The sequence below is a fragment of the Candidatus Pelagibacter sp. uisw_138 genome, from assembly GCF_059512485.2.
Genome location: NZ_CM183453.2, coordinates 450001 through 507671, shown reverse-complemented (window position 1 = coordinate 507671; position 57671 = coordinate 450001). Strand labels below are relative to the sequence as shown.

Genomic DNA, 57671 nt, shown 5'->3' with positions numbered 1-57671 from the left:
AGATGCAACATTAATAATTCTACCATAATTGTTTTTAATCATATTAGGCACAACGCACTTGCAGCAATTAAAAGTACCCATTAAATTTATTTGTACTATTTTATTCCACTCATCAACATCATAATCCCATAGAGAGGATGTCGAACCTGTAATACCAGCATTATTAATTAAAATATCAATATTAGTAAATTTTGTTATTTGATCGACAGTTTCTTTAACATTTTTATAATTAGACACATCAACAACGTTATAAGACAGATTTGGATTGTTTAACTCTTGAGTTGCTTTTTTAAGTTCATTTTCATCTATATCCCAAATAATAGTTTTAACTCCTGAGTTTAAAAATCTCTTTGCTATATCAAGGCCAAAACCTTGGGCTCCTCCTGTGATAATTGCTGTTCTATTATTTAAATCAAACTGATGCATAGGTTTGTTTGCTAGCTAAAAGATAATAAGTTAGAGACGAAACAAAGGCTCCAATGATCCAAGAATAAGAATGAAAGCTCATTAAACTTTCATTCCAGATAGTTGAGGCTGCAAAAATAAATCCTAAAACTAGTGAGTAGATGGCTTTTAAATGCCAGCCATTAGAATAAAAATATATGCCCTTCTCATCTAAAGAGAAAATCTCATTATTATTTAAGTTTGTTTTTTTTAATAAATAATAATCAACAATCATAACACCAAACAATGGACCAAAAAAAGAACCAAGTGTATCTACAAATGCTAATATTCCAATCTGACTTAATAATGGTAACCAAAGTATGCCAACAATAAAACCAATAATACTAATAACAATAGCAGATTTTTTTAAATTAAGTGTTTGAGGAAAAAAATTAAGCAATGAGTTTTGAGCTGGAATATAATTTGCTATTAAATTTGTTGATGCAGATGCAAAAACTATAAAAAACAATACAATTACGGTTAACTCCGAATTATCAATTTTCCCAATAATATCTGTAGGGTTTGTTAAAATTCTTTCCATGAGTTCTAAATTTTTATTAAGGAAAATATCTGATCCAATTACTATAAAAATTGCAAAGAAAGAAAAGATTATCAAATTTAATATTAAGCTTAAGTTTCCTTTTTTCAATTCACTCTCATTTTTTACATATCTACTAAAGTCACCGTAGTTGACTATAACTACTGAAAAATAAGCAAATAAAGTTCCTGCCACAGTAATTAATGGTGCAATATTGTTACTATTTAAAACATTTTGTATTGAAAAAATATCAACAAATGCAGCAGATGTAACTTTAACATCGTAAAGAAAGACTGTTAAAAAAAATATAAGCATTCCTGAATAAACGGTAATTGCGGAAATTTTAATTATAAATCTATTAAACTGATGGCTTTTACTAAATAAAAAAGCTTGTAATAAAATTGCAAAAATAAATGCTGTCCAATCAATTAAATTTAAACCAAAAACAAATACTAAAAATATATCCCCATCTAAGAGTGAATTTTCGATAGAGTATAATGTTATTCTAATTAAGTAGCTAAAAAGTTTTGATAAAAAATATGTTTGAATTCCAAACATGAAAATTCCAACCAGTCCTCTTAATAGAGCAAAATATTTAGCTCCTTTTACACCAATTGAACTTCTTAGGATTACTGAAAAAGGAAGTCCATATTTTTGAGATGGTTTACCAATCAAATTTGCAAAGAAATAAACAAATATTGAAGCAATTAAACATCCAGTTAAAACTACAAAAACATTTAATTCATAAACTAAATAAAGTGAAGCAATTAAAGAAAAGGCAATCAAACTTTGGATATTGTTTGCCCAAAAATAAAACAGGTCTTTCCAATTCCAATTTTTATCGTTTGGATTAACCGCAACTAGTTCCCAATTAATTAGAGTATTTTTTGATTTCATCTGATTCACTAAAACTATAATAAACTAATAAGTTCTACTGTCCATATAGATAGGCTGGAAGCCACAAAGCAATCTGTGGAAATACTATAATTAAAATTAAACCAATAACTTGGATAACCATAAACTGCATCATCCCATGATAAATATCTTTAAGATCCCATTCTGGAACTACACCTTTTAAAAAATAAGCTGATAGAGCAACAGGTGGTGAGAGCCAGGCGGTCTGGAGATTAACCGCAACAAGTATTGCAAACCATGTTAAATTAAAACCAAGTGCTTCAACTAATGGCAATATAATTGGCACTATAATCATAACTATTGGTACCCATTCTAAAGGCCATCCTAAAAGAAAAATCATAACCATAATCATTGCAAGGATTAAGTATCTGTTCATTTCTAAACCTAGCAAGAAATCAGTTAAAAGCATTGGTGTTCCCAGTCTTGAAAATACAGCTCCAAAAAAGTTTGATGCTGCAACCAAAACCATTATCAATGCAGAAATTTCTAAAGTTTTAACTAAAGCTTCTTGTAATCTTCCAAATGTTAATTTTCTATAAGCTATAGCTAGTAATAAAGATCCCATTGCACCACAACCAGCTGCTTCTGTTGGTGTAGCAAAACCAAATAAAATACTTCCAAGTGAAGCAAACACTAAGGCTGCTGGTGGAACTAAACCAATAAAAAATTCTTTCCAGACAGCTAACATACTAGTGGCTCTTAACTCAACTGGTAGTACTGGTCCTAAACTTGGATCAATCCAACATCTAATAGTTGTATAAGCTGCATAAAGTGTTGCTAGTAATATTCCTGGAATAATCGCTGCAGCAAATAAGTCTGTGACAGGTATCTCCATAATAGGTCCCATTACAACAAGCATAATACTTGGTGGAATTAAAATACCTAAGGTTCCACCAGCAGTAATTGTTCCAGCTGCTAGACGAACATTGTAGCCTGATTTGTTCATAGATTTAGCCGCCATAATTCCTAAAATTGTTACGGATGCCCCAACAATCCCTGTTGCTGCAGCAAAAATAACTGAAACAAATAATACAGCGTAATATAAAGAGCCTCTTACTTTAGCTAGCATTAATTGAAATGCTGAAAATAATCTCTCCATTAAACCAGCTTGTTCCATCATAATCCCCATAAAGACGAAGAGAGGAACTGCTGCAAGAGTTTGTTCGGTCATGACCATTGAGAATTGTAAGGTCATTAAATAAAATACTAATTTACCAAATCCTAGATATCCAAAAGAAAAACCTAAAAATATTAAAGTAAATGAAATTGGAAAACCTACAAATATAGAAAACAGCATTACACCAATAAGGATAAATCCTAAAATAGCTGGATCCATGAATTCAGCTAACATTATTCTTCTCCCCCTGGCCATACACCTTTAGTAGCCGCCCAATAACTCTTAAATAATTCTGAAATTCCTTGAATAAGCAAAAATACTATTCCTAACCATAAAGAAGATTTTATTGGCCACATGTACGGCATCCAAGCAGTGTCCATGCCTCTTTCACCTCTCATAATTGATTCCTGAACAAAGCCAGTAGTCATATATAAAAAAACAATTAAACCCGGAAAATAAAATAATAAGTATAACCAAAAGTCTACTCTACCTTGGGTTTTAGTCTTAAAATTTCTATATAAAAAATCTGCTCTTATGTGAACTCCTTTTGATAAAGCATAACCAGCGCCTAGCATAAATAACGCGCCATAAAAAAATCTACTCATATCGTACACCCACATTGTTGGGGCATTAAAAAGTTTTCTAGCCAAAACCTCATAAACCATTGCAAATATCAGAGGTATGATAATCCAACAAACCACGTTGCCGACACACTTGTTGGCAAAATCAATTTTTGTAATAGTTAATGCCATCCATTTAGGCATGTCTTTGGGCATTGGACCTGAACCACCTCTTCTTTCAGCAATCATTTCATCTGAAATATCAAGCTTCATAGGCTTGATCGATTTTTTAGGTTTTTTTGAATTGTGGTTTCTTGGCATAAGTAAATTCTCTAAAAAAAAGAAGCGGACTGTTAAGCCCGCTTCAATTGTGATAATCTTTTATCTAAATACTACTTTAATGTTGCTGCGTGAGCCATTCCTAGCTTAGCATTAGACATTTGAGATCCAGACCAAAAAGGTACAGCGATATCGGCAAAGTCTTTTTGAGACTGCCAAACTTTAGCAAAGAACGGATTCTTAGCTGAGTTTTTTTCTAAAGCTGCTTTTGCTGCAGCCATATACGCTGGGAAGTAGTCAGCAGGAGTATCATGTAAAATAACACCATGCTTCGTAGTTAGCTCATGTAGAGCTTTTCCATTTTCGTATATTCTGTAACTCATAGATTTTGATAAAGATGCATTTGCAGCAACTTCTAAAGCTTTTTTCTCTAAAGCAGACATCTTTTTGTACTTAGAGCCTGTAATATAGAAGTCAGCATTTACTACTACTTGGTGAAGACCTTGTAGGTAGTAATGTTTTAGAACTTTCTGGAAACCAAATGTCATATCCGGCTTAGGACAACACCATTCAGCAGCATCAATTGTTCCTGCTTCAAGAGCTGGTAAAATATCTCCACCACCCATTGCAACAGAAGCTACACCAATGTCTTTATAAGTTTGGCCAGGAATTCCCGGAGGAGTTCTGAACTTATACTTTCTAAAGTCAGCCATGCTATTAATTGGCTCTTTGAACCAACCTAAAGCTTCAGGACCTACTGGTTGTAACATAAATCCTTTAATGTCTCTTCCCATCTCAGTCCATAGTTGGTCATAAAGTTCTTTACCACCACCATATTGGAACCAAGATAAAAAAGCGATGTTATCGATACCAACACCTGCACCTGCTACTGGCGAACCAAATAACATAGCTGCTGGGTGATCGCCTGACCAATAGTGAGTCCAAGCAAAACCACAATCGATTAATCCTTTATCAACTGCATCCAAAGTTTCTTTTACACCTACTACTGATCCAGCTGGCATAATTTCAAACTTAAGTGATCCACCCGTTAGTTCAGTAACTGTATCAGTGAAGTCTTTCAACATCACTACTTCATCAGCTTTTGCACTAATTACGGTTTGACACTTAAGAGTTTGTGCAGATGCACCTGTTACTGTCATTACAGTAAGTAGAAGTGATCCAACAAACAATGATATGACTTTTTTCATATTTATTTTCCCTCTCGTTGTGTTTTTTATAAAAAAAGAACTCTTTCAAAGAAATAAATCTAAAACAAGAGCTAATATTATTATTAAGAACCTAAAATTACCGTGAACACTAGTATTTTTTAATTTTGCACATTATAAGCTCATTATTCTGATGGATAGTTTTGATTATATAATTATTGGTGCTGGGTCAGCTGGCTGTGTTTTAGCTAATAGACTTTCAGAAAACCCAAACAACAAAGTACTTTTAATTGAAGCTGGTGGAAACGATTCCTACCCATGGATTCATATTCCAGTTGGGTATTATAAAACAATGCATAATCCAAAAACGGATTGGTGTTATAAAACAGAGCCTGATGAAACGATGGAAAACAGATCTATACCCTACCCTAGAGGAAAAACTCTTGGTGGAAGCTCCTCTATAAACGGACTACTTTATATAAGAGGGCAAGAGCAAGATTATGATATTTGGAAACAATTGGGAAATAAGGGTTGGAGCTGGAATGATGTTTTGCCTTATTTTTTAAAAGCTGAAAATCAAGAGCGAGGCCAAAGTCAATTTCATGGTGTTGGTGGACCATTATCTGTTTCAGATCAAAGAATAAAATTACCTATATTAGATGCTTTCATGAATGCAGCTCAAGAAATTGGTATTCCTAAAGTAAATGATTTTAACAAGGGTGATAATTTTGGATGTGGTTACTTTCAAGTAACAGAACAGAATGGCTTAAGATGTAGCACAGCTGTAGGGTATTTAAATCCAATTAAGAATAGAAAAAATTTAAAGATTAAAACAAAGTGTCATGTTGAAAAGGTAAACTTTGAAAATAAAAAAGCTGTCAGTGTTTCTTACTGGAAAAATAACCAATCTTTTACAACTAAAGCAAACAAGGAAATAATTTTAAGTGCTGGTTCAATTGGTTCTGCACAAATTCTTCAAACTTCTGGTATTGGTAATGGTGAAAAATTATCTAAACTTGGAATTGATGTTGTAAAAAATTCTATTGGTGTAGGTAAGAACTTACAAGACCATTTAATGTTTAGACCTGTTTATAAAGTTAAAAATATTAAAACTTTGAATAAAAAGATTAACAGTCTAATTGGTAAATTAATGATTGGAATGGAATATGTTTTTTTAAGAAGTGGTCCAATGACTATGGGTGCTAGTCAACTTTGTGGATTTGCAAAAAGTGACTCATCTAAAGAAACTCCTAATTTACAATTTCATGTTCAGCCAATTAGTACAGATAAATTGGGTGGTTCAAATTTACATGATTTTGCTGCATTCACCCCTACTGTTGCTAACATCAGACCGACGAGTAAAGGTGAAATTAATATTATAAGTAAAGACAGTAGAGAAAATCCAAAGATTAAGATGAATTATCTTTCAAGTGATGAGGATCGGATAGTAGCTGCTAAAGGTTTAAGATTAATTAGAAAAATTGTTTTAGATAGCAATGAATTTAAACAATATGAACCTGAAGAATTTAGACCTGGTGCCAATATTCAAGATGACGAGGAGCTAGTGAAAGCTGCAAGTAATTACGCACAAACAATATTTCATCCAGTAGGAACTTGTAAAATGGGTCAAGACGATATGGCTGTTGTTGATGACCAATTAAAAGTTCATGGTATAAAAAATTTAAGAGTGATTGATGCTTCTATAATGCCTAATATCACCTCTGGAAATACTAATGCACCTACAATAATGATTGCAGAAAAAGGTGCTGATATGATACTAAACAACTGATGTTTGCAGAATTATTTGGACCTGAACAACTTGTAATCTTAGGTCAAATCATATTTATAGATTTAGTCTTAGCAGGAGATAATGCCATTATTATTGGAATGGTTGCTTCTAAATTTCCAGCAGAAAAAAGAAAAAAAGTAATCTTTTGGGGAATAGGTGGTGCGGTAATTTTAAGAATTATCCTAACCATGTTAACTGCCTATTTATTACAAATAACAGGATTAAGACTGATAGGCGGATTACTTCTTCTTTATATAGTCTACAAACTCTACACAGATGTAATCAAAGGTCAGTCAGGTGATGAAGATATTAAGGTAGATAACTCAAGTTTCATGAAAGCTATATGGACAGTTTTACTTGCTGATTTTACAATGAGTTTAGATAATGTTTTAGGTGTAGCTGGTGCTGCTGGTGATCACTATGTATTACTAATATTTGGTCTAGCTTTATCAATAATTCTTATGGCAACAGCTGCAACTGTTATATCAAGATGGATTAATGAATATAAATGGATAGCTTGGATTGGTTTGATTGCTATACTAGTTGTTGCAATCGAATTAATCTATAGTGATTTAAAATTATTTATTTAAATGTACTTACAAAAAATAAATCTTAAAAACAAATATGCATTAGTTACAGGTGCTGGCAAGGGATTGGGAAGAGCCTGCTCTATTGCTCTTGCTGAAGCTGGAGCTACAATTATCGCATTAAGCAGAACTCAATCAGATCTTGATAAACTTGAAAAAGAAATAAAAAAGATAAAAGGTAAAGTTATCAAAGTTAATTGCGATGTAATGAATTACAAAGAATTAAAAGAAAATCTAGATAAGATTAAAATCATAGATATTTTAGTTAATAATGCTGGGACAAATATCCCAGAACCTTTTGAAAAAATTAAACAAGAAAGTATGAACTACTTAGTAGATTTAAACCTAAAAGCTGCTTTTAATGTGGCTCAATTAGTTGTTAAAAAAATGTTAAAGAATAAAAAAAGAGGTGGATCAATTATTAACATGTCCTCACAACTTGGCCATGTTGGAATGGCTGGTAGAAATGTTTATAATATGACAAAATTTGGAATTGAAGGTTTAACTAAAGGTATGGGTGTAGAGCTTGCAAAAAACAATATTAGGGTAAATACAGTAGCCCCTACTTTTGTTGCAACACCAATGGTTAAAAAATTTTTTAAAAACAAAGAATTTAAAAAGCTAGCTCTAGGGAACATACCCATGGGAAAATTAGCAACAGAAAGTGATGTTGCAACAAGTGTTTGTTTTTTAGCTTCTTCTGCATCATCAATGGTTACGGCCACATCAATTTTAGTAGACGGTGGATGGACTGCAAAGTAATTTATAAATTTCTTTTAGTATCATTAATTTCTTTAACATCTCAGGTTAATGCTATTGAGTTTCAGGGAAAATTTATACAAGGGCATTATATTCTAGGAAAAACAAATCTAAATGCAAAAATTATTGTAGACAAAAAAGAAGTAAAAATATCAAAAGATGGTTTTTTTGTTTTTGGAATTGATAGAGATAGAAAGTTTGATTTAACATTTACTAAAATATTAGATGGAAAAAAATCAACAATTACAAAAACAGTTTTAAAAAGAAAGTACAACATTCAAAGAATTGATGGTCTTGAAGAAAGTAAAGTGACCCCTCCTGAATCTGTTTATAAAAGAATTAAAAAAGAAAATAATGCAATTGGTGAGGCAAGAGCAATAAATTCTGATTTAAATTTTTTTAAAGATAAATTTATGATGCCTGTTGAAGGAATTATTAGTGGTGTCTATGGCAGTCAAAGAATTTTAAATGGTAAAGCAAAATGGCCTCACTACGGTATAGATATAGCAGCAAAACAAGGAACTACGATAAAATCTTCAGGAGCTGGATTTGTTACAATGGCCGAAGATGATTTATACTATACAGGTGGTACGATCATCATGGACCATGGTCATGGTATTTCAACAATATATTCTCACCTTGAAAATATTTTAGTCTCAGTTGGGGACAAAATTAACCAAGGAGATATTATAGGAACTGTCGGTTCTACCGGAAGGTCTACTGGACCCCATTTAGATTTTAGAGTTAATTGGTTTCAAACAAGACTTGATCCCATGTCGGTATTGAAATAAAAAAGTTAGATGAATAAAAATTTAAAAAATAAAATTTCAGACAGACTTGTTAACGCATTTTTAAAAAATAAGATGATCTCACCACTGCCTCAAGAAATTACAAAAAAACTTACTGACGCTGATGAATTTAGAAAATTATGTGAAAGTAAAATTAAAGAACCTATTATCGGATTTAAGGCTGGTGGAACAGGAATTCCTGTAATGAAAAAATTAAAAGAAAAAGAGCCTTTTTACGCATCTATTTATAAAAGAAATTTTTTAAAAAGTGGAAAAAAGGTTAAAATTAATAAATCTACTTTAGGTATAGAGTTAGAAGTTTGTTATTTGATTAAAAAAAAATTCTTTCTATCAAAAAGTTTAATAACTATGAAAAATATTTCTAAATATATTTCTCATATGGCGCCGTGTATTGAGGTTGTAGGGTATAGACAAAAGAAGAAAGGTGTTACTTCTTTTGGTGATTTATCTAGTGATTTTGGTGCAAATGTAAAATTTTTAATTGGACAAAAGAAAAAGTATAAAAAGATTAATATTAGTAACCTTAAAACAATTATTTCAAATAAGAAAATAAATCAGACTGTTTCAGGTAATACAGGAGCTGTTTATGTTAGCCCTCTAAATTCACTTCGTTTTGTACTAAACAAACTTAAAAAAGATAAAGTAAATCTTAATAAAGATTTCTACGTATTTACCGGTTCAACAGTTGGCGTTGTTCCCATACTTGGTAAAGGATTGTATGCAGGTAAAATTGATAAGGTAGGTACAGCAAAAGCTATCATCCATTAATGGGATTGCATTTTACAGCAGAAGAATTTTCTAAAAGAAAACGAGATGTTCTAAAATCAATGAAAGAGCAAAATTTAGATGCTCTTTTAATGTTCAGACAAGAGTCTATGTTTTGGCTTACAGGGTATGACACCTTTGGTTATGTTTTTTTTCAAACTTTAATACTAGACCAAAAAGGAAATATTATTCTTTTAACAAGGGCTCCAGATTTAAGACAAGCACAAAACACTTCGAACATTGAAGATATAAGAATTTGGGTAGATAAAGACCAATCTAACCCTACAGATGATCTTAAAATCATCTTAAATGAACTAGATTTAAAAGATAAAAAAATTGGAATTGAATATGAAGCTTACGGTATGACAGGTCGTAATGCTTTAAGACTCAATAAATCACTAGAAGGTTATTGTGAAGTAGAAGATCAATCTGAATTAATTACTAAGCATAGGGTTATTAAATCACAAGAGGAGATTATTTATGTAAAAAAAGCTGCAGAACTTGCCGATCAAGGTCTTGATGAAGCGTGGAAATATGCAAAAACTGGTGCTAGTGAGGCAAAAATTTTAGCTGAAATGCAAAGAGTTGTTTTAGAAGGTGGCGGTGATTATCCAGCAAATGAATATATAATTGGATCAGGACACAACGCATTACTATGCAGATATCAATCTGAGAAAAGAATTCTATCAAAAACTGATCAGTTAACTATTGAATGGGCTGGAACATATAAACATTATCACTCTGCAATGTTTAGGACTATCCCCATTGGTAAAACTGATCCAAAACATATTAAGATGCATGAGGCCTGTGTTGAAGCTTTAAATAATTGTGCGAAGACTTTAATACCAGGAAAAACTGCTGGAGATGTATTTGATATACACGCTAAAACTTTTGATGACCTTGGATACAATAAAGCAAGAATGAATGCTTGTGGTTATTCATTGGGTTCAACCTTCTCTCCCAATTGGATGGACTGGCCAATGCTATACACTGGTAATCCTTATGTAATAACTCCTGGTAATGTTTTCTTCATGCATATGATATTGATGGATTCAGACAGCAATCTAGCCATGAATTTAGGTGAAACCTATCTTGTGACAGAGAATGGCAATGAAAGATTAGGAAAGCAAAAGTTGGATTTAGTGGTCTTATAGAGGTCTGTCTTCTAGTTGTCTTCTAGTCATCCCATAAAATCCTATAACAAACCCAGAACCACTAATCAATAGTGGTCCCAGACACGTTTAAGTTTTTGAATCTTTTTCTTTTTTGTACCTTATGTGCTTACATTTAACGTTACTATATCTAGCTAGATATACTCACGTTCACTCTGCCCTAGCCACACAAAGCTTTTCCGTGGATAACATCATTTAATTAAAAAATTTATTACAAAAATATTATGTCTTAGTCAAAAAGTCATTCATCACTAACTGAAAATTCAACTGCACTCCATAAGTGCTTGAACAACTGGCTTCGCCAAAGTTCTTGCACCAAATGTCTAGATAAATTAAACTTGCATCATGGGCATCGTAGACAAGAAATATTCAAACGTAGACAGGAAGACAGCAGAAATACTTGAAGAAGCTAAATTATTATTAGAGGAAAAGGGATACGTAGTTTCTAAACCAAGAGAAAAATCCATAGCCCGAGAATTAATGAATGGTGCGTATGGTAAGGCAGCCGCACAAATGATTAAAGATAAAGTTCCTGATTTAACAGTTAGAAAAATATGTTTGAAAGCTATTGAAGATAAATTTTTTGATACCTGTTTAGATACTTTGATTAAGGGACCTAAAAAAAGAGCTGCATTCGATAACGAAAGTCCAAAAACATGGACTGAGAAAACAGTTACAAAAGATATTAAAACAAAAGGTCATTTTAAAAGATTCAAACTTATAGAGCAATATATCAAGACAGATATGAATGCGACTAGGACTTTATTAGATCCTGATTACAGACCTCACGGCGATAAAGTTGCCATAAAAAAAATCAAATAATCCAATATTAAATCCTAACCCAGAACCACGATCCCTAAAAGTTTTTTCATTTTAAATCAATCAATCAACAGGCTTAAGTTTTGGATTGATATTTCTGTCCACTTTTTTAATTGAATTTCCTCTTCTAACTTCATCATAAAAAACAACTTGAGTTCGCATTTTACGATTTTTGAGCTCTTTATACTTACTAATTAAATTACGATATATACCATGCTTAAAATATATTCCTTCTGGTTTAAAAAAAATTGGAGATTTTAATATTTCCACTTTTTTAATACCATCTACCCATGCATCTATTCTTTTATTTTTAAAATCTAAACAAAAAGAAATATCCGTCCAAACTTCTTTCATTTTTCTTAGTGGCTTTAATGTAGTATATACTGATTTATCAATAACGTCTGTTGCTGAACCACTAAGTTCGTGCCAATTAAAAAACAAATATCCTTTATGTGCATCAATTTGAATCAAGGGTGGAAAAGAAGCTAGGCCACCTGATGCTGTACCAGTTGGACCACCAATTTGATGAACTTGGCCTAAAGTAGTGCTGGCTGGAGCTACATCAAAAAAATCTTTAGATAGCATTAAACTAAATCCGTAACATTGCTTTCCTTTTGGAGCCTGTCTTGGTTCTGTTGAAAACTCAACTCTTTCTCGATCAGTGTCACAATCACTCCAAAAATCATCTCTAAAACAATCACCATCTCTAAGTTCAAATCGCTGAAAATATTTTCCAGCACGTGCTTTTGTTTTATCTTTAATGTATTGAAAGTTGTAATCATTATGATCCATAAAGTTTTTATGAAACTTAAATCCACTCTTCTTGGTTTTCAAACCAAATTTTCCCTCTTCATCTTTAAATGTTCCAGACAAAGCCAATGTTGGGATTAACAACAAACCCAGAACAATGATCCCTAAAAGTTTTTTCATATTAAAAATTATCAATGAATACAATTTGGGTTAAATCCTATTAAATCGTCAGTTCCATCTGGAATATGCATCTTTCTTTTGCTTAGATAAATTGGATCATGTTCTAATTCTATACCAGCAACTATCTCCATTAACGTATCTATAGCTATTGCCATTTGATGTGTATGCGGTGTAGCACTATTTTTATTTTTAATTCTGTTCCTTGCTTTTCCATTCGGGTTCTTTCTTTCAGCAAATTCGTCTGGATCAGTAATTGCTAAGTTAACTACCTTTGCAGAATTCACTAATTTGTTCTGTACTTTTTCTGGTACTTCTGCTCCCCATAATTTTGCAATATATACATAGCCAAGTGCAATGTTTACTCCATAAGAGTGATACCATTGTCCTCTAAGACCTCTAAAAGAGTTATCATTAATATAGCCGTCTTTATAAAACAAACTATCTATTTCATTAAACGTATGATTAATTTCTTTTGCGGCTAGTTTTTTATTGTTAGTCCAACTTGCATAAACCAGTGTTGATAGTCCTCCGTTAGCCATAGCATAAAAACCTTTATCATTTTTCCTAAACTGTATTGGCTTTAAAAACTTCTTGTACATTTTATCAATGTATCTGTTCATCTCTTTAAGCTCTTTTTCATTGAACTCTGACTTCAAGTATATTGCCGCAATCATAAAGTTACCAAAAGTTTGACCTGCAAACTCAAATTCGTGATACCAACAAGGTGAATCTGGATCATTGTTCACCCAACATCTAGGCTTCTTCTGTAACTCCTCATAACTAATACTATTATATAAAGTGTCTGCCTTTGCTATTCTTAGCAGTAAATCTTTACCCATATCTAGGTTAGTCTGATTGTTATTTGCAATTGCATGTTGAATTGCTGTTAGCATTAATTTACCAGGTACAGTAATAACATCATGATTAACAATTAATGAAGTGCCTGTTTCTGTATGAAATTTAGCCCAGTCAAACCCAACTACATCTTCAATTGTTTTAAACGTTTCTGCATTATCAAATTTAACGTTATTTGGTAAGGCTGAACAACTTTTAATTTCTTTGGTATAAAATTTACCTGGAAAAGTTATATCTTTTGACTTCACTTTTGCATAAGCATTCCCACTCAACAACAAACCCAGAACGATAATCCCTAAAAGTTTTTTCATTTTTTATAATATGTCATTTATAGATGTACTCCACTCAGGATCAAAATGCTTATCCCAATAGAGTTTATGAATTTTTCTTGTAACATCCCCTACTGTTCCTTGCTTAATATTCTCCCCACTTACTTTTGTTATTGGCATTACCCCTCCTGCTGTTGAGGTTGCAAATAATTCTTTAGATGATTTTAACATTTCAATCGTTATAGATTTTTTATTAACGTTAATATTTAGTTCTTTTGCTAAATCAAAAACTGTTTGTCTTGTGATACCTTCTAATACCCCATGGTCTGGTGTATTAATTCCATTTTCATCAACAGAGAAGATATTAAAGCCTGGGCCTTCAGATATATTGTTATCCTCATCTACCAATAAAGCAGTATGATGTCCTCTCTCATAAGCATCAAGCATACCTGTGACTAAATCCATCCAATGATAATTTTTAATAGTTGGATCAATTGAACTTGGGGGAATTCTTGTTATATCAGTTAAATAAACATCTAATCCTTTTTCAAAATCTTCTGGCCTAAGTATCCAACCAAAGGGTACTGCAAAAGCCATAAAACGTGGTGTCGCTTTACGAGGATCTCTAACAAAATTTGGAGACATTCCTCTTGTTTGTATCATCTCAACATAAGAATCTTCAAGATCAGCTTTTTTAACACAGCCTGCTAATATTCTTTTTATTTCTTCACGACTAAGTCTGCATGGCATTCTTAGTTTTTCTGTTGATTTAAAGAAACGATCAATATGTTTATCTAATTGAAAAAAACTACCCTTCCAAACATGAACAACGTCATATGTTGCATCAGATCTTAAAAAACCCCAATCTAAAATAGGAATTTTTGCTTCAGAAAGTTGAATGAATTCCTCATTCATCCATGCTGATCCTTTTGGAAAAATATCACTCATTATCTAAGACTAACAAATATAGAAGTTTTTTCATTTATTTTCTTACACTCCAAGCTTGATAGGAATTTAATGATTTATTACAAAGTTCCAATGATAAATTTCTCATTAGATGAACTGGAGTTCCACCCCCACCTTTCTTAGATTGTCCTTGACCAACAGTAAGACATAATTTTCTATTACTAATCAAACGGATCTCATCTTTATTAGACCATTCAAAATTTTGAAGCTTGTTACGATCACATTTTTCTAATTTTAAATTTGTTGATGCTTTAAGTGATGAGGCTTCCATACAAACGTTAAAAGATGGTAAGATAAATTGGTTGTTAGTTAGTTTAAGAGAATTAAAACCTTGATCTGGAGAGATTTCTCCTTGGTAAGAATAACAAGTGTGTGCCTGAAGTCCTTTGTCAATTTTTGCTTTTAATTTATGCCCTCTTATATCAATACAAAAACCTCTAGGGTCATCTAATTGGTTTAACAAATAAATTTCAACATTATCATCCGCCTGAGATGAAGTTATTAACAACAAACCAAGAGCTATGATCCCTAAAAGTTTTATCATTTTTTCTTTAATCTATAATCCCTGCTAAATTTTTAGCAGCCTTTTTTTTGGAACCTGCAGTTAATCCTTTGACATAGGCTGTTGCTATTCTTTCTGGATTTTTAATATTTCTTTTTTTGAATTTTTTTAATAAATCTTTGTAGTTAGGTTTTCTAGGCATTACTTCGGAGCTTTATTTAACATTTTTATCAAAATCCTCTGTCATCTCAATAATCAGTGGTCTAAAGAAACTTGTAATAATAATTATGAGTGCAGAAATTATTAGTAAGGCATCAAATTTAACTACATCTACCATAACTTTCGTAGTACCTAAAATAACATGCACTAGCATTGTTAAAAACATTGCACCTAACCATAAATATATTACTGAAAATTTATATGGTTTAGCTACTAATCCAGCACCTAACAAAGCACCTAGTATAAGAATTATAGGATCAGTTCCGATAGCCATTAAACCACCAAAGAATAGACCAATTAAGGCTATATTAGCTACATAACCAACAGAGAAAATTAAAATATTTACGATTATGATTAGGTAGGAGAAATATAATAAGATCATTGAATTTAAAAATTGATTAATAAAATTATTATAGCGATAGTTATTAACACAGCACTCACAATAATATAATTCAGCCTAATATTAAATTTATTGAATACTATTTCAGTAATTTTTTCCCAGAATACCACAATAAAGAGAACAATTATAGCTGGTAGAATATATTTGATCATTAATGAATTGTTATTCTGTGCATTATTCTATTACCTTTAAATGGAGTTGCTTGATGAAGCATAGATCTATTATCCCAAATTGCTAATTGGTTTTTTTCCCATTCTAATGAATATTGAAATTTTTTCTTAATTTGGTGTTTTAATAAAAATTTTTTTAATTTTAATTGATTTTTAATTTTTGGTTTAAAACCCATGAAATGTCCTGGGCTACAATAAATTGTATAATTTAAGTTTATTTTTTTAAAAATATTATGAACAGCTACTAACTCATTAATTTTTTTTCCTTTTTCTTTAACTCTTTCTTTAGTGGTAATTGATATTGGACCTTCTGATGAGTAAACACCTTTCACTAATTTTAATTTCTTTTTAATATTTATTGGTAAATTTCTATAAGCCAAATATTGAGAACAAAATTCGGTATTAGCAGCACCTTTTTTTGGAACAAGTTTAGAAAACAACATGGTAAACCTTGGTGGTTTATTTGTGTAAATTGAGTCTGTATGAAATTGTTCACCAAAACTAGGTCCTTTATCTGAAGATTTTCTTTGAACTACTGTAATTTGAGGATATTTTTTACTTAGACCTTTTAGCCTTGGATAATTTGCTAATTTACCAAAATTTTTGGCAAACTTAACATAAGAGCTCGATGTTAAATTTTGTTTTTTGAAATATATAACACCATATCTATTAAGTGCTGATTTTATTTTTTTAAAATCTAGATTTGAAAGTTTTATTAGATCACAAATGATTTCAGCTCCAATATCTTTTTTATTTGGAATTATTTTAATCATTTTATTTAATTATAAATTATCTAATACAGCTTGCGCACATTCAAGTGTATTACTTTCTCCACTCAAATCTTTTGTTCTATTTTTTTTATCTAATAATGTTTTTTCTATTGAAGACATGATTGTATTAGCCGCTTCTTTCTCACCTAGATAATCTAACATTAAAGCACCAGACCAAATTTGCCCTATAGGATTTGCTATGCCTTTACCTGCAATATCAGGAGCTGAACCATGAACCGGCTCAAATAAAGATGGAAATTTTTTCTCAGGATTAATATTTGCTGATGGGGCAATACCAATAGTACCAGTACAAGCTGGCCCTAAATCAGATAAAATATCTCCAAACAAATTTGATGCTACAACAACATCAAACCATTCAGGGTTTAAAACAAATCTTGCAACTAAAATATCAATATGAAATTGATCAGTTTCGATATCAGTGTAGTCTTTTTTATTAGCATTAAATCTTTCATCCCAGTATGGCATTGTAATTGAAATACCATTTGATTTTGTTGCGCTAGTTAATTTTTTTCTTTTACGTGATTTTGCTATTTCAAAAGCATATTTTTGCACTCTATCAATACCATGCTTGGACATTATTGTTTCTTGAAGGGCTATTTCTCGTTCTGTTCCCTCGTACATTCTACCGCCGACAGATGAATATTCTCCTTCCGTATTTTCTCTAACAATAATCATATCAATATCACCAGGTTTTTTGTCTGCTAATGGTGATTTCACTCCAGGAAATAATTTTACTGGTCTTAGATTAATGTATTGATCAAATTCTCTTCTAAATTTTAATAATGAGCCCCATAAAGTTATATGATCTGGATATCGCTCTGGCATACCGACGGCACCAAAGAAAATGGCATCATGTTTTTCAATTTTTTCCTTCCAATCATCTGGAAGCATTTTTCCATGTTTCTCGTAATAATCACACGATGAAAAATCAAATTCATCAATTATTAATTTAAATTGATGTTGTTCTGAAATTTTTTTTAAAACTTTTTGTGCTACTGGGACAACTTCTTTTCCTATTCCGTCTCCTGGTATTGATGCAATATTGTATGTTTTCATAAGATAATTTTATTAACCTTTTATATTAAATTGTACTGATAATCTCTAGCTTCAATTACCTCTTTGGGTAAATTTAACTCAACATCGTCAATTTTTATAACCTCATCTTTATTTATGTCTTTTTTTAACACAGCATTATCAGTAAGACCTAACGGCAATATGTTTTCTTGTTTAGATTTTTTAGAAGTTATCAATTTTCCTCTGGCACAAAAACCACCTTCACCATCTAATCGCTCACCAACTTTTAAATCTTTTTTGGCATAAGCTGCAACATCTGCATTATAATTTACAGTTTGTCCTGTTGCTTTTTGATCAAGTGCAATTGCATATATTGATTGAGCAAGTTCTAAGCCAATATAGTGATATGGTCTCCATATAGCTGAATAACTACCAGATGAATCTGTGACCATTCCATAATCTTTAAAGCAATTTTTGACATATTGGTTTTGAGCTTTAATTACTATGTAGACACCCCATCTAAGATCATTAGGAATATCTTTTTGATTTAAATCAATACTCGATATGACCTCAACTTGACCTTCATAATCAATTAAGCCCCCTTCTTCTTTTGGAATTAATTTTTTAGCAATATCATATACTCCAACTGGTGGAAAAGTTAATCCATTACTTGGGCATTTTAAGTTTGATGCATTACTTACAGCACACATTTCAATTGCAGATTTATCACCACAAAGAAAACTATTAAACATTTTAGGATTCATACCAGATTCAATTTCAGCACGTTCTTTACTTAAACCATAGTGACCCCAAACCGTGTCTGGTGTTGAGTATTCAAAATCTGGGTGGTACTTCGTTCCTTTTCCTGCACAAACTACAGAAAAACCATTTAATTGAGCCCATTCAATCTGCTCCATAATTAATGAAGGTTGGTCGCCATATGCCATTGAACAAATAACATTGTTTTCTTTTGCAAGATCAGCAAGGTATTTTCCACAAGTAACATCAGCTTCAACATTTACTAATATGATGTGTCTCTTGTTTTTAATAATCTTTACAGCATGAACTGTTCCAATGATTGGATTTCCAGTAGCTTCTATAAAAACTTCAACATCTCTATCAATTGCCTCATCTAAAGTATTTACAAAATGTATTTTATCAACTGTCTCTGTAGCTAAACCACTCTTAAGACAATTTTTTTTGGCGTTATCAATATTAATATCAACGATAGTATCAATAGTAATTTTTTGTAATTGATTGTATTGAGCAAGAAACATGCTTACAAATTTTCCACATCCAATGAAGGCAACTTTTATTGGTTTCTCTCTAGATTTTAGTTTTGTATTTAAAAACATTTGATTACGATATACTATTTTTTTATAAAACTGATGATACTTTTTGTAAGTGTATCACTTATAATTATAGTTCCTTTTTCATTTGGGTGCATACCATCATCTTGATTAAGATCAGGTTTTAAAGCTACACCCTCTAATAAAAAAGGTATTAAATTTAGTTCATATTTTTTAGCTAAACTTGGATAAATATTATCAAACTTTTTTTTATAACTAATTCCATGAGTCGTTGGTGCAATCATTCCAGCTAAAATTATTTCTATATTTTTTAGTTTTGCTGTTTGGATAATTTTTTCTAAATTTTTTTCAGTCTCAATGGGACTTATTCCTCTTAACATATCGTTAGCACCCAGTCCTAAGATCATTAAATCAATATCAGGTTGAGATAAAGACCACTCTACACGGTTTAATCCACCAGCAGATGTGCTCCCAGATACACTTCCATCAATAATCCCAAGATCATAATCACTATCATTAAGATTTTTTTGAAGAACAATGGCTAAATGTTTTTCCTGTGGAAGGCCATAACCAGCCATTAAGCTATCACCAAATAAGATAACGTTTTCTATAGCATTGGCGTTTATGCTCACTAGACAGAAGGCAATAATTTTAATAATAAATCTTTTAATCATGGATAGTCTTCTTAAGCTAAAAAACGTTAATCTTAAATACCAAACTGGCAATGATACTATCAAGGTTTTAAAGAATATTAATTTAGAGACTAAAAAAAATGAGTCTATTTCAATAGTTGGTGAAAGTGGGTCTGGAAAGACTAGCTTAATCATGCTTGCTGGGGGACTAGAGAAAGCAACCTCTGGTAAGATATTTTTTGAGGATCAAGAAATATCTAAAATGAGCGAAGATGAAGTTTCTAAAATTAGAAGAAAAAATATAGGTATAGTTTTTCAATCTTTCTATCTTATTCCAAATTATACAGCTGTTGAAAATGTTGCCCTAACCTTAGAGTTAAATAATTTAAAAAACCCTAATGAAAGAGCCAAAGAGTTGTTGGATCGATTTGGGTTAAAAAATAGGTTCAATAATTTACCAAGTCAACTTTCAGGTGGTGAACAGCAACGTGTAGCAATTGCAAGGGCTATAGCTATGAAACCTAAACTAATTTTAGCAGATGAGCCTACAGGAAATTTAGACAGTGAAAATTCTCAAATGATTGCAGATATTTTATTTAAATATATTAAGGAAGAAAAATCATCTTTAATTATTGTCACTCATGACCCAAAACTTGCAAATAAAGCAAAAAGAAAAATTAAAATCAAAGATGGAAAAATTGTCTAAGCTTTCAGAGTACAAGTTAACTTTGATATATGCCTTAAGAGACTTGAGTAGAAATTATAAAAAAATTTCTAGTATTATTTTAACACTTTTTATCAGTTTATTTATTTTAAGTTCAATTTTCACAATTGAAGATAGTTTAAATAAAGAATTAAATAATAATTCAAGAGCACTTTTAGGTGGAGATATTGAAATTGATTATAATCGTAATATTGGCAACTTAGAATTAATTAATCAAGTTAAAGAATTTGCTACCGTTTCGCAAATGGTTGAGTTTAGCACCATGATCTCAACTACCAATCAGACTAAAAATAAATCAATATTTTCTAGAATTAAAACAGTAGATCAAAATTACCCATTATTTGGCAAGGTAGGTTATGAACCAAGTGGCGTATTTGAAAAATTACAAACTATAGAGAATACAATCCTTGTTAATGAAAATATTTTCAAAAATCTTAATTTAGAAATCAATGATAAAATCAAAGTTCAAGATCAGTTGTTTACTGTAATTGGTATCGTAAAATCTGTACCCGATATTGGAGGTGCTTTTGTATTTGGTGATTTTGCTTTAGCTGGCAAACAAACATTAGAATTATTAAAACTTAATAACCTAGGCAGTTTTTTAAATTATGAATATAAAGTAAAGTTTAATGAAGGAGATGATCCAAAGGCTTTATCTAAAAAGATTGAGCAATTATTTAAAGATGAAAAAAAGGTTAGACTTAGATATCACGAAAAATCTGATGGACCTTTAAAGAGAATAATTGATAATTTCTCTCAGTTTTTGTCTCTTGTATCAATTAGTGCGATGTTAATTGCAGGAATTGGAATTGCTAACACCCTACTTTCATTCATTAATCAAAACAATATGTCTATAGCAGTTAAGAAGTCTTTAGGCTTTTTCTCAAAAGATATTAAAATAGTCTACTATCTACAATTACTCATTCTTCTATTCATAATATCCACTGCCGCCTACTCTTTTAGTTTCTTTCTAGTCCCTATTGTTGATGTGTATTTATCAGCTGGTCTTGGATTAAATATTGAAGGTAGTTTTTCTATTCTTAATTATTTCAAAGTTTTTTCAGTAGGGTTATTAGTATTAATCATATTTTCTATACCAACTATTAATGCAATTGATCAAGTTAAGGCTTCAAACTTATTTAGAAATGTATTTCAAAACCTTCAATTTTATTATTCAAAAAAATCAATCGTTTTAAGTCTATTATTATTATCAATTTTAATTTCTTTATTTACTATTGGTTCAGCTCGCCCCATTTATAGCTTGGGTTATTTTGGTGCTTTCTTTGTTTGTCTATTAGTTTTTTATTTATTATCAAACTTGATCATTAAATTATTTAAAAGTCTTAAAGAGCATCCAAATATTTCAATTAAAGTATCCGTTAAAAATATCACTCAAACTAAAAGTATTACCCCTATAACTATTGTGTCCTTAGGTTTGGGCGTCACCTTATTATTAACTTTGGCTTTTGTTGGTTCAAACTTTAAAAGAGAAATTGCAAAATCTATACCGGAGCTTGCGCCTGATTATTTTTTTATTGGTATTCAAAGTGATGAAAGACAAATATTTGAAGATTTAATTTTTGACATGGATAAAGAAGCTAACCTTGAAATTGTTCCCATGGTCTCAACAGGTATTCTAAAAATTAATGGAATAGATCCAAATACTTATATCGATTCAAGCAATGATAGCCACTGGGTGATTAGAAATGACAGAAGGTCTTCTTGGGCTGATAATGTTTTAAAAGATAACCCAATTGTAGAGGGCAAGTGGTGGGATTTAGATAGACCTGATAAACTTCAAATTTCACTTGATAGCAAAATTGCTAAAGATTTTAATATTAAAATTGGTGATATTTTTACTCTAAATATTTATGGTCGTGAAATTGATGGTGAAATTGTAAACTTTAGGTTAGTAGACTACAGAGACTTTACCATTAATTTTGCAATGTTATTAAACCCTCAATTTGCAAAAAATATACCTCACGAATATTTGGCTACTTCAAAATTTAAAAATTTAGAAAATTTTGATGAAACTGCTTTAATAGATAAAATGCCTAGTATTTCTATTATAAAAATTACTGATTACTTAGAGAAAGTAACAGATCTATTAAACAAGGTATTTATTGCTGTAACTGTTATTTCGGCTATAACTATAGTCATTGGTTTAATTGTAATATCAAGTGCAATTATAGTTCAGGGTAAGATTAAAGAATTTCAAAACTTAATATTCAAAATTTTAGGTTTTTCCAAAGTTGAGGTTATACTTTCTTCAATCATTGAGTTTTTTATTATATTCACATCCATAATTCTAATAGCTTTGTTTTTTGCAGTTATAGGCTCACAATTTATCATTGAAAATATTTTTCAAATCACTTGGAAGTTGGATTTATCAATATTTTTGCAGGTAACTATTGGAATTGGATTGACTACATTAATCTTAATTATGATTACTAATTTTAAGTATTTAAGCCCTAAAGTTTATCCACTTATAAGAAATCAATAACTACACATCAGATCGAGATCTAAACCTCTCAAATATTAATCTTGTTTTAACCCCAATATTTAAAAATGGCTGTGGTGGAAGCCAAGTAGGCTTACTTCTAGATTCTATTATATTAATTTCATCACTATTTTGATTGCTTGCTTTAATAGCTATCTGTTCACCAAATAAAGTTCCAACTCCAATACCAGAACCATTATAGCAACCTGCTACAAAAACGTTGTTATCAATTTTATCAAAAATTTGTGAACTATTTCTTGTTCTAGATACAATCCCAGACCAACTAGATTCAATAATATCATCTGATAAACTTGGAAATCTTTTTTTAATTCCAAGTTTTTGATTAAAAGATCTTTTATCTAAATCTGATTTAGACATTTTAAAAGGGCTATGAACTTCAGCAGTGTTTCTAATTAAAATTCTTTTGTCTTTTGTCATTCTAATGGTTGCACCCATTGGTCTAACAGGTAGTACACCCCACTCTCTAGGCTCACCAATGGATTTAAATTCAGTATCAGTTAATGATCTTGTCATGCTCGCAGTTAAAGTTAAGGGAAAATTATAATTATTTTTTATACCCAGTGATTTTAAAAAACCATTAGTACAAAAAATAATTTTTTTTGTAATTATTTTATGATTATCAAATTTACAAATAACTATATCACTATTTTTTGCCCATGCGTTTAGCTGAGAGTTTTCTAATAGCTCAACATTATCTGGTAAAGTGTCAACCATTGCTCGTACAAGTTTTCCTGGATGCAATAAAATCCCACCTTTAGTATAAAGTGCTAAGTTATAAAAATTTGTACCTAATCTTTTACCTAAATCATTTTTTTCTAAAATTTTATGTTCAAAGTTTAATTTTAATAAAGTTTTACTAAAATTTTCTAATATCTTTCTATCTTTTTCATTTGATGAGGCAAAATATTTTCCACTTTCATTCAAATCACAATCAACTTGATGCTCTTTAATAAACTTTTTAACAACATCAATTCCTAATTTATAAATGTCTGTTTTCTTCTTATAATTAGAAAGTTCTTTATTTGAAGTAAAACCATCATTTAGAGTAGTATCGACTAAATATCCTGAGTTTCTTCCACTTGCACCCTCTCCTGCTAATTGTGCATCAACAAGAATAATTTTTTGATTTGGGTGAAGTTCTGATAATTTTCTAGCAGCAGATAAACCTGTGTAACCAGCACCAATAATTAACCAATCACAGAATTTATCTTTATCTAAATTTTTTATAATAGATCTTTTATCAAGGTCATTAATCCAACTACACCCTAAGTCGTTAACTATCTTCATATATTTAGTATCTTGTTATTCCACTTGTAAGGTCATAAGCAGTACCCTTTACTGCTGCAAATTTATCTTTTAAATCAATCTTATTCATAATCATTGAATGGTTTTAATTGTTAGTAAAATTAAAACCTTCATAGTTTTTTAAAACAATATCCTCACAAAATTTTTTATACTTTGGAAGACCAGATGGATAAGGCATGAAAACTTGAGCTTTTCCTTCAATGTTGCCCCCATATAACCATGAACTTTTTGACTCTGGTATTAATGTTTCATTTACAGCTTTATCAATTATTGCCCTCCATTTTAATGAGGATTCATCATTCGTTTCAATTGTTTTAAGATTATTTTTCTCCATGTATGAAATACAATCAGTTATAAATTCAACATGTTGTTCAATTGCCATTGGAACATTAGTTAACACAGAAGGACTTCCGGGTCCGGTAATAGTAAAAAAATTTGGAAACCCTGGTACTTGGAGCCCAAGATAAGTTGATGGACCATTTTTCCATAATTCACTGAGTTTGATATTATTTTTACCCACCATATCTATTGATAATAATGCACCGGTAATAGCATCATACCCTGTTGCAAATACAATTATATCGAATTCATAATTATTATTTAAAGTGCTAATCCCAGTTTTAGTAATTTCTTGTATTGAATCTTTTGAAATATCAATTAATTCAACATTATCTTTATTAAAAGTTTCATAATAATCTGTATTTAAGGTTGGTCTTCTAGTAGCAAATGGATAATTAAAGTCTGTTACAACTTTAGCGTAATCTTTATTTTGCATTGTTGCTTCTACTTTTTTTTTAATAAAATTAACTACTGTTTTATTGGCGTCCAAATTTGTTGTTATATCCTTAAAAAGACCACGAAAACCCAACCCACCTTTTTGCCACCCATTTTCATAAATTTTTTTTCTATCTTCATTACTTACATCCAAAGCTGATTGACTTGAAAAATGAAAAGCATGACCAGTTGGTGTTGACTTAATTAAATCTCTAATTTCTTGATAACTATCTTTTATCTTTTTTTTATATTCATCATTAACAATTTCATTTCTTGCTGGAATACTAAAATTTGGTGATCTTTGAAAAATTGAAAGCTTCTTTGCTGATTTGGCTATCTCAGGTGCTAACTGTATTCCTGTAGAACCAACACCAATTTGTGCAACTCTTTTATTTTTAAAATCTACACCAGTATGAGGCCATTTTCCTGTGTGGTACCATTTGCCTTTAAATTTATTTAAACCATTTATTTTTGGAATATTGGCTGCTGATAAACACCCAACAGCACTAATTAAATATTTACATAAAAAAGTTTTATCTTTATTAGTTTTGATGTTCCATAAATTACTTTTCTCATCGAAATGTGCTTTAATAACTTTATTATCAAAAAGCATATCTTTTTTTAAACTTAATTTTTCAACAACGTAGTTTAAATATTCTAATATAATATCTTGTTTTGAATATTTTTCAGGCCATGACCAATTTTCAAATATTTCTTTTGAAAATGTAAAGTTGTAAGTGTGGCTTTCTGAATCGCATCTGGCTCCTGGATATCTATTCCAATACCAAGTCCCCCCTAAATCCTTACCTGACTCAATTACTAGAGTATTAAGTTTTAATTTATCTCTTAAGCTGTGGAGTTGATAAATACCAGAAAAGCCTGCTCCAATAATAACAGCATCATAAAAAACCATAATATAATATTATGGTATTTTATTTGATATTAAAACTGTTTATGAAACTAGTGAAGGTTGCTTGATCATGTCTTCTTTATTGATCCCTGCAACTTTAACTGGTCTTTTCATGGCATCTCTTCTGAAAGGTTCACCTAATTCTTGGTTAAGAATTACCTCAATAAATGTAGTAATTCCTTTCTTTTGATCTTCACATGATTGCTTGATAGCAGCGGTAGTCTCTTCCATCGTTCGAACTGTAACACCTTTTAATCCACAAGCATCAGCAACTTTTGCATAACTTAATTCTGGATCAAGTTCTGTTCCAACGAAGTTATCATCAAACCATAAAGTAGTATTTCTTTTTTCAGCTCCCCACTGGTAGTTTCTAAAAATTACCATTGAAATTGCTGGCCATTCTGGTCTTGCCACTGAACTCATTTCGTTCATGCTGATACCGAATGCACCATCACCTGCAAAACCAATTACTGGTGTATCAGGACATCCAATTTTTGCTCCAAGAATTGCTGGAAAACCATAACCACAAGGACCAAATAATCCTGGTGCCAAATATTTTCTACCTTTTTCGAATGTAGGATAAGCATTTCCAATTGCACAGTTGTTACCAATATCGCTTGAAATAATTACGTCATCAGGCATTCCTGCTTGAATTCCTCTCCAAGCTTCTCTAGGAGACATTCTATCTGCATCTCTTTTTCTAGCTTCTTCATTCCAAACTGTACCTTCATCATCATCTTCATGATCTAGACTTGATAACTCTTGTAACCAAGCAGATTTAGTTTGGTGAATTGTATTTTTTCTCTCTTCTCTATTTGTGTCTCCCGCCGTTGGAGATAGTTGAGCTAAAATTTGTTGAGATACTAATTTTGCATCACCACAAATACCAACAGAAACTTTTTTAGTTAAACCAATTCTATCTGAATTCATATCAACTTGAATGATACTTGCATCTTTCGGCCAGTAATCCATTCCATAACCAGGTAGAGTTGAGAAAGGATTTAATCTTGTACCAAGTGCAAGAACAACATCAGCTTTCTTAATTAATTCCATTCCAGCTTTTGATCCATTATAACCTAATGGTCCAGCTGCTAATGGATGACTTCCTGGAAAACTATCATTATGTTGATACCCAGAACAAACTGGAGCATCTAATTTCTCAGCTAATTTTTTACAATCTTCAATCGCTCCACCAATAACAACACCAGCACCAGATAATATTACCGGAAATTTAGCGTTTGATAATAAGTCAGCTGCTTTTTTAATTGCATCAACTCCACCTGCTTGTCTTTCAAGTCTAACAATTGGAGGAAGATCAATATCAATAACTTGTGTCCAATAATCTCTTGGAACATTTATTTGTGCAGGAGCAGATCCTCTGATTGCTTTTTCAATTACTCTATTTAATACTTCTGCCATTCTTGAAGGGTCTCTAACTTCTTCTTGATAGCAAACCATATCTTTAAATAAATTCATTTGTTCTACTTCTTGGAAACCACCTTGACCCATAGTTTTATTCGCAGCTTGAGGTGTTACTAATAATAATGGTGTGTGGTTCCAGTATGCAGTTTTAATAGGAGTAACAAGTCCTGTGATTCCAGGGCCGTTTTGAGCAATGACCATTGACATTTTACCAGTAGATCTTGTGTAACCATCTGCAATTAATCCACCGTTTGTCTCATGAGCAACATCCCAAAAGGTTATTCCAGCATCAGGAAAGATATCTGATATTGGCATAAAGGCTGAACCAATAATTCCGAATGCGTGTTCAATTCCATGCATTTGTAAAACTTTTACAAAAGCTTCTTCTGTTGTCATTTTAGTCATAATAATTAGGCCTTCCTGCTTAAGTTGTTAAAAAATCTATAAATAAATTGTTAATTTTAAATATTAATATATAAGAATTAAAAAATTTCAAACAAACAAATCGACACAATTATGGCTACAGATATTATTATTCACGATGAAAAAGACAACGTAGGAGTAGTTGTTATTGATAAAATCACTCCAAAACAAGATTGCGCATGCTGGATTATGGAAAATGATAAAACAATTCAAATTCAATCAGTAGATGAAATTCAATTAGGACATAAAATTGCAATGATTGACCTTAATGAAGGTGATACTATTTTGAAATACGGTCATGATATTGGAAAAGTGGTTAAATCAATCAAAAAAGGTGAGCATGTTCATGTTCACAATGTAAAAACGAAGAAGTGGTAAAAAATATGGAAATTCCAAAAAGTTTTTTAGGTTATAAAAGAGAAAATGGCAGAGTTGGTACTAGAAACCACGTAATCATCTTACCTGTAGATGATATCTCAAATGCTTGTGCTGAAGCTGTAGCAAATAATATTAAAGGTACAATGGCCCTTCCTCACTCTTATGGAAGACTTCAATTTGGTGCTGATCTAGATTTACATTTTAGAACAATGATTGGGACTGGAAAAAACCCTAACGTTGCTGCTGTAATTGTTATTGGTATTGAGCCTAAATGGACAAAAAGAATTGTTGATGAAATTGCTAAAACTGGAAAACCAGTTGAAGGATTTCACATTGAAAGAACTGGTGATATTGGAACAATCATGAAGGCTTCAAAAAAAGCTCAAGAGTTTGCAATGTGGGCTTCTGAAAAACAAAGAGAAGAATGTCCTTTAAGTGATTTATGGATTTCGGTTAAATGTGGTGAATCTGACACAACATCAGGTCTTGCTGCTAACCCAACAGTTGGAAACTTAATGGATAAATTAGAACCATTAGGAGTTCATTTATGTTTTGGTGAAACGTCAGAATTAACAGGTGCTGAAAAAGTTTGTGCTACACGTGGTGCAACTCCAGAAGCTTCTGAAAAATTCATGAAAACATGGAGTGATTACAACGATTTTATTCTAAAAGAAGCAACAGATGATCTATCAGATAGTCAACCTACCGCAGGAAATATTGCGGGTGGATTAACTACAATTGAAGAGAAGGCATTTGGAAACTTCCAAAAAATTGGAAATTGTAAATTTATTGATGTTTTAGAGCCAGCTGAAGAACCAACTAAAGGAAAAGGATTATACTTTATGGATACTTCATCTGCTGCAGCAGAGTGTATTACACTTCAAGCAGCTGCTGGATTTAACATTCACTTATTCCCAACAGGTCAAGGTAATATTGTAGGTAACCCTATTGAACCTGTTGTTAAGTTAACTGCCAACCCATTAACTGTAAAAGGTATGGGTGAACATATTGATTGCGATGTATCAAAAATTTTATCACGAGAGATGACTATGTCTGAAGCTGGTGATGAATTGATCAAATCAATGATTAGAGTTGCTAACGGTAGATTAACTTGCGCTGAAGCTTTAGGTCATAAAGAATTTGTTATGACTAAGCTTTATAGAAGTGCTTAAAACTCATCTATTAATTTATGTTATTTAAAGAATATTTGGTAGTTCTACCAGGTATTATTTTAGCGTTTGTTCTCTACACTTTATCTCAAGGTTTAAATAATATTATCGGTACTGAGATATTAGGTTACGATAAAAGCCCAATATCAACAGCCATGATTGCAATTTTAATAGGAATTATACTTGGAAATATTTTTCAAATGAGGGAGGGTTTTTTAATTGGAATAAATTTTACTCAGAAATATATTTTAAAACTTGGAATAATTTGTCTTGGCATTCAGTTAAAACCATTTGAATTTTTAAAATTTGGTTCTATCGCTATACCGTTAATTATTGTTTGCATCATAAGTGTACTAATTGTGATTAAATTATTAATTAAAAAATTAAAAATCTCAACAAGAATGGCTTACCTAATATCAATAGGAAGCACTGTTTGTGGAACAACAGCAATCATGGCAACTGCTCCAATAATTAAAGCAAACAAGGGAGAAGTTGCTTATGCAATTGCGAACATTACAGTTTTTGGAATAATTTCAATGTTAATCTATCCATATTTTGCTAACATTTATTTTAATGGAGATCCAATGTATGTAGGGCTTTTTTTAGGAACTGCTATTCATGAAACTTCACAAGTTGCAGCAGCTGGATTAATTTATGACCAGCAATTTAATAGTCCTGAAACTTTAAATATAGCAACAGTTACAAAATTAATTAGAAATACTTTTTTAGTTATCATGATCCCACTATTTGCTTATCTATATAATCGAAACACAACGAAAACCAAAAACTACTCTCTGTTAAATATTTTTCCATATTTTGTATTAGGTTTTATTGGAATGATTATATTTCGAAATATTGGTGACCAAATATTTTTGAGTGAAGGTTCTCAAGTAATTTGGCAAAACTCTGTATTAACTATTAAATATTCAGCTAAAGTTTTCTTAAGTATGGCAATGGCTGCAGTTGGTTTATCAACAAACTTGAAAGATCTTAAATCAATGGGCTACAAACCATTTGTAGTAGGATTTATTGCAATGGTTACAGTTGGTTTGGTAAGTATAATTTCAATGAAAATATTTACTGAACTGTTTCTATAAAAGGCATAATAAAATATAATTTGACTCAATAGTGTGAATAAAAAAAAATATATTAGTTACTGGTGGAGGTGGTTACATAGGTAGTCATATTGTTGAGCTTTTAGTTAAAACTAAATCCAATATCATAATCATTGACAACCTAATTACCGGACATAAAAAACTAATAAATAAAAAAGCTATATTTATCAACGAAGATATAAAGAATAAAGCTGCATTAACTAAAATTATTAATGACTATAAAATAAATTCAATAATACATTTGGCAGGTTCATTAAATATTAGTGAGGCAGAAAAAAATAAAAAAAATATTATAAAAATAATGTTGAAGGTACACTAAATATGGTAAATTCTTGTAAAAACTCCTCAGTTAAAAGAATTATTTTTTCTTCCTCATGTTCAATTTATGGAAATGTTAAAGGACCTGTTGATGAAAAAAATAGACCTAACCCACAAGGTTACTACGCATTTACAAAATATAAAGCAGAAGAAATAATTAAAAAATTTAGTAAAAAATATAATTATGAATATGGCATATTAAGATATTTTAATGTGGCAGGAGCAAGTCCATCAGGTAAAATAGGTGAAATAGAAACTTCATACGGACATTTAATTAAAAATATAGCCATTCAATCTCTCAAAAAAAAACCAGTAATATCTATATATGGAAATGATTATAAAACTAAAGATGGTACTTGTGTTAGGGACTACATTCATGTGTCGGACCTAGCTAATATTCATATTAAAACTTTGAAATATATAAACAAAAATTCTAAATCACTAATTTTGAATTGTGGATATGGTAAACCTTATTCTGTATTAGATATTGCAAATATTTTAAAAAAAAATAACAATATACAAATTAATTATAAGAATAGAAGATTTGGTAATGTTGGCAAAGTTTATAGTGATACTAAAAAATTTGATAAAATTTTAAAATACAAACCAAAATATGATAATTTAGAATATATTTTAGATAGTACCTACAAGTGGGAGAAGGTAATCAAAAAATTTAAAATATTAAAGTAATAATCTAGTAAATTTATCTAGAAAAAAAACCAAAATATAAAAATAAATTCTATTAATAAATAAATATAAATTTTTATATTATCTTTGATTGGTTGTTTTTACCCATCTCAAATTCAACCATTTGCTCCAAAGATTTTTTAAGAGTGATCTTAATTTTCCAACTTGGAAAATCTTTTTTAAATTTAGAATTATCAGATATCCACCACATATGATCTCCAATTCTATTTTTTGATAAAACTTTATATTTACTTTTTTTATTACTTATTTGTTCAATTAAATCTATAGCTTCAAGCACAGAACAACTATTTTCTCTGCCACCACCAATATTATACACATTGCCCCCTATTTTTGGTTTAGCAATAAATGCACTAAAGGCTCCAACAACGTCTAGGCTGTGGATATTGTCTCTAACTTGTTTTCCTTTATAACCAAAAATAGAGTATTTTTTATTATTAACAATTGTTTTAACAAGAAATGATAAGAAACCATGCAACTGAGCTCCAGTATGATTTTCGCCAGTCAAACAACCACCTCTAAAACAAACAGTTTTTAAATCAAAATATCTTCCATATTCTTGAACCAACATATCCGCTGAAGCTTTTGAAGCACCAAACAATGAATGAGTTGTATGGTCGATTGACATTTCTTCATCAATACCTTTTTTAAAATATTTGTGATTTTTTTTTATTTCATATCTTGATTTTTTTTCCTCTAGAGGTAAAAAATTTGGTGTATCTCCGTATACTTTATTGGTTGATGTAAATAAAAAAGAGGCATTTGGACAATATTTTCTAAAAGCCTCTAATAAATTTAAAGTTCCTGTTGCATTAACATGAAAGTCTGTGAAAGGTTCTTTGGCAGCCCAATCGTGAGAGGGTTGAGCGGCAGTGTGAATAATTACTTTTATTTTATTTCTATTATCTTTAAATATTTTAAATATTCTATCTTTATTTCTAATATCAACATTATGATGAAAATATAGTTTATTTTTTTTTAGAATTTTTTCTTTCCATTTATTAGATCCAATTTTACCAAAAAAATACGATCTTAAATCGTTATCTATTCCTAGTACTTTAATACCACTATTAAGAAAGTAATTAGCTGCAGAAGATCCTATTAAACCAGTTGATCCAGTAATTATATACATTAAAATTTGATTGATCATTTAAATACACTAAAATTTAGATTATTTAAACATCAAAATATATTTGAAATACTTAAAATAATATTTTTAACAGAAGTTTCTCAAATTATTTAGCAAAACTCTGTATCAATGATTAAAAATTCTGCAAAAATATTTTTAAGTATGGCGATGGCTGCAGTTGGTTTATCTACTAACTTAAAAGACCTAAAATCAATAGGTTATAAACCATTTGTTGTTGGATTTATTGCAGCTGTAACGGTGGAGATAGCTAGCATTGTTAGTCTTGAGACTTTTCTTAAAGTTTTTTTGTAAATCATTTTAAAATAATTTAGTCTAAGAAATAAAATAGATTAAAATAGATAAGGATAATTTTGATAAAACAAATTAAATTTAAAGGAATAATTTTTAGAAACTTTGATATCAAAGACTTCAAAAAAATTATTGAGAAAAAAGGATTATTTCTATTCCCCTCAGGCCCCGGTTTAGCTAGTATTGAAACTGAAAAAAATTATTTGAGAGCTTTAAAATCAGCAAACTATAATTTTTTTGATAGTGGATATTTTGTTCTTTTGTTAAGATATTTAAAAAAGATAAAAGTAAATAAGTTATCTGGCTATATATTTATTAAATTATTTTTGAAATATATTGAAAAAAATAATAATAAAAAATTATTTTTAATCGATCCAAGTATTAAACATTCAATATCAAATAGAAGATTGTTTAAAAAAAAAGGAATTATTAAAAAAAATCTAAACAGTTATATAGCACCACAATATAATCCAAAATTAATATTAGATAAAAAATTATTAGACATCATAAAGAAAATTAAACCTGATTATATTTTAATTAATATTGGAGGTGGCACTCAGGAAATTTTAGGATTATATATTAAAAAAAACACTAATTTTAAGTGTACAATTCTATGTAATGGGGCTGCAATATCTTTTTTTACTGGTGATCAAGCTCCAATAAATGTTTTTTTAGATAAAATTTATTTAGGTTGGTTAATAAGAATTATTTTTAATCCGATCATCTTTATACCAAGATATCTAAAAACTATTAAACTAATAAATATTGTATTAAAAAATAATATTAAACTTTTATATCATAAGCATAAATAATAATTTATTTTTTTAATATTATTAAGTAATCTTAATTAAACATATTTAAGTCTACATTATGCTAATCTTTGATAATTTTTACTAATAATCTAATTTCAAAATGTTATACAGTCAATTAGAAATATTAAATTAATTAACCTGTTAAATCATAATTATTTTGTTATCAATTTGATTATAAATTTGCATCTACTAAATGAACTCAAAAATAACAAACATATTAATTACTGGTGGAGCTGGTTATATTGGCAGTCATATAGCTGAACTCTTAGTAAAAAATAAATCTAATAAAGTTTTTATCTTAGATAATTTAGTGACAGGTCATAAAAAATTAATTAATAAAAAAGCAAAATTTATTAAAGCTGATATCGCAGACAAAAAAAAAATAAGCAGGACTATTAAAGAAAACAAAATAGATGCCATTATACATCTTGCAGCTTATTTAAATGTAAGTGAGGCAGAAAAAAATAAAAAGAAATATTATACGAACAATGTTATTGGTACAAAAAATTTAATCGAGGCTTGCAAAAATACCAAAGTAAAAAATATCATATTTTCATCATCATGTAGCATTTATGGAAATATTATAGGATCTGTTAGTGAAAATAAAAAACCCAACCCACAGGGGTATTATGCTTATACTAAATACAAAGGGGAAGAGTTAATTAAAAAATTTTCTTCTAAATATAAATATAAATACGGAATACTAAGATATTTTAATGTTGCGGGTGCTAGTCCTTCAGGAAAAATTGGTGAGATAGAAACTTCGTACGGTCATTTAATTAAAAATTTAGCTATACAATCGTTAAGAAAAAAACAAAAAATAGAAATTTTTGGTAACGACTATAAAACTAAGGATGGAACATGCGTGAGAGACTATATGCATGTATCAGATCTAGCTGATATTCATGTTAAGGGTTTAGGTTTTATAGAAATTAAGAAAAAATCTTTTATTTTAAATTGCGGGTATGGGAAAGGTTATTCTGTCAAACAAATTATTAAAGTTTTTTCAAAGATAAGAAAAAAAATAATTATAGAAATTAAGGACAGGAGACTAGGTGATGTTGCACAAGTTTACGCTGATACTAAAAAATTTAAAAGAATTTTAAAATGGACACCAAAATTTAATAATATTTATAGTATAATAAAGAGTGCAATTAAATGGGAAATGTCTTTAAATAAAAAAAGTAAAAATTTATAGAAATAACTTTGAAAAAGTTTGATATTAATTTTCTTTAGTTAAAAATTTATCAACATTATATATAAAATTTTCCTTGGAGTAAATTAGCATTTTTTTATCAACATATGTTTTTGGGTAATCAAGGTCTAAAATTTCTTGATCATAATTTTTTTTAAAATTAAATGGTTGAAGATGGAAATCTAAAAAATTAAAAGAACCAGTATTAATATCTTTATTTTTAATATTAGTTTTTTCTAAATCATAGTTTGTAATCAGAATATATTTAAATTTAGATTTTTTTAAATTCTTAAATGTTTTTTCGATATTATTAAAAGAAAAATGAAATAGACAATCTCTGCATATTAACAATTCTCCAGTTGGCAGTTCATCTTTAATTAAGTCAATTTTTCTAAATTCTGTTTTATCATTAGCAAATATATTATTTTTTTCTATTATTTCCTCCACGATATCACCTCCAAAATATTCGACATTTAGATCGGTAATGATCTTTGACAACCAAAAAAAATCACCACATGGGATATCAATTATTGATTTTATATTCAATTTTTTAATAATTATGGGTAGTTCTAATCTTAAGTTTTCAGTACTTTTTAAGGATGAGCCAGATCCAGATTTGCTTTCTATACCTCCCCAATAATTATTTATGTAAATCTGGGTAAAAACCTCTTTATAGTTTCTATTAAATTTTTTCTTAAAGAAAAAAATTTTTTTAATAATTTCAAACTGATTAAAATAAATTTTTATAATTAATTTTTTAAATCCAATTTCTTTATAATAAAACTTTATTTTATCTATAATTGTCATAATAAAAATAAATTTAATAATAATTTTATATAATTAAAAACTTCTAATATCTATATATTATATATTTTAGTAATATATTTTAATTCACTAATAGTTTAATTTAATCTTAATAGGACTTAATCTAATTATTATAACAAAATATAAATAAATTTATGAATATATCGTTTTTAAATCTTGTAGACCGAAATAGATTTGCAAAAAATATATATGTGGGCAATCATCAATTTTTATAAATTCAATTATTCTTCAATTATTATTCATGCCTCTGATGCTTTTATCGTGAGGTCCGAAGTATACTGGTATCTACCTGTTTATAACAAGTTTACAGTCTGCAATAAGTTTTTGGAAATTAGGTGTTTCTGAGGCCTGGAGATGTTGCTCAGGTTTATGCTGATATAACAAAATTCAAAAAATTTTTAAAATGGAAACCCAAGTACAATAATATTGAGCAAATTCTAAAAAGTACTTTTAGTTGAGAAAAAAAACTTAATAAACATAATTAATAATATTTGTAGATCAATTAATAGAATTAATAATTTAATTATAAAAATTTTTTTATATAATTCTTATTACTGTAAAGCCAGACTGTCCCTATTTTTTTTAAATATTCAAATAGATTTTTCCAAAACTCAAGAGTAAAAATTGATAATATTTGCATTTATAATAGTTTTAATATTTAAAAAAAATAATGTGGTAAAATAATTTCTTTTTTATTTTTAACTGTTCGATAATCTAATTTATGTGGCAAGTATGTCTTTTTTTTATATTTACTATATTTTTTATTTAAGAATGTGATCTCTATATCCCTAGGTATCTTCAGGTCATAAAAATTAATTAATGGAAAGTTATTATTAGGATGTAAATGAGCAACATCAAAATGTTTTAGGATTTTTTTTAGACTACTGTAAACGAATGAATGAAAATAGGTGTTAGAAATTAAGTGTAAATTATGAAATTCAAAGATTAATATTTTTATTTTTTTTAAATACACTTCATCTAAACAGTGGATTATCTCATACTCACTTCCCTCAGCATCAATTTTTAAAATACAAGGTGTGTTTTTTGATTTCTTGATCCAGTCATTAACATTAATTATATTTTTACTATTATAACTACCAACAAATTTTTTTTCAAATTGAGAGTTATCTAAATGAGGGTTATTTACACTTTTGTCTGCTAGAAATAGTTTAACTTTTTTTCCAAGATTTTCTTCAAATTTTACAGTATTACCAACACCAATTGTGTGGCATGATTTAATATTTTTTAATTTTGGTATTAAATATCCACCATCACAAGCATCACCAAATCTCAATAATTTATAACCAAGATTGTGTACTTTTAACATTTTTATCAATTCAAGAATTTTATATTTTTTTATATCAGCATATATTCTTATGCCAAAAAAATTTTGTAAATTAAATATTTTTGATTTGATATATTGTTTCATATTTAAGTTAAGCTATTTAGTGCATTCGTTTGTATATATATTGTTTCATATCTATAAACTTAATATACCTAAAGATATATTCTTAATTTATTAATAATTTAATTTAATATTAATAAAAATTAATCTAATTATTATAATTAAATAAGTAAGAATTTATGAATATATTTTTTTTAAATCCTGTAGATCGAAAAAGAATTGCAAAAAATATATTTGGACAATCATTTTCTGTTGTAACTTCAATTATTATTCAACTGTTCTTTATTCCTCTAATGCTTCTTTCATGGGGTCTGGAATATACAGGTATTTGGCTCTTCCTAATAAGTTTGCCATCTGCCATAAGTTTTTGGAAATTAAGTTTTTCCGAGGCATGTAAACAGCAATTAATTTTAGATGGTGAAAATAATAAAAATAAGATTTATTCAATATCTTTAATTCTAACTTTACTTGTTATTATTATACTGGGCTTATTTTATTTTACAGTAAATTTATTTTTTTTAGATAATTTTACTATTTTTAAAGATACCCAAATTGACTATTTAAATTATATTCTGACATTAATTTTTTTTTCATTTTCATTAGATATATTAAATAATAACGCTTTAATAATATCACAATACAAAGGTAAAATTTATATTAGTAATTACATACAAAATAGTTTTTTATTATTAGGAAGGTTACTTGTAGTGCTGTGTGGTTTTTTTACAGATAAACTTATATTGGCAGCATTAATAGTACTTATAATAATGATATTAAAATATTTTTTTACAAAATATATTTTTTTACAAAATAATATAATTTTTATATTTAAAGCAAGTCTTTTAAAAAAAAGTGGAATCAAAAACATATTTAATAAGAGTTTAAAATTCTATTACAACGATGTTTCACTAATCTTAAGTACAAGTGGTTTGACATTTATATTGGGTACATTTTTCTATGCTGAAGTTGTTACTTACATAACTGCTGCTAATACACTATTTCGTTTTTTAATTATAAAACTTTGTGGTATCGTAACTAATATAATGAGTTTTGAAATACCCAATTTTTTTAAAAGAAAACAAATTTATAAATTAATAAGTCTTCTAAATTTACAGAAAAAAATAATGTACCTATTTGTTATTTTATTTTTTTTAACAACTCTTTTAATTGGAGATTTTATTTTTAATATATGGACCTTAGGAAAATTTAATAATTATGGAAATAAAATAATTTTACTTATCTCTCTTGAAACAATTATATATATTTTAGCTTATAATGAGTTAATTCTTGGTATGTATTTAAATAAATTAAGCAATATTACTATGTGGTCATTAATTATTACTGTTATTTCATATATTTCAATAATTATTTACCTAAATATTAATATGAACATAGAGGGTATGTTTGTTTTTTTAATAATAAAAAGTTTAATCATTTATATTTTATACTTAAATTTTAATAATAATTTACGTAAAAAGATTTTTTTTCATAAAGAAATAAAAGATCAATGAAAAAAGATATAAAAAATAAAATACTTATTTCTACAGGTTATAAAAATTTTGCTATGTTGAGTTCAGCATATGAGGTGCAAAAATATGGTAAACTATATGCAGTTATCTCAGGCTATATTCCTAAAAGTTTTTTTTTCAAATTAATTAAAATTTGGCCGTTTAATAAAAATCAAAAATTAGAAAGAATAACTGAAAGGAAAAATAATATTAGTGATAAAAAAATAATCAATTTTATATATGGTGAAATAATTAATGAAATAATCATTAGATTAAGGGGGAAATTCAAAAAAAAATATAAGATATTTGATTTAGCTACACAGTTTGCTCTAATGTCTTATGCATTATTTGCAAAAAAATATTTAATGAAACATCATAGAAATATCAAATTATATCACTATAGATCAGGTTTTGGAGGCGTTTCAGTAGATTATGCTAAATCAAAAAATATTATTACTATTTGTGAACATACAATTGCGCATCCAACTATTGTAGAATACATGATAGCAAATAAAGGCAATTTTCCTAAAAAAAAAATTGCAATGAAAAATAATTGGTGGAAAATTGTTGTTTCGGATATAAATAAAGCTGACACAGTTCTTGTTAACTCCAATTTTGTTAAACAAACATTAATTTTTATGGGCTGCAAAAAGCCTATTAAAGTTATCTATACGGGCCCTTTAAAAGGCTTTGAAAAAAATATATTTTTGAAAAAGAAATATTTTATTAACAATAATATAAATATTTTTTACTCAGGTGGACTAATAAAAAGAAAAGGTTTAGACGAAATTCAAGATGTTATAAAAAAAATTGATTTGTCAAAAAATTTAAATCTCAAATTAGCTGGAAGTTTATCAGGAACATCAAGGTTTAAATATAATGATCTTTTAAATAATAAAAATGTTAAATATCTAGGTATCCTTAATTCTAAAGCCCTAAACCAAAGTTACAATAAATCTGATATATTTTTATTTCCATCATTAGTAGAAGGATCTGCCAAAGTTATATTTGAAGCTATGGCAGCTGGTTGTGCTGTAATTACAACTCCAAATTCTGGCTCAATTGTAGAACATAATAAAGGTGGATTTATTGTCAAACCAGGAGACTCTGTGCAATTATTAAAAGCCTTAAAAAAACTTACCTCTAACCCTAAATTGATAGAAGAATTCGGTAATTATAACAAAAAAATTATAAGAAATAATTTTAGACAAATTCATTACGGTAAGCAGTTGAAAGATTTTTATCAAAATTATTATTAATGATAAATATATTTTATGTATTATTCGCAATATCATTTCATTTTAAAATAAATTTTATTGGTGATTTATATTTTGCACAAATATTAATAGTCTTAGTTTCAATATATTTTTTATTAGAACAATCAAAACAATTAAAGCTAATTTCCTATGAAAAAAAAATACTTTTTCTAATTATTTTATGGTTATTAAATCAAATTGTTTCAGATCAAGTTAATCAAATAAGTTTTAATAACTCTGCAAAAGGTAATATAAAAATAATAGTAACTTTTTTATCATTTTATTCATTTTTTAAAATTTCAAAATTACCTAGCATATCAATGATAAAAGTTTTACTATGGGTATGTCTCATAAACATACTGGTTTTGTTTTCAGATTATAATAATCTTAACTTTGTTAATAATTGGAAATTTACTGGAGGTGTAAGTATATCAATATCTTTAATTATCTTTTTTAATTTGTATTATAAAAAATATCTTACAAATAATTTTTTGTTAATTTTAATATTTGGAATAGGAATTTTATCTTTATTTTTTGAAACACGATATTTATTTTTGTTTAACTCTTTATTAGTATTTTATATTATTCTCTTTGAAAAATTTAAAATTAATAGGATTATTCCGATAGTATTATCTTCACTTATTTTTTATTTTTTTATGACAAGTATCTATGAAATTATTATTGCCTATGAACTTTTACCTGGCGCGTTATTGCAAAAACAAGTGAACCAAAATAGTGAATTAGGTATTCTATTAGGAGGCAGAGGTGAAATTTTTTCATCTTACAAGGCGATAGTTGATGCTCCAATAATAGGTCATGGTAGTTGGGCTGAAGATTGTAAGTATATTTATTCTATATATGATCAAAAAATCCAATATAATCCTAACATTAAACTTGATTTAACTCGTTGTTTAATTAAATCACATTCCGTTATATTTGGATCATGGGTTAATTCAGGCATATTTGGATTTTTGTTCTGGTTTTATATTCTTATTACTATGCTCAAAAGATTTATAAAAATCATCAGTACAAGTGATAATTCAATAGCATTATTTCTTTACTTATTTATATCACTATTTTGGGATATCGTGTTTTCACCTTATGGTGGTACTAGAATGGTATATGCGCCATTGTGTATTGTAATTGTTTTGATGCCCAATAATAATAAATTAACTTATTTCAAAATTTGAATAAGTTTATCTGACATTTTAACCTTGTTTAACAGTAAGTATGTTTGATATGAATTTTTTGCTAATTTATTTAATTCTTTAGTGTGCATTTTAGGAATTTTAAATAGTAAATCTGCAAGACTTGTGAAATTTTTTCTTTTAAAAAAGAAACCATTATTTATATTTACATATGCCGGTTCAGGACCATTATGTTTCTGAAAATCACTGTGAATAATTGGAATGATACTTAAAGACATAAGATGAACAACGCTTAAGCCTGCATCTCCTGGATATATTCCAAATTTTGAATTCTTACATATTTTTGATATTTTTTTCAAGTCATAAATTTCTCCATAAAATTTTACATTAAGTTTATTTAATTTTGAAAATTTTATTAAATTATTTTTTTCTTCACCACTGCCAATAATCTTTAAATGTAAATTAATGTTGTGATTAACTTTTAAATATTTAAGAACTTCAAGTAGCAGAATAATATCTGATCCAATCCTTAATCTGCCTATAAAAACAATCTCATTTTTATTCTTAGTTTTGGAGGGCGGTGATTTGTGGTAATTTATTATAGTATTGTTAAGAAAATTAATTTTTTTTGATTTTATATTAAATCTTAGAAGATCTTTTTTTACAAATTTATTGTAACATATATATTTTTTACAAAATATTAATGTGATTAAAAATAAAAATTTAGAAAAATAATTTTTTTTTGCTTTTTTATATAAACCTTGGCCATAAACATATAAAGGGATAGATTTAAATTTACATAAAAAAAGTGTTGACCAAAAACTTAAACTCTTAAAATCCCCAGCTATAAATATTTTATCAGGTTTTAAAAATAAAATATTTTTTTCAATCCCAATTTGAATATGAAGAAAAGAAAGATTAATCCTTTTTAACAAAATGTGGTTAAATTTATTTGATAAACCTAATCCATAACCATAATTTTTATCCTTAGATGAGATAACATGAACTTCTTCATATATATTAGAAATTTCATTAAACAAGTCTGCTCTATATTTACTAAGATATGGTTGTATAATTAATATCTTCATTAAAGATTTAAAATTGTTTTTTAATATCTTTTACGTTTATTATTTGAAAACTTCGTAAGTTATTTTCAAATATATCAACACCGATAAATTCATTATTTGTACTCCATCTTGGATGTGCATCACATTTTAAATCTGAGTTTTTAATATTTGTTTCATAATTAAACTCGTAAATTTTTTTAAGTTTATGTGTTTCTAAATTTATTAGATTTATAGGAATCCTCTTATCCTTATTTGGATATTGATCTACAATTAGCCAATTACCATCAAAAGAGGTCATTTGATGGCCATCGGCAGTAAGTTCATCTTTTAAAAAAGGTATTTTTTTATTATTTTCAGTTGAGATTAAGTAAAAAGCATCTTTAAAATTTTTGTATAGAAATTTTGGTTTGTATTTTCTTAACAAATTAAGAATAAAACTTATGGATTTGAATTTAGTAAGATCATTGTTGATTATTGCCTTTGCTAATTTGCTATTTCTCATCCAAACAAGTAATTCGGTATCATTTATCCAGTCATAATGTGAAACTTTGCCACTTGCCAATAACTTTATTTTTTTTGTTTTAAGACAATAACTTAACATGCTAGTAAACATACCAGATTTATCATCAGTAAAATATCTTGCTAAAAAGATAAACTTTTCTCCACTTGGATTAAAGGAACAGTGTCCTAGAAATAAACTTTTTTCTTTACTACTGTCAATATTTAAAAAAGTTGCTACTTCATTTATAGAAATAATTAATTCTTTTATATTGGTATCAAAATCAACTAACCAGATTCCATCGAATTTAGTATCTGGTAAATCCTTTATTTCATTTAAGTTGGCATAGCCATATGCAGGGAAAAAAAATCTCAATCTTTCATAATTAATTGTTACACCTATTGGTTTTTTTGGATGTAAGCTATTTATGGTAAAATCAAATTTTTTAACAACATTACCATTAAGATTTACAACTTTAGATGATAGTTGATTATCTTTATCTCTAAAGTTAAAAATCACAGAATCTTCTAAATGAGGGTACCACATTAATCTTGATCCTTGTTGATAGTTCCATGCATTCGTATCTCCAATTTTTGTAATTTTTCTGTTTAGAAGATTTACCAAAACAATATCAGCTAGGTCATTTATACTTGGTAAAGAATTAGTTTCTTTAGCTAATTTATGAAGAATAATATAATCATTTTTTTTATTCCAGGGAGACACATCATGAAAGCCAAAAAAATAAGAGCCATCAGGTGGTGTTTTATAATAGAGTTTATTAATCAATTTTAATATTTTCTTTTGATTTAATTAGATCTCTAAGTCTATTATAAATAACTATAGGGTTTAGTAATCTATCTATAAAATAAAAAAATTTTGATATCAACATATCATAAATGTTTTTCTTTCTATTAAAGTATTTAATAAATAATCTTTCATGATTCTTGATACTCAAACTTTTATCTGGCGAACCAGTAATAGACAATGAATATTTTCTAAAAGCTCCATATGAATCATTAATTTTTTTTATCTTAAATTTTGATTTATAGACATCAGCAACAAACTCAAAATCCCAACTTCTATTATTTTCTGTATTAAATCCTTTTATTTCATCAAATACCTTTTTTTTAAAAAATGTTGATTGTTGACAAATTAAGCTTCTTCCATACTTGTACATATTGAGATTAAAATTTCTTGATATCATTTTCTCTCTAAAAAAAGAATTTTCATCAACAATTATACCATCCCCAAAAATCAAATCTAAATCAGGATTTTTATTGAAAACATTATTAACTTTAATTAATGAATTTTTTAAAAAAAAATCATCTGAATTAATATATCCAAATATTTCACCAGTTGCATTTTTAAAACCAACATTTAAAGCATCTGCAGGGCCTGTATTATTTTTTTGAAAGATAATTTTTATTTTACTTTTATATTTTAAAATTAACTCTCTACTTCCATCTGTACTACCACCGTCAACTATTATATATTCTGTATTCTCATAGTTTTGATTTATTACAGAATTAATAGTTTCTTCTAAAAAATTAACTTGGTTATACGATATCGTTATAATAGATATCTTATTTTTTTTCATAAATATATTAGATATTATTAATATATTAGATTTGTAACAATAGTAATAATTATATAAAAATATGCATAATTATCTCAGATAATTTAATAAATGAAAATTTTACATATTACTCCTAGTATTAATCCAGCTAGTGGTGGCGTTATAGAATCAATAATACTAAAAAATATATTATATAAAGAGTTAAAAATAGATTGTGAAATTGCATGCTTAGATAAATTTTCAAAGAAATTACTTTTGGATAAAAGGTTACCCTTAGTAAATTTTTTAGGAATTAATAAAAATCCAATAATTAATTATTTTAATTTTAGTAAATGGTTAAATCGAAATATTAAAAACTATGATTTAATAATTTATGATGGAATATGGCAGTTGACAAATTATGCACTTTGGAAAATTGCAAAAAAATTTAATGTCAAATATCACATAGCTATACACGGAATGTTAGACCCATGGTTTAACAGAAACGTCTTAAAATACTTAAAGAAATTAATTTTTTGGTGGTTAATTCAATATAGAGTTTTAAGAGATGCTAAATCTGTAATTTTTAACACTAAGGAAGAGGCAAGATTAGCTAGTAAAGCTTCTTTTTTTCCATACAAAATTCAAAATAATATAATTAGCCATCCTGTCGAAGGTAATCCATATATTGATAAAATAAAAAACAACTCTTTTTTAAAGAAATTTCCTAAATTTAAAAAAAAAAGAATATTATTTTATTTAGGACGGATTCATGAAAAAAAAGGGCTTGATCTACTTTTGAAAGCTTTTAAAAAATTTTCCTTTAATAAAAAGATACATTTAGTGATTTCTGGTCCACATCAAAAAAAATATATTAATAATATTAAAAAATTAATTGATATTTTGAATCTAAAGAATCATGTAACTTTTACTGGTCCTCTTTATAATAAAATAAAATGGGACGCATACTATGCTAGTGAAATATTTTGTTTACCCACCCATCAAGAAAACTTTGGTCTTACATTAGCTGAGGCTATGTCAAGTAAAAGACCAGTAATTACTACAAATAAAACTAATATTTGGAAACACATAAAAAATTATAAAGCAGGATTTGTAGGAGATGATAATGTTATTAGTTTACAAAAAAAAATACAGAAATGGCTGTCTTTAAATAAAAAAGAATATAATGTTATGTGTATTAACTCCTTTAAGTGTTTCAATCAAAAATTTTCTAAAGAAGCTGTGAAAAAAGATTTTAATAAAATATTAAATCGCTAATTTAAAAAAAATTTTTTTTAATAAAGTTTTTAATTTTTGTGGTTAATTTTTCAAATGGCTTTTGTTCTGCTAAATCTACTAAATAATTTTCCCATTTTGGTTGTGATTTAATTTCTTTAATTTTTTTTAAATCTTTTTTCCACCAAAAATTTCCATATATTTGAGTTCTTTGATAATCTAAATGCTGATAATTAGTATTAACAGCATGCATAGTATCATCATCAGGAGCAAAAATTACTACTGAATTATTATCAGTTTGTTTTTTTATAGTTTTACACCAATGCCAAGGAACCCAACATCTATCCATATTTTTATTCCCCTTCCAATATTCTTGCACATAATTATATTCATCTTTAAATTTTAAATAGTGAGTATGATGTATTGACTTATCAGATTGTAAACTAGGATTTATATTTATCATGTATGTTAATGCTTTTAATCTAATATCTGGGTGAGGACTTATTTCATAGCCATCTAGATATTTTTGTATACCTTGATCAAATGTTACTTGATTAAGATCTATAGAAAATTTTTCTGAAATAATTTTTTTAAAAGTTTCCCCTTCAAAAAATTCTATTAAATTGTTAATTATTTTAGAATTTGTTTGCTTAAGTCTATAAGTCATTCCAAAACCTTCGGTCGAACTAACATTATAAACTGTACCAGATTTGTTTTTATGCCACTTAATATAGTCTTTAGGATTTGTTATACATCCTGGAAAAGGTATTGCTGAATAACCTGATTTTTGTAAATGATCTACAAGTTGTTCGTCGTTATTAAAAGAAGGAAATTTAATATCACTTTGCTTTAAAATATTTTGAAAATCATCTTCATTAAAAAAATTTTTAATTTCAATATGTTTGAAGGGTACATAATTGAATTCTGCTTTTGAAATTTTTTCAAGTAAATATGAAACATTTAACATATATTATATATATTTAGAGAATATATGCTTGTCAAATTTGTTAACCATACTTTCTACTGAGTATTTTGAGCTAATAGAATTTAATTTTTGAGCTAAAAATTTATAGTTTTCATGATCTAAATTTTCAACATCTTTAATTAACTGAAAAATTTTCTGATTATCATTTTCCATAAAAATCAATTCTTTACAGTGTGTTAATATTTCATTGAATGATGCGTTAAATTTACAAATAGGGATAGCTCCAGCTGAAATACCTTCAATTAATGCTAGACCAAAACCCTCATAATCAGAAAAAGACATGATATATTCTGACTGTGATAATATTTTTTCATAATCTTTAATATTAAGTTTAGAGTAAATATTTAATTTTTTTATTTCTTCTATTTTTAAACCAACGATAGAATCACTAATTAATACTGAGTTTTTTAAATTTGAAGAGCTTTCCTGGTTGTAATAAAAATTTAAAAATTCCAAATATTTATCTATTTTTTTTGAAGCAACATTCCTTCCAACTAAACAAAATTTATATTTTTTTTCTTTTGATGGTTTAATTGATTTAACTCCACATGGTATTTCTAAGAAATTATGAAAATTAAATTTTTTTAAAGTATTAGAATCGCTATTACTAACACTTATGATGGAAAAATATCTGAACAGTAACTTTGTTATTAAAAAAAAATAAATTTTTTTTATAATAAAATATTTTTTATTGTGAAATAAAAATCCCTGTGTTAAAAAAAATATTTTATGTTTTGTAAAAAGATTGGATACAAAAATAACGAACGAAACTAAACTATATTGAGGGTCACTTAGCACAATCTTAGTATTTTTTTCCATATCCATCATAATTTTAATTAATCTTAGAAAATTAAAAATTAATATTGGAGCTTTTCCAAAACAGCTCAACCAAATTGTTGACTTAATTTCATTATCTGGTTTTTTTTGTGAAATAATTAAATATTGATTAATATTGAAATTTTCTTTTAATATAGAGTTAACCCTTGAAATTCCACCATTCATATTTGGGTCTGTGCTTATAAGAATATTATTAGTCAGATGAAAAAACCTCATTTAATTTTCTTCTTGGAGATGATGCAGCTATATTTTTGGTTACGTTTTCTGCTTCACCAAAAGCAACAAGCATTATTAATCTTTCGGATTTTGGTATAGATGCAATTGTTTTAATTCTTTTTTCATCACAATTTTTTATGGCAAGATTTAATGAACAAGAAACTAGTTTTTCTGATTGTATTCCTAGCATTAACATCATGGAGAATAATGCTCCATCAACATAAACTTGGTTTCTTTGTTGAGGCCCCTGCCAACCACCTAAATCTCCTGACACGATAAACAAGTTATTTATATACTCCTTATAACCAGCCGTACCACCTTGTATTGACAATATATTATTTATATTTTCTTTATTTTGGATTAAATGTGCTCGTGTAGTTTGTCTATTACATTGTGAAGGAGCTTTTTGAGCTACCTCAACAATTCTTTCGATAATATCTTTTTTTATAATAGTTTTTGAGAATCTTCGACTCGATGATCGACTAATCAATTTTTTTCTAAAATCTAAATCAGATAATAAATTTTGATTAGTTATTTTTAAAGCTCTGCCAGGCTTAGTAAATTTTGTATTGTTTATAATAAATTGATTTAAGTCATGAAGTGAGTTTAAAAAAAAAATTTGCTCCTTGTTATTTGTGCCTGTTATTTCTTTATGCATATCCAAATAGCTATTTAAGGCATTATGTGCCTTTTTAACTTCCATAATATCTATAGAAGATATTTTTTGAAGTGAATAAATCATGGAACTTAAATTTTTAAATAGCTCTCTACCAAAAAAAGGTTTTGGCTTAGGAAGTGATAATCCTTTTTCAACTCTATGCGCCTCTATCAAAATATAATATTCTAAATGTTTTTTTTTAGAAATTTTCAGACCTCTATTGCTATGCAAACAGAATAACCATAAATCATCACAATATTCATATAAAAGTTTAATTACTTTTATAAAAATTATAAATGATTTTTTAATCATATTTTTTTTTATCTACTTCACATTTTAGAACTCGATCAAAAAATTGGTCTAAAAAATTCATGCTTATTAATTTTAATTTTTCTAATCTAATTTCTACAGAATTCCAATCAATATTATTTATGTTATATTGTATTAGATCTAGATTATTTATAATCCTAGATTCAAGATCAAGATCTTTTAACAAACTATTAATTCGTGAAGTTCCATTTTTTTTATTTAAAAGAACGTAAAAATTTTTTTTAAAAATAATAGCAAACACCATGCCATGAAAAGAATCTGTGACTACTAAACTTGAATTTTTTAATGAATTAAGCCAAGATTCTACTGAATAATTTCTTCTATTATTTTTGATTAAATTAGGAATATTATTTAAATCGCAAAATGATATTGCTTCAAAATTATTTTTTTTTGCATCTTTCTCTATAATTTTCATTCTCGCAGCACCATTTTCAAAGATATAGGAAAAAATTATTTTTTTATTTTTATCATTATTACTATTTTTATTTCCTAATAATTTATGATAATCATTTACATCAAGTAAAAAAGTTGGATCTAATACTCTTATTGAGTTCATTTCAAAGTGTTTACTTATTAATTCCACACCCGCACTTTCTCGGACTGATATGAATGAAAATTTTTTTAACAACATTTTAGAATCTATTGTCTGCTTTATCGAATATTTCCAGTCATCATGTGCAAAAGATGGTGCATAAGATGCTAAAACATTATTTTTATCTTTATCTACAAATCCAAGAAAAGAGTCGTGAAGCGAAGGTGTGGCACCAACATTCCATATTTGATCGCTACCAACAATAAAATGTTTAATTTCATTTCTTTTAATGAATGAACTAATTTCTTCACTACTAAAAAAATCTTTAGTTTTATTAGTTAAGAATTTTTTTTTGAAACTTTCTGTTGCTATTAATGGTAAAAAATTAAAACAGTTTAGGTTATTTAAAATTTTTATAGTGTTCCATTTAGTTTTAACAAAAAATAATATAAGAGATGACTTTCTACAAGCGCGTTTTGAAAATAAAATAGGTGTAAAGTTTTTTTTTCTTAAATATTCACTTAGGGCGTACTGCTGTAATATCCCCCCATAATTCCAATTTAATGGTAAACTAAATATTCCAATCTTAATCATTTTTTATATTTCCTTGTTTTAATTAATTTTCCTGGATTACCCATGTAAACACCATTAATTATTGTGTCTTTAAATATAACTGATCTAGCCCCTACTACTGTACCTTGAGATAATTTTACACCTGGTCCTATAAAGGCATCTGCACAGACCCAACAATTTTTTTCAATAGAAATTGGGTGTGTATAGAGTGGCAAGGATGGGTTTTTAAAGCTGTAATTATGAGAACTAGAACATAAATGTGAATATTGACTTATAATAACATTTTTATCAATTGAGATGTGTCCTTGATTATAAATATTTACACATTTGCCTATGACACTACCTTTCTTTATGGATAAATTTGATGGTAACCAAATTTTTACACTTGGGTAAATTCTCACTTTCACATCAATTTTTGCACCAAAGACTCTTAGAATAACTCTTCTATATCCTGAAAAGTATAATGGTGAAAACCTGAATAATAAGTAATAGACGACACTCCACAATACTCTTATGAAGTTGGTTCTAAATGTAAATGTTGATTTAGCTTTATAATGTTGTTTTTTCATATTTTTTGACCTGATATCAAATTTTTAAATCAATATCATATTACAATATTGTAACAAAATTTAGTCCTGATACAAAATTATCTGATCTGTATTCAAATTTTTTAAAAGCAACAGGCGTTGATTGACAAATTTTGCTCATTTTAAGATTTTAAACTTGGAAGTTCAGATAGCTTTTTTATAATTTCATCATTATTGTCCAGGCCTTTAATTGCTTTTTTATATTCAACTAATTTACTCTCAACAAGAAACCTGTACCAAAAACCTTGTAAAAAATGATAAATTAATCCAACTTTACCATCTAGAAAGCCTAATAAAAAAATATATCTGTATAAAAAATATAATAATGGTCCTAATCCAATTGGTAATTTGTTATAAAAGCTTTCTTTGAAAAATCTTTTTAGAGAAACATTGAACGAAGTGTTTTTTGTACTTAATTTTTTTTTGTCATTTTTAATTTTCAGATTATCTAGTAAAATATCAACAACTTCTCTACCAGCATACCAATCGTGTTTATTTATAAAAAAACTTAAATTATTTAAATTATGGTCACAAAAATTATTTTTTAATGTAATTGTTTTACCTCCCTCAACCATAATATGCTCATCCATCCATCTATCCTCGATATAACCATGACCAGTTCTCCATAATCTTAATAATATAAGTGGGTACCTTCCCCCAAATTTTATCCATTTATCCATAAATATATGTTTTCTTTTTAAATTTATGCCAACTATATCTTTGTTAATATTTGGCAATTTATTTTTAATCTCAATTATTAAATTATCTTCAAGATATTCATCAGCATCTATTCGTAATATCCACTCAGTTTTAAAATTAATATTATCTAAAGCCCAAGCAAATTGTTTTGATTGGTTAATAAATTTATTCTGTAAAATTGTTGAATTAAAGGATTTGGATATTGCTATAGTATTATCCGTAGAATATGAGTCAATTATATAGATATTATCTGAATATTTTTTTATTGATTTAATGCATCTTTCGATATGTTTTTCCTCGTTATAAGTCAAAATTATAACGGATATATCTAGCATATTCTATTTTTTTTTGAAAATTTCAGATATTTTTTTATTGATTTCTATTTTGTCAGTAGACTTTATTTTATTAACATGGGTACTATTTTCTTTATTCACATCTTGATCAAATACATTCATGACTATGTTTTCACTTTTTATAAGTTCATTTATTGAATTAATTTTTTCAATTAAATTAACTCTTTCACCTTTAAGATTATTGATTTCAAAATTAATATTTTTAAATTTATTTTGAGAATTCAGCAATTCATTGTTAATCCTTAAGCTATCCTCTTGATAAAAAATTATTTTATTTTTAAGATTTTCTATTTGTGTATTTTTTTCTTCAATAATATTTTTGGGTAATTTTAAAGTATTGGTTAAGACTTGTAGTTTATCAGTTTCTTTTTTAAGTTCATATTTTTCATTCTTGAGGGTTTTTAAATTACTCTCTAAGTCTAAATATTTTGATTCTAAATTTTTATTTTCAGCTTGTAATAAATTTGATTTTATAATCTCTTTTTTAAGTTCATATTTTTCATTCTTGAGGGTTTTTAAATGACTCTCTAAGTCTAAATATTTTGATTCTAAATTTTTATTTTCAACTTGTAATGAATTTGTATTTATAATCTCTTTTTTAAGATTATATTTTATCTTATTTTTTTCATTTACTAAGTTCAAAATATCATCTTTTAACAATATATTAGTTTTGTCTTTTTCTTCTCCATGAAATTTTAATACGACAATTTTATTTCCCAAAGAAACTAATTCTTCTTTTAATTCAATTATTAATTTGATTGTATTTTTTTTTACTTTATTTTTAAAAAAATTATAAAGTTTATCTAATAACTCATCTTTATTTACATTATGAATAATAACTGGCACTCTTTTTGTAAAATTTTTATTTGGTATAAATAAAGGTTTCTTTTCATTGTTAGTTTTTTTAACTTTATTTAACTCTACATTATTATAAGCTGGAGTATCTTTATTTTTAAGTATTGAATTTGACGCCTTAATAATTTCTTCTATAGAATAAATATTCATTATAATTCACTTACAAGTTTAATTTTTGTATTGTGAATTATTAGTACTAATTATGAGTCAACTAAATATATCAAAAATTTATGTCATAAAATTAGATGTAATATATTAGTATTTTATTTAATCATTCTTCTTAAATACAACGTAAAATGTCCTTAAAATGATCAAATAATCTAGCCATAAGGTCCAATTGTTTAAATACCATAAATCATATTCCATTCTTTTACGCATATGCTCTGGTGTAGGTGTTGCACCCCTTAAACTATTGACTTGAGCCCACCCTGTTAAACCCGGATTAGATTTATGTCTTTTTAAAAAATTCTTAAATAGAGAAGAGTATAGTATATCGTGTTCAACCATATGAGGTCTTGGTCCAACAATAGACATATCGCCAATTAAAACATTATAAAATTGAGGTAACTCATCAATACTAAATCTTCTGATGAACTTTCCCATTTTTAAAACCCTACTGTCTCCTACTTGAACCTGGACAGTTTTATCAAAATTAGTCTTTTTGAGAGATCTTAATTTGTAAATCTTAAATCTTCTTCCATCCCAACCTGTTCTATCTTGTGTGAAAAATAATGGAAATCCATCTTCTAAATAAACAAGCAACATAGAGATGGCAATTAATGGTGAAAAGCTAATTAAAAATATTAAAGATAATACCTTATCAGAAATTATTTTTAAAAGTAATTTGAAACCATAAAATTTTGATATTTCATAATATTTAAATTTATATTTATTATTAATTAAATTTTCCTTTAATTCGACAACTTTAGAGGCTACATCAATGATTAAAATATCGACAGAAAATTTTAGCACTTTATTTAATAATATTTCTATGTCATTTGTTTTATTATCTAAAATCCAAATTTGACCAAGAGAATGATATTCTAAAATTGATCTGATATCTGCTATTTGTGTAAAAATTGGAATTTTTAATTCTATCCTTAATTTACTTAAATCTGTGTATTTATCAGTTATTATAAGACAGCATTTATAAATATTAATTTTCTCTCTATGCTCATTCATTAATTTTAAAATATCTTTAAATTCACCTACTAGCATTATATTCCGTTGAATAATATTTTCATTAATTAAGTAATTATACGAATAATTTGTTAATATTTTTGTGAAATATAAAATAAAAATAATAAAAAACACCATATATAAAAATGATAAAGTTAAATTTATCTCAAATATAAAACAAAATACTAAATATAATAAAATTGAAATAATTAATGGTAAAATATCATATTTTAAAAATATAATAAAATTTGATTTATATTTATTTGTATTATTTAATAATATTGAGATTAAAAAATAAATTGGAATTATAAAAACTGAAATATCATAATATTTTGAATTTGTATAAATATTAATATTAAACAGATCAAAAATTGTTTTAAATTCCAATATTGAAAATAAATATATTGATAATAAAATAGAAATTACTTTTAAAAGTGATGATATCTTTATAAAAAAAGTATCATCATTTTGAAAAACTTTTTCAAGTCTAAACATTATTTAAGTTTTATTGTAATAATTTGATGAATAATTATAGTTATAATTATAATTATAATAACTATCTTTTGAGGTGTCTAAATCATTAATAACAATTCCATCAATTTTAGCACCAACATTTTGAATCTTTTTTATAGAGGACATAAAAGCTAACGTTCTTGATGTTTCAGATCGTATAATAAATAAATTATAGTCCGATGCTTGAGTAAGAATTAATGTATCAGATACAGGTTGAACAGGAGGCGAATCAATTATTACATAGTCATATTGTGTCTTCAATACATCAAAAAACTTTTTAATCTGTTCTCTACTAACAATGTCCGACATATCAAATCTCTTAGCACCTGATGTAATAATTTCTAATTTAGTACCTGGAACGGTAAAAATTGTATCTTTTAGACTGTTATTAGAGGATATAATCTCCCCCAAACCAAAAATTTCCTTATCAAATTTATAGAAGCTATTTAGGACTGATGGTCTTCTAATATCAGCTTCAACAAATAATACTTTGTAAGTTTTCTCTAATGATAAAGCTAAATTAAAAGCATAACTTGTTTTACCTTCAGAGGGGTTACTAGAAGTTACTAAAAAACTACTATTTTTTTTAAATTTAGCTTCAATAATTGCCCTTGAAGATCTTATAGCTTCTGAAAAATTAGACTCACTATCTTCTAAAAAATTTTGTAAAATATGATAGCCCTTTTTAATATTAATTACTTTTGGCAAGATACCAATTTGTGGAATATTTAAATGTTCTATAGCTTCTGGTGTTTTAATTACGGCAGAATTCATTTCTCTATAAAATATTAATCCATAAAAAAATAAAGATGCTACTATCAGAGAAGTTATAAAATTTTTATACGGTTTAGGAGAAAATGGCCCGTTTGGCAAACTTGGAGTTTCAATTATTTTTAGTTTAGATATTTGTAAATTTTGAGCTTCGTTAGTTTCTTTAACTCTTTGTAAAAAAGTTTCATATAATTTTCTACTACTTTCAACCTCTCTTGAAAAATTCATCATCCCAGCTTCTTTTTCTTCTATCTCCCTTAAATTGTTTTTAGCATTTTCAAGGTCTTTCTTAGATAAATTAATAAAATTATTAAGATTGCTCAATTCAAAAACTTTAATTTGAATAACTTCATTTAAAATATTCTTTAATTGTTTTTCTAAACTTATATTTAATGTCTTTGCTTGAGTAACTTTTGGATGTTTGGGTGTGTACACTAATAATAATGATTGGATATTATTTTTGTTAGCTGAAAGATTATTTTTAATATTAGTAATTTCTTTTCTTTCATTAAGATCATTAATAGCAAGTAAAATATCTACGTCACCGTTTGCAGCTTTAACAGAAATTAAATCATTTTCGTGTTTTTGAATCTCCTGTTTGGTTTTAAGAATATTATTAGAAATAGATTGAATTTCTTTAATTATTAATTCCTTAACATTGCCCGTATCTACTAAATTATTTTCTTTTTTATATTTAGCTAATTTTTTATCAGCTATATTCATTTGGATAGCTAATTCTTTTAAACGTTCTGTAATCTTTATATTTGCATAGTTAGTAATTTGAATTTTGCTATCTACTTCATATCGTTGATAAGAATCTATAATATTTTTTAAAGCTAATTGTGAAACTTTTGGGTTATTTGAAACAAAACTAAGCAATAAAACATCACTTCTAGGAACATTTTTTACGACAAAATTATTTGATAAAATAGATTTTATATAGTCTTTATCAATAATGGTTTCTTTTGATAATATTCTTTTAAAAATGTTCTTTTCTACCGATGAGTATAGTACTTTAAACTCAAGTTGGTTTTGTTCATCACTTACTATATATTCTATTACTTCGTCACTTTTTAAAATAGCAATTTGATTATTTACTCTATTTTGCATGCTATCTATTGAATAAGCTTCATCAATATTTACAATTTTATTCTCATCAGGTGCGATGACTAGTGTTGCTTCACTTAAATATTTTTTTTCAATATTAAGAGATATAAAAAATACAATGATTGAGACTAAGAATGTGGCTATTAAAATATTCTTTATATTTTTTTTAGCTAGTAATAAAAAAAAGCTTAGGTCTCCAAGGTCAAATAAATTGAATAAGTTTCCTATTCTACCAAACATTAAATTAATTTACTTAATGACTGTGAAGTAAATATCTAAAATAAGTTTACCTAATTAGTAAACATAGATTTTTTATGAATTATTTCCATGAAGTCTAATTTTAAAAAATTTTAACTCAATTAACTAAAACTCTAACACAAAATACTTTTCTAAAACTACCGAAAAATAACACTAATTAATTTGGTAAATAAAAACTACCAAACACAATTATATTTTTTCTAACAACTATCAAAAAATACTATTTAATATTGATACTAATATTTAATTCTTGTAACGGTAAAAACTTATCTATACCTTAATTAATAATACTTTGTAAATTTACTTTACTAACTTTTTATGGATAGACTACTAGACCCACACACCCAGAAAATATGTGACGCATTACTTTCAGATATTATCAATACAGCTGATAATGAAGAAACATGCACAATAAAGTTTTTTAGAAAAGATTTAGTCACTATGACTATTTGGCTATTTATACTCAAATCTTATAATGAATACAAAGCTATCAACATTGAGGATATTGCTCGTGAAGTAGCGCCATCAAGTAGAGTCTCTAAACCATCGTTACGTTTAATACTTGAGAATGCTAAAATAAAAAATTTTATAAGGTTTGTTGATAATCCAAAAGATAATAGATCTTGGATAATTGAACCAGAAGATATTACAATAAATGAATTTAAAAAATGGACTCAAATTTTTTTATAATATCATTAAGATAATTTTTATAATTTTTTTTACTTATAATTGTAGCTCTTTACCTGGTATTAATAAAAATCCCAAAAAACAAAAAGGCTCAAAGATCAATCTTGAATCATATACTATTAATAATGTTAAAATAGATATTATAAAAATTAATGAACTTAATGAAAATCAGATCAGTAAATACAATAATTTACAAATAAAAGAGCTTAAGTATTCAATAGAAAAATTTCCAAATATTTATAATTATAAATACGAATATGCACTTGGTTCATCTGACGTAGTATCTATTAATTTAACTGATACTGATGATATAGATGGTTCTTACACTATAGGACCTAAAGGATATATTGATTTACCATTTATTGGAAAAATCAAGGTAGATGATTTAACTCTAAACCAATCAAAAGAAATACTAGATTCTACTTTGAGTAAATATTATACAAATACAGATTTACAAATTAAAATAGAACAGTTTAATAGTAGTAAAGTATACATATTAGGTGCTGTTCGGAACCAAATTACAATAAATCTCGATCAAAAACCTATTAGATTGATTGATGCTGCAATTCAAGCAAGTTACAATCCAAATTCTCAAGATAAATCATTTGGAAGCAAAGGCTTGCTTAGAAGAGATAACAAAGTTTATAAAATAGATATAAACAATATATTTCAAAGCACAAATGCTAATGACAACTTCTTTCTTAAAAAAGACGATGTTTTATATGTGGATAGAAACTCTGATGCAATACATGTTTTTGGTGAAGTAACAAAACCAGGTGTCTATTTTCCAAACAAGGATTATTCATTAACTGAATTAATATCTACCGCTGGACTAAATAACTTAACTTCAAACGCATCAAAAGTTTATGTACTAAGAGAAAATTTTAATAAATTCTTAAAGATTAATATATTCCAATTAGACATTACTAATCCAACAGGTTTAATATTAGGCAAAAGATTTATGCTTCAACCTAAGGATATAATATTTATACCTGCAGGAGCAATGGTTCGATGGAATAGAGTAATAAGTTTATTGATACCGCAAA

Annotated in this window: 55 protein-coding genes and 1 pseudogene (2 of these 56 only partly in view); 23 read left to right on the top strand and 33 right to left on the bottom strand. The window is 27.5% G+C overall.

The window, feature by feature from the left end; genetic code table 11:
- The 5 genes from AC5YGC_RS02630 to AC5YGC_RS02610 form a co-directional block, all read right to left on the bottom strand.
- Positions 1-426, bottom strand: the 5' portion of a protein-coding gene (locus AC5YGC_RS02630; RefSeq protein ID WP_496140106.1) for an SDR family NAD(P)-dependent oxidoreductase. Its footprint begins 321 nt before the window's first position; the window shows 426 of its 747 coding nt (coding positions 1-426); its start codon is at positions 424-426; its stop codon lies beyond the left edge, outside the window.
- Positions 413-1879 (bottom strand): cytosine permease, encoded by a 1467-nt coding sequence (locus AC5YGC_RS02625; protein WP_496140104.1) that lies wholly within the window; start codon positions 1877-1879, stop codon positions 413-415. Before AC5YGC_RS02625 ends, AC5YGC_RS02630 begins: the two co-directional genes overlap by 14 nt.
- A gap of 34 nt (positions 1880-1913) precedes the next feature.
- Positions 1914-3248 (bottom strand): TRAP transporter large permease subunit, encoded by a 1335-nt coding sequence (locus AC5YGC_RS02620; protein WP_496140103.1) that lies wholly within the window; start codon positions 3246-3248, stop codon positions 1914-1916.
- Positions 3248-3895, bottom strand: coding sequence for a TRAP transporter small permease subunit (locus tag AC5YGC_RS02615; RefSeq protein WP_496140102.1), 648 nt, complete (start codon positions 3893-3895; stop codon positions 3248-3250). The genes AC5YGC_RS02620 and AC5YGC_RS02615 overlap by 1 nt, the downstream gene beginning before the upstream one ends.
- Positions 3896-3966: 71 nt before the next feature.
- On the bottom strand, positions 3967-5061 hold the full coding sequence (locus AC5YGC_RS02610) for a TRAP transporter substrate-binding protein (RefSeq protein WP_496140101.1): 1095 nt from the start codon (positions 5059-5061) through the stop codon (positions 3967-3969).
- Positions 5062-5212: 151 nt separating this feature from the next.
- On the opposite strand from AC5YGC_RS02610, the gene AC5YGC_RS02605 reads away from it, so the two are divergent.
- From AC5YGC_RS02605 to AC5YGC_RS02575, 7 genes are all read left to right on the top strand, one after another.
- Positions 5213-6808 carry a choline dehydrogenase gene (locus AC5YGC_RS02605; RefSeq protein ID WP_496140100.1) on the top strand — a complete coding sequence of 532 codons (1596 nt, stop codon included), beginning with the start codon at positions 5213-5215 and terminating at the stop codon, positions 6806-6808.
- Complete coding sequence (locus AC5YGC_RS02600) at positions 6808-7398, top strand: YjbE family putative metal transport protein (protein WP_496140099.1); 591 nt, start codon at positions 6808-6810, stop codon at positions 7396-7398. The genes AC5YGC_RS02605 and AC5YGC_RS02600 overlap by 1 nt, the downstream gene beginning before the upstream one ends.
- Positions 7399-8157: an SDR family oxidoreductase gene (locus AC5YGC_RS02595; RefSeq protein ID WP_496140098.1), complete on the top strand. Its 759-nt coding sequence runs from the start codon at positions 7399-7401 to the stop codon at positions 8155-8157. It begins immediately after the preceding gene.
- Complete coding sequence (locus AC5YGC_RS02590) at positions 8142-8945, top strand: peptidoglycan DD-metalloendopeptidase family protein (RefSeq protein WP_496140097.1); 804 nt, start codon at positions 8142-8144, stop codon at positions 8943-8945. Before AC5YGC_RS02595 ends, AC5YGC_RS02590 begins: the two co-directional genes overlap by 16 nt.
- Before the next feature lie 9 nt (positions 8946-8954).
- Positions 8955-9731 (top strand): fumarylacetoacetate hydrolase, encoded by a 777-nt coding sequence (locus tag AC5YGC_RS02585; RefSeq protein ID WP_496140096.1) that lies wholly within the window; start codon positions 8955-8957, stop codon positions 9729-9731.
- Positions 9731-10882, top strand: a complete 1152-nt coding sequence (locus AC5YGC_RS02580) for a M24 family metallopeptidase (protein WP_496140095.1) — start codon at positions 9731-9733, stop codon at positions 10880-10882. Before AC5YGC_RS02585 ends, AC5YGC_RS02580 begins: the two co-directional genes overlap by 1 nt.
- A gap of 363 nt (positions 10883-11245) precedes the next feature.
- A complete protein-coding gene (locus AC5YGC_RS02575) occupies positions 11246-11722 on the top strand; it encodes a hypothetical protein (RefSeq protein ID WP_496140093.1) in 477 nt (158 codons plus the stop codon).
- A 60-nt stretch (positions 11723-11782) separates the two neighbouring features.
- On the opposite strand, the gene AC5YGC_RS02570 is transcribed toward AC5YGC_RS02575, so the two are convergent.
- From AC5YGC_RS02570 to AC5YGC_RS02525, 10 genes are all read right to left on the bottom strand, one after another.
- Positions 11783-12649 (bottom strand): heparin lyase I family protein, encoded by an 867-nt coding sequence (locus AC5YGC_RS02570; RefSeq protein ID WP_496140092.1) that lies wholly within the window; start codon positions 12647-12649, stop codon positions 11783-11785.
- An 11-nt stretch (positions 12650-12660) separates the two neighbouring features.
- Positions 12661-13815 carry a peptidoglycan-binding protein gene (locus tag AC5YGC_RS02565; RefSeq protein ID WP_496140091.1) on the bottom strand — a complete coding sequence of 385 codons (1155 nt, stop codon included), beginning with the start codon at positions 13813-13815 and terminating at the stop codon, positions 12661-12663.
- 3 nt (positions 13816-13818) lie between these two features.
- Positions 13819-14724 carry an aminotransferase class IV gene (locus tag AC5YGC_RS02560; protein WP_496140306.1) on the bottom strand — a complete coding sequence of 302 codons (906 nt, stop codon included), beginning with the start codon at positions 14722-14724 and terminating at the stop codon, positions 13819-13821.
- Between the two features lie 31 nt (positions 14725-14755).
- Positions 14756-15283, bottom strand: coding sequence for a hypothetical protein (locus tag AC5YGC_RS02555; RefSeq protein ID WP_496140090.1), 528 nt, complete (start codon positions 15281-15283; stop codon positions 14756-14758).
- A 7-nt stretch (positions 15284-15290) separates the two neighbouring features.
- Positions 15291-15443 (bottom strand): hypothetical protein, encoded by a 153-nt coding sequence (locus AC5YGC_RS02550; protein ID WP_168606561.1) that lies wholly within the window; start codon positions 15441-15443, stop codon positions 15291-15293.
- A gap of 12 nt (positions 15444-15455) precedes the next feature.
- Positions 15456-15842, bottom strand: coding sequence for a hypothetical protein (locus AC5YGC_RS02545; RefSeq protein WP_496140089.1), 387 nt, complete (start codon positions 15840-15842; stop codon positions 15456-15458).
- A 169-nt stretch (positions 15843-16011) separates the two neighbouring features.
- A complete protein-coding gene (locus AC5YGC_RS02540) occupies positions 16012-16803 on the bottom strand; it encodes a TauD/TfdA family dioxygenase (RefSeq protein WP_496140088.1) in 792 nt (263 codons plus the stop codon).
- Between the two features lie 9 nt (positions 16804-16812).
- The gene (locus AC5YGC_RS02535) at positions 16813-17877 is read right to left on the bottom strand and encodes a tartrate dehydrogenase (RefSeq protein ID WP_496140087.1); all 1065 of its coding nucleotides are present in this window, start codon (positions 17875-17877) and stop codon (positions 16813-16815) included.
- Positions 17878-17897: 20 nt separating this feature from the next.
- Positions 17898-19190 carry an SAF domain-containing protein gene (locus AC5YGC_RS02530; RefSeq protein WP_496140086.1) on the bottom strand — a complete coding sequence of 431 codons (1293 nt, stop codon included), beginning with the start codon at positions 19188-19190 and terminating at the stop codon, positions 17898-17900.
- 14 nt (positions 19191-19204) lie between these two features.
- Positions 19205-19819: a GDSL-type esterase/lipase family protein gene (locus tag AC5YGC_RS02525; RefSeq protein WP_496140085.1), complete on the bottom strand. Its 615-nt coding sequence runs from the start codon at positions 19817-19819 to the stop codon at positions 19205-19207.
- On the opposite strand from AC5YGC_RS02525, the gene AC5YGC_RS02520 reads away from it, so the two are divergent.
- Together AC5YGC_RS02520 and AC5YGC_RS02515 are read left to right on the top strand one after the other, a co-directional pair.
- The gene (locus AC5YGC_RS02520; protein ID WP_496140084.1) at positions 19818-20483 is read left to right on the top strand and encodes an ATP-binding cassette domain-containing protein; all 666 of its coding nucleotides are present in this window, start codon (positions 19818-19820) and stop codon (positions 20481-20483) included. The genes AC5YGC_RS02525 and AC5YGC_RS02520 overlap by 2 nt on opposite strands.
- Positions 20419-23004, top strand: coding sequence for an ABC transporter permease (locus tag AC5YGC_RS02515; RefSeq protein ID WP_496140083.1), 2586 nt, complete (start codon positions 20419-20421; stop codon positions 23002-23004). The genes AC5YGC_RS02520 and AC5YGC_RS02515 overlap by 65 nt, the downstream gene beginning before the upstream one ends.
- Here AC5YGC_RS02515 and AC5YGC_RS02510 read toward each other — a convergent pair whose 3' ends face one another.
- From AC5YGC_RS02510 to xsc, 3 genes are all read right to left on the bottom strand, one after another.
- The gene (locus AC5YGC_RS02510) at positions 23005-24309 is read right to left on the bottom strand and encodes an FAD-dependent oxidoreductase (RefSeq protein ID WP_496140082.1); all 1305 of its coding nucleotides are present in this window, start codon (positions 24307-24309) and stop codon (positions 23005-23007) included.
- Between the two features lie 103 nt (positions 24310-24412).
- Positions 24413-26014 carry an FAD-dependent oxidoreductase gene (locus AC5YGC_RS02505; protein WP_496140081.1) on the bottom strand — a complete coding sequence of 534 codons (1602 nt, stop codon included), beginning with the start codon at positions 26012-26014 and terminating at the stop codon, positions 24413-24415.
- Between the two features lie 39 nt (positions 26015-26053).
- Positions 26054-27838, bottom strand: a complete 1785-nt coding sequence (xsc, locus tag AC5YGC_RS02500; RefSeq protein ID WP_496140080.1) for a sulfoacetaldehyde acetyltransferase — start codon at positions 27836-27838, stop codon at positions 26054-26056.
- A gap of 111 nt (positions 27839-27949) precedes the next feature.
- Between xsc and AC5YGC_RS02495 the strand changes: the two genes are divergently transcribed.
- The 5 genes and pseudogenes from AC5YGC_RS02495 to AC5YGC_RS02475 form a co-directional block, all read left to right on the top strand.
- Complete coding sequence (locus AC5YGC_RS02495; RefSeq protein ID WP_415278903.1) at positions 27950-28234, top strand: UxaA family hydrolase; 285 nt, start codon at positions 27950-27952, stop codon at positions 28232-28234.
- A gap of 5 nt (positions 28235-28239) precedes the next feature.
- Positions 28240-29406: a UxaA family hydrolase gene (locus AC5YGC_RS02490; protein ID WP_415278902.1), complete on the top strand. Its 1167-nt coding sequence runs from the start codon at positions 28240-28242 to the stop codon at positions 29404-29406.
- A gap of 17 nt (positions 29407-29423) precedes the next feature.
- Positions 29424-30500, top strand: coding sequence for a putative sulfate exporter family transporter (locus AC5YGC_RS02485; RefSeq protein ID WP_496140079.1), 1077 nt, complete (start codon positions 29424-29426; stop codon positions 30498-30500).
- A gap of 37 nt (positions 30501-30537) precedes the next feature.
- The gene (locus AC5YGC_RS02480; protein WP_496140305.1) at positions 30538-30837 is read left to right on the top strand and encodes an NAD-dependent epimerase/dehydratase family protein; all 300 of its coding nucleotides are present in this window, start codon (positions 30538-30540) and stop codon (positions 30835-30837) included.
- Positions 30816-31526 (top strand): annotated as a pseudogene (locus AC5YGC_RS02475) (NAD-dependent epimerase/dehydratase family protein); the annotation flags it as partial. The gene AC5YGC_RS02480 and the pseudogene AC5YGC_RS02475, both read left to right, overlap by 22 nt.
- A 73-nt stretch (positions 31527-31599) precedes the next feature.
- Here AC5YGC_RS02475 and AC5YGC_RS02470 read toward each other — a convergent pair.
- Positions 31600-32691 (bottom strand): NAD-dependent epimerase/dehydratase family protein, encoded by a 1092-nt coding sequence (locus tag AC5YGC_RS02470; RefSeq protein ID WP_496140078.1) that lies wholly within the window; start codon positions 32689-32691, stop codon positions 31600-31602.
- Positions 32692-32799: 108 nt separating this feature from the next.
- On the opposite strand from AC5YGC_RS02470, the gene AC5YGC_RS02465 reads away from it, so the two are divergent.
- From AC5YGC_RS02465 to galE, 3 genes are all read left to right on the top strand, one after another.
- The gene (locus AC5YGC_RS02465) at positions 32800-32982 is read left to right on the top strand and encodes a hypothetical protein (protein WP_496140077.1); all 183 of its coding nucleotides are present in this window, start codon (positions 32800-32802) and stop codon (positions 32980-32982) included.
- A gap of 59 nt (positions 32983-33041) precedes the next feature.
- Positions 33042-33791, top strand: coding sequence for a WecB/TagA/CpsF family glycosyltransferase (locus AC5YGC_RS02460; protein WP_496140076.1), 750 nt, complete (start codon positions 33042-33044; stop codon positions 33789-33791).
- A 193-nt stretch (positions 33792-33984) separates the two neighbouring features.
- Complete coding sequence (gene galE / locus AC5YGC_RS02455) at positions 33985-34989, top strand: UDP-glucose 4-epimerase GalE (RefSeq protein WP_502314037.1); 1005 nt, start codon at positions 33985-33987, stop codon at positions 34987-34989.
- 24 nt (positions 34990-35013) lie between these two features.
- Here the strand turns inward: galE and AC5YGC_RS02450 are convergent, their stop codons facing one another.
- Together AC5YGC_RS02450 and AC5YGC_RS02445 are read right to left on the bottom strand one after the other, a co-directional pair.
- Complete coding sequence (locus tag AC5YGC_RS02450; RefSeq protein WP_496140075.1) at positions 35014-35793, bottom strand: class I SAM-dependent methyltransferase; 780 nt, start codon at positions 35791-35793, stop codon at positions 35014-35016.
- Positions 35794-36469: 676 nt separating this feature from the next.
- On the bottom strand, positions 36470-37240 hold the full coding sequence (locus tag AC5YGC_RS02445; RefSeq protein ID WP_496140074.1) for an FkbM family methyltransferase: 771 nt from the start codon (positions 37238-37240) through the stop codon (positions 36470-36472).
- 155 nt (positions 37241-37395) lie between these two features.
- Between AC5YGC_RS02445 and AC5YGC_RS02440 the strand changes: the two genes are divergently transcribed.
- The 3 genes from AC5YGC_RS02440 to AC5YGC_RS02430 are packed head-to-tail and all read left to right on the top strand — an operon-like array spanning position 37396 to position 41170.
- The gene (locus AC5YGC_RS02440) at positions 37396-38727 is read left to right on the top strand and encodes a hypothetical protein (protein WP_496140073.1); all 1332 of its coding nucleotides are present in this window, start codon (positions 37396-37398) and stop codon (positions 38725-38727) included.
- Complete coding sequence (locus AC5YGC_RS02435; RefSeq protein ID WP_496140072.1) at positions 38724-39983, top strand: glycosyltransferase; 1260 nt, start codon at positions 38724-38726, stop codon at positions 39981-39983. The genes AC5YGC_RS02440 and AC5YGC_RS02435 overlap by 4 nt, the downstream gene beginning before the upstream one ends.
- Positions 39983-41170, top strand: a complete 1188-nt coding sequence (locus AC5YGC_RS02430; protein ID WP_496140071.1) for an O-antigen ligase family protein — start codon at positions 39983-39985, stop codon at positions 41168-41170. The genes AC5YGC_RS02435 and AC5YGC_RS02430 overlap by 1 nt, the downstream gene beginning before the upstream one ends.
- Here AC5YGC_RS02430 and AC5YGC_RS02425 read toward each other — a convergent pair.
- The 3 genes from AC5YGC_RS02425 to AC5YGC_RS02415 are packed head-to-tail and all read right to left on the bottom strand — an operon-like array spanning position 41155 to position 44291.
- The gene (locus AC5YGC_RS02425) at positions 41155-42216 is read right to left on the bottom strand and encodes a glycosyltransferase (RefSeq protein WP_496140070.1); all 1062 of its coding nucleotides are present in this window, start codon (positions 42214-42216) and stop codon (positions 41155-41157) included. The two genes, AC5YGC_RS02430 and AC5YGC_RS02425, sit on opposite strands and share 16 nt — an antisense overlap.
- A gap of 7 nt (positions 42217-42223) precedes the next feature.
- A complete protein-coding gene (locus tag AC5YGC_RS02420) occupies positions 42224-43480 on the bottom strand; it encodes a hypothetical protein (protein WP_496140069.1) in 1257 nt (418 codons plus the stop codon).
- On the bottom strand, positions 43473-44291 hold the full coding sequence (locus tag AC5YGC_RS02415) for a glycosyltransferase (protein ID WP_496140068.1): 819 nt from the start codon (positions 44289-44291) through the stop codon (positions 43473-43475). The genes AC5YGC_RS02420 and AC5YGC_RS02415 overlap by 8 nt, the downstream gene beginning before the upstream one ends.
- 90 nt (positions 44292-44381) lie before the next feature.
- Here AC5YGC_RS02415 and AC5YGC_RS02410 point away from each other — a divergent pair, with 90 nt between their 5' ends.
- On the top strand, positions 44382-45527 hold the full coding sequence (locus tag AC5YGC_RS02410) for a glycosyltransferase (RefSeq protein ID WP_496140067.1): 1146 nt from the start codon (positions 44382-44384) through the stop codon (positions 45525-45527).
- Position 45528: 1 nt separating this feature from the next.
- Here the strand turns inward: AC5YGC_RS02410 and AC5YGC_RS02405 are convergent, their stop codons facing one another.
- The 9 genes from AC5YGC_RS02405 to AC5YGC_RS02365 all read right to left on the bottom strand — a co-directional run bounded on the left by AC5YGC_RS02405 (position 45529) and on the right by AC5YGC_RS02365 (position 55920).
- Positions 45529-46452: a hypothetical protein gene (locus AC5YGC_RS02405; RefSeq protein ID WP_496140066.1), complete on the bottom strand. Its 924-nt coding sequence runs from the start codon at positions 46450-46452 to the stop codon at positions 45529-45531.
- Positions 46453-46455: 3 nt separating this feature from the next.
- Positions 46456-47523, bottom strand: coding sequence for a glycosyltransferase family protein (locus tag AC5YGC_RS02400; protein WP_502314036.1), 1068 nt, complete (start codon positions 47521-47523; stop codon positions 46456-46458).
- On the bottom strand, positions 47501-48493 hold the full coding sequence (locus tag AC5YGC_RS02395; protein ID WP_496140064.1) for a nitroreductase family protein: 993 nt from the start codon (positions 48491-48493) through the stop codon (positions 47501-47503). Before AC5YGC_RS02395 ends, AC5YGC_RS02400 begins: the two co-directional genes overlap by 23 nt.
- Positions 48486-49637 (bottom strand): polysaccharide pyruvyl transferase family protein, encoded by a 1152-nt coding sequence (locus AC5YGC_RS02390; protein ID WP_496140063.1) that lies wholly within the window; start codon positions 49635-49637, stop codon positions 48486-48488. Before AC5YGC_RS02390 ends, AC5YGC_RS02395 begins: the two co-directional genes overlap by 8 nt.
- Positions 49634-50185, bottom strand: coding sequence for an LbetaH domain-containing protein (locus tag AC5YGC_RS02385; protein ID WP_496140061.1), 552 nt, complete (start codon positions 50183-50185; stop codon positions 49634-49636). The genes AC5YGC_RS02390 and AC5YGC_RS02385 overlap by 4 nt, the downstream gene beginning before the upstream one ends.
- A gap of 140 nt (positions 50186-50325) precedes the next feature.
- The gene (locus AC5YGC_RS02380; RefSeq protein ID WP_496140060.1) at positions 50326-51237 is read right to left on the bottom strand and encodes a glycosyltransferase; all 912 of its coding nucleotides are present in this window, start codon (positions 51235-51237) and stop codon (positions 50326-50328) included.
- 3 nt (positions 51238-51240) lie between these two features.
- Complete coding sequence (locus AC5YGC_RS02375; RefSeq protein ID WP_496140059.1) at positions 51241-52260, bottom strand: hypothetical protein; 1020 nt, start codon at positions 52258-52260, stop codon at positions 51241-51243.
- 117 nt (positions 52261-52377) lie between these two features.
- A complete protein-coding gene (locus AC5YGC_RS02370) occupies positions 52378-53784 on the bottom strand; it encodes an exopolysaccharide biosynthesis polyprenyl glycosylphosphotransferase (protein WP_496140058.1) in 1407 nt (468 codons plus the stop codon).
- Positions 53785-53787: 3 nt separating this feature from the next.
- Positions 53788-55920, bottom strand: a complete 2133-nt coding sequence (locus AC5YGC_RS02365; protein WP_496140057.1) for a polysaccharide biosynthesis tyrosine autokinase — start codon at positions 55918-55920, stop codon at positions 53788-53790.
- 336 nt (positions 55921-56256) lie between these two features.
- On the opposite strand from AC5YGC_RS02365, the gene AC5YGC_RS02360 reads away from it, so the two are divergent.
- Both AC5YGC_RS02360 and AC5YGC_RS02355 read left to right on the top strand, forming a co-directional pair.
- The gene (locus AC5YGC_RS02360; protein WP_496140056.1) at positions 56257-56628 is read left to right on the top strand and encodes a hypothetical protein; all 372 of its coding nucleotides are present in this window, start codon (positions 56257-56259) and stop codon (positions 56626-56628) included.
- A protein-coding gene (locus AC5YGC_RS02355; protein WP_496140055.1) for a polysaccharide biosynthesis/export family protein crosses the window boundary here: on the top strand, positions 56594-57671 show its 5' portion. The gene runs 74 nt beyond the window's last position; 1078 of the gene's 1152 nt are visible here — the first part of the coding sequence; its start codon is at positions 56594-56596; its stop codon lies beyond the right edge, outside the window. Before AC5YGC_RS02360 ends, AC5YGC_RS02355 begins: the two co-directional genes overlap by 35 nt.

Excerpts from the sequence above, each read along its gene's own strand:
- AC5YGC_RS02535 (WP_496140087.1), bottom strand. The coding sequence starts at position 17,877 with ATGAAAACATACAATATTGCATCAATACCAGGAGACGGAATAGGAAAA.
- AC5YGC_RS02390 (WP_496140063.1), bottom strand. The coding sequence starts at position 49,637 with ATGATTAAGATTGGAATATTTAGTTTACCATTAAATTGGAATTATGGG.
- AC5YGC_RS02435 (WP_496140072.1), top strand. The coding sequence starts at position 38,724 with ATGAAAAAAGATATAAAAAATAAAATACTTATTTCTACAGGTTATAAA.
- AC5YGC_RS02615 (WP_496140102.1), bottom strand. The coding sequence starts at position 3,895 with ATGCCAAGAAACCACAATTCAAAAAAACCTAAAAAATCGATCAAGCCT.
- AC5YGC_RS02605 (WP_496140100.1), top strand. The coding sequence starts at position 5,213 with ATGGATAGTTTTGATTATATAATTATTGGTGCTGGGTCAGCTGGCTGT.
- AC5YGC_RS02580 (WP_496140095.1), top strand. The coding sequence starts at position 9,731 with ATGGGATTGCATTTTACAGCAGAAGAATTTTCTAAAAGAAAACGAGAT.
- AC5YGC_RS02585 (WP_496140096.1), top strand. The coding sequence starts at position 8,955 with ATGAATAAAAATTTAAAAAATAAAATTTCAGACAGACTTGTTAACGCA.
- AC5YGC_RS02555 (WP_496140090.1), bottom strand. The coding sequence starts at position 15,283 with ATGATAAAACTTTTAGGGATCATAGCTCTTGGTTTGTTGTTAATAACT.
- AC5YGC_RS02520 (WP_496140084.1), top strand. The coding sequence starts at position 19,818 with ATGGATAGTCTTCTTAAGCTAAAAAACGTTAATCTTAAATACCAAACT.
- AC5YGC_RS02445 (WP_496140074.1), bottom strand. The coding sequence starts at position 37,240 with ATGAAACAATATATCAAATCAAAAATATTTAATTTACAAAATTTTTTT.
- AC5YGC_RS02410 (WP_496140067.1), top strand. The coding sequence starts at position 44,382 with ATGAAAATTTTACATATTACTCCTAGTATTAATCCAGCTAGTGGTGGC.
- AC5YGC_RS02525 (WP_496140085.1), bottom strand. The coding sequence starts at position 19,819 with ATGATTAAAAGATTTATTATTAAAATTATTGCCTTCTGTCTAGTGAGC.
- AC5YGC_RS02415 (WP_496140068.1), bottom strand. The coding sequence starts at position 44,291 with ATGAAAAAAAATAAGATATCTATTATAACGATATCGTATAACCAAGTT.
- AC5YGC_RS02485 (WP_496140079.1), top strand. The coding sequence starts at position 29,424 with ATGTTATTTAAAGAATATTTGGTAGTTCTACCAGGTATTATTTTAGCG.
- AC5YGC_RS02465 (WP_496140077.1), top strand. The coding sequence starts at position 32,800 with ATGATTAAAAATTCTGCAAAAATATTTTTAAGTATGGCGATGGCTGCA.
- AC5YGC_RS02425 (WP_496140070.1), bottom strand. The coding sequence starts at position 42,216 with ATGAAGATATTAATTATACAACCATATCTTAGTAAATATAGAGCAGAC.
- AC5YGC_RS02505 (WP_496140081.1), bottom strand. The coding sequence starts at position 26,014 with ATGGTTTTTTATGATGCTGTTATTATTGGAGCAGGCTTTTCTGGTATT.
- AC5YGC_RS02565 (WP_496140091.1), bottom strand. The coding sequence starts at position 13,815 with ATGAAAAAACTTTTAGGGATTATCGTTCTGGGTTTGTTGTTGAGTGGG.
- AC5YGC_RS02620 (WP_496140103.1), bottom strand. The coding sequence starts at position 3,248 with ATGTTAGCTGAATTCATGGATCCAGCTATTTTAGGATTTATCCTTATT.
- AC5YGC_RS02395 (WP_496140064.1), bottom strand. The coding sequence starts at position 48,493 with ATGATTAAAAAATCATTTATAATTTTTATAAAAGTAATTAAACTTTTA.
- AC5YGC_RS02530 (WP_496140086.1), bottom strand. The coding sequence starts at position 19,190 with ATGTTTTTAAATACAAAACTAAAATCTAGAGAGAAACCAATAAAAGTT.
- AC5YGC_RS02365 (WP_496140057.1), bottom strand. The coding sequence starts at position 55,920 with ATGTTTGGTAGAATAGGAAACTTATTCAATTTATTTGACCTTGGAGAC.
- AC5YGC_RS02610 (WP_496140101.1), bottom strand. The coding sequence starts at position 5,061 with ATGAAAAAAGTCATATCATTGTTTGTTGGATCACTTCTACTTACTGTA.
- AC5YGC_RS02495 (WP_415278903.1), top strand. The coding sequence starts at position 27,950 with ATGGCTACAGATATTATTATTCACGATGAAAAAGACAACGTAGGAGTA.
- AC5YGC_RS02375 (WP_496140059.1), bottom strand. The coding sequence starts at position 52,260 with ATGAATATTTATTCTATAGAAGAAATTATTAAGGCGTCAAATTCAATA.
- AC5YGC_RS02385 (WP_496140061.1), bottom strand. The coding sequence starts at position 50,185 with ATGAAAAAACAACATTATAAAGCTAAATCAACATTTACATTTAGAACC.
- AC5YGC_RS02370 (WP_496140058.1), bottom strand. The coding sequence starts at position 53,784 with ATGTTTAGACTTGAAAAAGTTTTTCAAAATGATGATACTTTTTTTATA.
- AC5YGC_RS02550 (WP_168606561.1), bottom strand. The coding sequence starts at position 15,443 with ATGCCTAGAAAACCTAACTACAAAGATTTATTAAAAAAATTCAAAAAA.
- AC5YGC_RS02570 (WP_496140092.1), bottom strand. The coding sequence starts at position 12,649 with ATGAAAAAACTTTTAGGGATCATTGTTCTGGGTTTGTTGTTAATCCCA.
- AC5YGC_RS02510 (WP_496140082.1), bottom strand. The coding sequence starts at position 24,309 with ATGAAGATAGTTAACGACTTAGGGTGTAGTTGGATTAATGACCTTGAT.
- AC5YGC_RS02540 (WP_496140088.1), bottom strand. The coding sequence starts at position 16,803 with ATGATTAAAATAATTCCAAATAAAAAAGATATTGGAGCTGAAATCATT.
- AC5YGC_RS02450 (WP_496140075.1), bottom strand. The coding sequence starts at position 35,793 with ATGACAATTATAGATAAAATAAAGTTTTATTATAAAGAAATTGGATTT.
- AC5YGC_RS02625 (WP_496140104.1), bottom strand. The coding sequence starts at position 1,879 with ATGAAATCAAAAAATACTCTAATTAATTGGGAACTAGTTGCGGTTAAT.
- AC5YGC_RS02595 (WP_496140098.1), top strand. The coding sequence starts at position 7,399 with ATGTACTTACAAAAAATAAATCTTAAAAACAAATATGCATTAGTTACA.
- AC5YGC_RS02515 (WP_496140083.1), top strand. The coding sequence starts at position 20,419 with ATGACCCAAAACTTGCAAATAAAGCAAAAAGAAAAATTAAAATCAAAG.
- AC5YGC_RS02380 (WP_496140060.1), bottom strand. The coding sequence starts at position 51,237 with ATGCTAGATATATCCGTTATAATTTTGACTTATAACGAGGAAAAACAT.
- AC5YGC_RS02400 (WP_502314036.1), bottom strand. The coding sequence starts at position 47,523 with ATGAGGTTTTTTCATCTGACTAATAATATTCTTATAAGCACAGACCCA.
- AC5YGC_RS02490 (WP_415278902.1), top strand. The coding sequence starts at position 28,240 with ATGGAAATTCCAAAAAGTTTTTTAGGTTATAAAAGAGAAAATGGCAGA.
- xsc (WP_496140080.1), bottom strand. The coding sequence starts at position 27,838 with ATGACTAAAATGACAACAGAAGAAGCTTTTGTAAAAGTTTTACAAATG.
- AC5YGC_RS02575 (WP_496140093.1), top strand. The coding sequence starts at position 11,246 with ATGGGCATCGTAGACAAGAAATATTCAAACGTAGACAGGAAGACAGCA.
- AC5YGC_RS02440 (WP_496140073.1), top strand. The coding sequence starts at position 37,396 with ATGAATATATTTTTTTTAAATCCTGTAGATCGAAAAAGAATTGCAAAA.
- AC5YGC_RS02545 (WP_496140089.1), bottom strand. The coding sequence starts at position 15,842 with ATGATCTTATTATATTTCTCCTACCTAATCATAATCGTAAATATTTTA.
- AC5YGC_RS02360 (WP_496140056.1), top strand. The coding sequence starts at position 56,257 with ATGGATAGACTACTAGACCCACACACCCAGAAAATATGTGACGCATTA.
- AC5YGC_RS02590 (WP_496140097.1), top strand. The coding sequence starts at position 8,142 with ATGGACTGCAAAGTAATTTATAAATTTCTTTTAGTATCATTAATTTCT.
- AC5YGC_RS02405 (WP_496140066.1), bottom strand. The coding sequence starts at position 46,452 with ATGTTAAATGTTTCATATTTACTTGAAAAAATTTCAAAAGCAGAATTC.
- galE (WP_502314037.1), top strand. The coding sequence starts at position 33,985 with ATGAACTCAAAAATAACAAACATATTAATTACTGGTGGAGCTGGTTAT.
- AC5YGC_RS02600 (WP_496140099.1), top strand. The coding sequence starts at position 6,808 with ATGTTTGCAGAATTATTTGGACCTGAACAACTTGTAATCTTAGGTCAA.
- AC5YGC_RS02430 (WP_496140071.1), top strand. The coding sequence starts at position 39,983 with ATGATAAATATATTTTATGTATTATTCGCAATATCATTTCATTTTAAA.
- AC5YGC_RS02470 (WP_496140078.1), bottom strand. The coding sequence starts at position 32,691 with ATGATCAATCAAATTTTAATGTATATAATTACTGGATCAACTGGTTTA.